Source organism: Xenorhabdus sp. BG5, assembly GCF_015163665.1.
In the GTDB taxonomy this organism is placed as follows: Bacteria; Pseudomonadota; Gammaproteobacteria; order Enterobacterales; family Enterobacteriaceae; genus Xenorhabdus.
Map to the genome: position 1 here is coordinate 1 of NZ_JADEUG010000022.1, position 57,671 is coordinate 57,671.

Annotated in this window: 58 protein-coding genes and 3 pseudogenes; 39 read left to right on the forward strand and 22 right to left on the reverse strand. The window is 39.9% G+C overall.

All coding sequences use genetic code 11. The annotated features are described in order from the left end of the window. The 11 genes and pseudogenes from IQ209_RS12125 to trmL all read left to right on the forward strand — a co-directional run. The coding region (locus IQ209_RS12125) for a hypothetical protein (protein WP_193851545.1) at window positions 1-1,147 on the forward strand (1,147 nt) is incomplete at its 5' end. Further along, complete coding sequence (locus tag IQ209_RS12130) at window positions 1,144-2,358, forward strand: glycosyltransferase (protein WP_193851546.1); 1,215 nt, start codon at window positions 1,144-1,146, stop codon at window positions 2,356-2,358. The genes IQ209_RS12125 and IQ209_RS12130, both read left to right, overlap by 4 nt. Before the next feature lie 181 nt (window positions 2,359-2,539). Further along, window positions 2,540-2,653, forward strand: coding sequence for a hypothetical protein (locus IQ209_RS18760; RefSeq protein WP_193851596.1), 114 nt, complete (start codon window positions 2,540-2,542; stop codon window positions 2,651-2,653). Window positions 2,654-2,697: 44 nt separating this feature from the next. Next, a complete protein-coding gene (locus IQ209_RS12140; RefSeq protein ID WP_193851547.1) occupies window positions 2,698-3,336 on the forward strand; it encodes a PIG-L deacetylase family protein in 639 nt (212 codons plus the stop codon). Then, window positions 3,321-4,196 carry a UDP-3-O-(3-hydroxymyristoyl)glucosamine N-acyltransferase gene (locus IQ209_RS12145; RefSeq protein ID WP_193851548.1) on the forward strand — a complete coding sequence of 292 codons (876 nt, stop codon included), beginning with the start codon at window positions 3,321-3,323 and terminating at the stop codon, window positions 4,194-4,196. The genes IQ209_RS12140 and IQ209_RS12145 overlap by 16 nt, the downstream gene beginning before the upstream one ends. Before the next feature lie 55 nt (window positions 4,197-4,251). Continuing rightward, a pseudogene (locus tag IQ209_RS18765) lies at window positions 4,252-4,800 on the forward strand (glycosyltransferase); the annotation flags it as partial. Between the two features lie 132 nt (window positions 4,801-4,932). Continuing rightward, a pseudogene (locus tag IQ209_RS18770) lies at window positions 4,933-5,439 on the forward strand (glycosyltransferase); the annotation flags it as partial. Next, window positions 5,436-6,593 carry a DegT/DnrJ/EryC1/StrS aminotransferase family protein gene (locus IQ209_RS12155; protein WP_193851550.1) on the forward strand — a complete coding sequence of 386 codons (1,158 nt, stop codon included), beginning with the start codon at window positions 5,436-5,438 and terminating at the stop codon, window positions 6,591-6,593. The pseudogene IQ209_RS18770 and the gene IQ209_RS12155, both read left to right, overlap by 4 nt. After that, on the forward strand, window positions 6,594-7,205 hold the full coding sequence (locus IQ209_RS12160; RefSeq protein WP_193851551.1) for a sugar transferase: 612 nt from the start codon (window positions 6,594-6,596) through the stop codon (window positions 7,203-7,205). Between the two features lie 5 nt (window positions 7,206-7,210). After that, window positions 7,211-9,085, forward strand: a complete 1,875-nt coding sequence (locus tag IQ209_RS12165; RefSeq protein WP_193851552.1) for a nucleoside-diphosphate sugar epimerase/dehydratase — start codon at window positions 7,211-7,213, stop codon at window positions 9,083-9,085. A 104-nt stretch (window positions 9,086-9,189) separates the two neighbouring features. After that, window positions 9,190-9,693, forward strand: a complete 504-nt coding sequence (gene trmL / locus IQ209_RS12170) for a tRNA (uridine(34)/cytosine(34)/5-carboxymethylaminomethyluridine(34)-2'-O)-methyltransferase TrmL (protein ID WP_193851553.1) — start codon at window positions 9,190-9,192, stop codon at window positions 9,691-9,693. 76 nt (window positions 9,694-9,769) lie between these two features. Here the strand turns inward: trmL and cysE are convergent, their stop codons facing one another. The 4 genes from cysE to IQ209_RS12190 form a co-directional block, all read right to left on the reverse strand. Further along, window positions 9,770-10,591, reverse strand: a complete 822-nt coding sequence (gene cysE / locus IQ209_RS12175; RefSeq protein ID WP_193851554.1) for a serine O-acetyltransferase — start codon at window positions 10,589-10,591, stop codon at window positions 9,770-9,772. Window positions 10,592-10,609: 18 nt separating this feature from the next. Continuing rightward, window positions 10,610-11,629: an NAD(P)H-dependent glycerol-3-phosphate dehydrogenase gene (gpsA, locus tag IQ209_RS12180; RefSeq protein ID WP_193851555.1), complete on the reverse strand. Its 1,020-nt coding sequence runs from the start codon at window positions 11,627-11,629 to the stop codon at window positions 10,610-10,612. Beyond that, entirely contained in the window at window positions 11,629-12,099 is a 471-nt protein-coding gene (gene secB / locus IQ209_RS12185) for a protein-export chaperone SecB (RefSeq protein WP_193851556.1), read from the reverse strand. The genes gpsA and secB overlap by 1 nt, the downstream gene beginning before the upstream one ends. A gap of 75 nt (window positions 12,100-12,174) precedes the next feature. After that, entirely contained in the window at window positions 12,175-12,612 is a 438-nt protein-coding gene (locus tag IQ209_RS12190) for a rhodanese-like domain-containing protein (RefSeq protein WP_193851557.1), read from the reverse strand. A gap of 320 nt (window positions 12,613-12,932) precedes the next feature. Here IQ209_RS12190 and envC point away from each other — a divergent pair, with 320 nt between their 5' ends. Together envC and IQ209_RS12200 are read left to right on the forward strand one after the other, a co-directional pair. Next, window positions 12,933-14,246, forward strand: coding sequence for a murein hydrolase activator EnvC (gene envC / locus IQ209_RS12195; RefSeq protein WP_193851558.1), 1,314 nt, complete (start codon window positions 12,933-12,935; stop codon window positions 14,244-14,246). A gap of 15 nt (window positions 14,247-14,261) precedes the next feature. Next, window positions 14,262-15,305, forward strand: a complete 1,044-nt coding sequence (locus IQ209_RS12200) for a divergent polysaccharide deacetylase family protein (RefSeq protein ID WP_193851559.1) — start codon at window positions 14,262-14,264, stop codon at window positions 15,303-15,305. Here IQ209_RS12200 and tdh read toward each other — a convergent pair. After that, window positions 15,302-16,327, reverse strand: a complete 1,026-nt coding sequence (gene tdh, locus IQ209_RS12205; protein ID WP_193851560.1) for an L-threonine 3-dehydrogenase — start codon at window positions 16,325-16,327, stop codon at window positions 15,302-15,304. The genes IQ209_RS12200 and tdh overlap by 4 nt on opposite strands. A gap of 9 nt (window positions 16,328-16,336) precedes the next feature. Beyond that, on the reverse strand, window positions 16,337-17,533 hold the full coding sequence (kbl, locus tag IQ209_RS12210; protein ID WP_193851561.1) for a glycine C-acetyltransferase: 1,197 nt from the start codon (window positions 17,531-17,533) through the stop codon (window positions 16,337-16,339). 278 nt (window positions 17,534-17,811) lie between these two features. Here kbl and rfaD point away from each other — a divergent pair, with 278 nt between their 5' ends. From rfaD to rfaC, 3 genes are read left to right on the forward strand one after another with little or no spacing between them, the layout of a single operon-like run. After that, the gene (gene rfaD, locus IQ209_RS12215) at window positions 17,812-18,750 is read left to right on the forward strand and encodes an ADP-glyceromanno-heptose 6-epimerase (protein WP_193851562.1); all 939 of its coding nucleotides are present in this window, start codon (window positions 17,812-17,814) and stop codon (window positions 18,748-18,750) included. Between the two features lie 9 nt (window positions 18,751-18,759). Beyond that, on the forward strand, window positions 18,760-19,812 hold the full coding sequence (gene rfaF / locus IQ209_RS12220; protein ID WP_193851563.1) for an ADP-heptose--LPS heptosyltransferase RfaF: 1,053 nt from the start codon (window positions 18,760-18,762) through the stop codon (window positions 19,810-19,812). Then, window positions 19,812-20,777, forward strand: coding sequence for a lipopolysaccharide heptosyltransferase RfaC (gene rfaC, locus IQ209_RS12225; protein ID WP_193851564.1), 966 nt, complete (start codon window positions 19,812-19,814; stop codon window positions 20,775-20,777). Before rfaF ends, rfaC begins: the two co-directional genes overlap by 1 nt. Here the strand turns inward: rfaC and IQ209_RS12230 are convergent. Continuing rightward, window positions 20,769-21,671, reverse strand: coding sequence for a GNAT family N-acetyltransferase (locus tag IQ209_RS12230; RefSeq protein WP_228005861.1), 903 nt, complete (start codon window positions 21,669-21,671; stop codon window positions 20,769-20,771). The genes rfaC and IQ209_RS12230 overlap by 9 nt on opposite strands. Before the next feature lie 81 nt (window positions 21,672-21,752). After that, window positions 21,753-22,178 (reverse strand): transposase, encoded by a 426-nt coding sequence (locus tag IQ209_RS12235; protein ID WP_193851565.1) that lies wholly within the window; start codon window positions 22,176-22,178, stop codon window positions 21,753-21,755. Window positions 22,179-22,394: 216 nt separating this feature from the next. Here IQ209_RS12235 and IQ209_RS12240 point away from each other — a divergent pair. Continuing rightward, window positions 22,395-23,398 (forward strand): annotated as a pseudogene (locus tag IQ209_RS12240) (IS110 family transposase). 158 nt (window positions 23,399-23,556) lie between these two features. Here IQ209_RS12240 and IQ209_RS12245 read toward each other — a convergent pair. The 4 genes from IQ209_RS12245 to IQ209_RS12260 all read right to left on the reverse strand — a co-directional run bounded on the left by IQ209_RS12245 (window position 23,557) and on the right by IQ209_RS12260 (window position 28,024). After that, window positions 23,557-23,979: a helix-turn-helix domain-containing protein gene (locus tag IQ209_RS12245; RefSeq protein ID WP_228005862.1), complete on the reverse strand. Its 423-nt coding sequence runs from the start codon at window positions 23,977-23,979 to the stop codon at window positions 23,557-23,559. Between the two features lie 164 nt (window positions 23,980-24,143). Beyond that, entirely contained in the window at window positions 24,144-25,115 is a 972-nt protein-coding gene (locus tag IQ209_RS12250; protein WP_193851566.1) for a glycosyltransferase family 2 protein, read from the reverse strand. A gap of 284 nt (window positions 25,116-25,399) precedes the next feature. Continuing rightward, the gene (locus IQ209_RS12255) at window positions 25,400-26,965 is read right to left on the reverse strand and encodes a phosphoethanolamine transferase (RefSeq protein ID WP_193851567.1); all 1,566 of its coding nucleotides are present in this window, start codon (window positions 26,963-26,965) and stop codon (window positions 25,400-25,402) included. 96 nt (window positions 26,966-27,061) lie between these two features. Next, on the reverse strand, window positions 27,062-28,024 hold the full coding sequence (locus tag IQ209_RS12260; protein WP_193851568.1) for a polysaccharide deacetylase family protein: 963 nt from the start codon (window positions 28,022-28,024) through the stop codon (window positions 27,062-27,064). Between the two features lie 202 nt (window positions 28,025-28,226). Here IQ209_RS12260 and rfaQ point away from each other — a divergent pair, with 202 nt between their 5' ends. The 6 genes from rfaQ to coaD all read left to right on the forward strand — a co-directional run bounded on the left by rfaQ (window position 28,227) and on the right by coaD (window position 34,162). Beyond that, window positions 28,227-29,297 carry a putative lipopolysaccharide heptosyltransferase III gene (gene rfaQ, locus IQ209_RS12265; protein WP_193851569.1) on the forward strand — a complete coding sequence of 357 codons (1,071 nt, stop codon included), beginning with the start codon at window positions 28,227-28,229 and terminating at the stop codon, window positions 29,295-29,297. Then, entirely contained in the window at window positions 29,294-30,424 is a 1,131-nt protein-coding gene (locus IQ209_RS12270; RefSeq protein ID WP_193851570.1) for a glycosyltransferase family 4 protein, read from the forward strand. Before rfaQ ends, IQ209_RS12270 begins: the two co-directional genes overlap by 4 nt. Continuing rightward, a complete protein-coding gene (locus IQ209_RS12275; protein ID WP_193851571.1) occupies window positions 30,421-31,524 on the forward strand; it encodes a glycosyltransferase in 1,104 nt (367 codons plus the stop codon). Before IQ209_RS12270 ends, IQ209_RS12275 begins: the two co-directional genes overlap by 4 nt. 103 nt (window positions 31,525-31,627) lie before the next feature. Then, window positions 31,628-32,905: a lipid IV(A) 3-deoxy-D-manno-octulosonic acid transferase gene (gene waaA / locus IQ209_RS12280; protein WP_193851572.1), complete on the forward strand. Its 1,278-nt coding sequence runs from the start codon at window positions 31,628-31,630 to the stop codon at window positions 32,903-32,905. Next, window positions 32,905-33,714, forward strand: a complete 810-nt coding sequence (locus tag IQ209_RS12285) for a glycosyltransferase family 2 protein (protein WP_193851573.1) — start codon at window positions 32,905-32,907, stop codon at window positions 33,712-33,714. The genes waaA and IQ209_RS12285 overlap by 1 nt, the downstream gene beginning before the upstream one ends. After that, a complete protein-coding gene (gene coaD, locus IQ209_RS12290; RefSeq protein WP_193851574.1) occupies window positions 33,680-34,162 on the forward strand; it encodes a pantetheine-phosphate adenylyltransferase in 483 nt (160 codons plus the stop codon). Before IQ209_RS12285 ends, coaD begins: the two co-directional genes overlap by 35 nt. 41 nt (window positions 34,163-34,203) lie before the next feature. Here coaD and mutM read toward each other — a convergent pair whose 3' ends face one another. The 8 genes from mutM to radC all read right to left on the reverse strand — a co-directional run bounded on the left by mutM (window position 34,204) and on the right by radC (window position 41,365). Then, on the reverse strand, window positions 34,204-35,013 hold the full coding sequence (gene mutM / locus IQ209_RS12295) for a bifunctional DNA-formamidopyrimidine glycosylase/DNA-(apurinic or apyrimidinic site) lyase (protein ID WP_193851575.1): 810 nt from the start codon (window positions 35,011-35,013) through the stop codon (window positions 34,204-34,206). A 125-nt stretch (window positions 35,014-35,138) separates the two neighbouring features. After that, window positions 35,139-36,314 carry a glycosyltransferase family 4 protein gene (locus IQ209_RS12300; protein ID WP_193851576.1) on the reverse strand — a complete coding sequence of 392 codons (1,176 nt, stop codon included), beginning with the start codon at window positions 36,312-36,314 and terminating at the stop codon, window positions 35,139-35,141. Further along, on the reverse strand, window positions 36,295-37,416 hold the full coding sequence (locus IQ209_RS12305; protein WP_193851577.1) for a glycosyltransferase family 4 protein: 1,122 nt from the start codon (window positions 37,414-37,416) through the stop codon (window positions 36,295-36,297). The genes IQ209_RS12300 and IQ209_RS12305 overlap by 20 nt, the downstream gene beginning before the upstream one ends. A gap of 16 nt (window positions 37,417-37,432) precedes the next feature. After that, entirely contained in the window at window positions 37,433-38,422 is a 990-nt protein-coding gene (locus IQ209_RS12310; RefSeq protein ID WP_193851578.1) for a glycosyltransferase family 9 protein, read from the reverse strand. Between the two features lie 191 nt (window positions 38,423-38,613). Further along, the gene (locus IQ209_RS12315; RefSeq protein ID WP_193851579.1) at window positions 38,614-39,732 is read right to left on the reverse strand and encodes a glycosyltransferase family 4 protein; all 1,119 of its coding nucleotides are present in this window, start codon (window positions 39,730-39,732) and stop codon (window positions 38,614-38,616) included. A 263-nt stretch (window positions 39,733-39,995) separates the two neighbouring features. After that, on the reverse strand, window positions 39,996-40,163 hold the full coding sequence (gene rpmG, locus IQ209_RS12320; protein WP_010847629.1) for a 50S ribosomal protein L33: 168 nt from the start codon (window positions 40,161-40,163) through the stop codon (window positions 39,996-39,998). An 11-nt stretch (window positions 40,164-40,174) separates the two neighbouring features. Further along, entirely contained in the window at window positions 40,175-40,411 is a 237-nt protein-coding gene (gene rpmB / locus IQ209_RS12325; RefSeq protein WP_038239873.1) for a 50S ribosomal protein L28, read from the reverse strand. Between the two features lie 261 nt (window positions 40,412-40,672). Continuing rightward, window positions 40,673-41,365 (reverse strand): DNA repair protein RadC, encoded by a 693-nt coding sequence (radC, locus tag IQ209_RS12330; RefSeq protein ID WP_187652498.1) that lies wholly within the window; start codon window positions 41,363-41,365, stop codon window positions 40,673-40,675. A gap of 255 nt (window positions 41,366-41,620) precedes the next feature. On the opposite strand from radC, the gene coaBC reads away from it, so the two are divergent. The 3 genes from coaBC to slmA all read left to right on the forward strand — a co-directional run bounded on the left by coaBC (window position 41,621) and on the right by slmA (window position 44,060). Continuing rightward, entirely contained in the window at window positions 41,621-42,865 is a 1,245-nt protein-coding gene (gene coaBC / locus IQ209_RS12335) for a bifunctional phosphopantothenoylcysteine decarboxylase/phosphopantothenate--cysteine ligase CoaBC (protein ID WP_193851580.1), read from the forward strand. Continuing rightward, a complete protein-coding gene (dut, locus tag IQ209_RS12340; RefSeq protein WP_047771552.1) occupies window positions 42,843-43,301 on the forward strand; it encodes a dUTP diphosphatase in 459 nt (152 codons plus the stop codon). Before coaBC ends, dut begins: the two co-directional genes overlap by 23 nt. Window positions 43,302-43,460: 159 nt before the next feature. After that, on the forward strand, window positions 43,461-44,060 hold the full coding sequence (gene slmA, locus IQ209_RS12345) for a nucleoid occlusion factor SlmA (RefSeq protein WP_193851598.1): 600 nt from the start codon (window positions 43,461-43,463) through the stop codon (window positions 44,058-44,060). 244 nt (window positions 44,061-44,304) lie between these two features. Here slmA and pyrE read toward each other — a convergent pair whose 3' ends face one another. After that, window positions 44,305-44,946, reverse strand: a complete 642-nt coding sequence (gene pyrE / locus IQ209_RS12350) for an orotate phosphoribosyltransferase (RefSeq protein WP_193851581.1) — start codon at window positions 44,944-44,946, stop codon at window positions 44,305-44,307. Window positions 44,947-45,049: 103 nt separating this feature from the next. After that, on the reverse strand, window positions 45,050-45,793 hold the full coding sequence (gene rph, locus IQ209_RS12355) for a ribonuclease PH (RefSeq protein WP_193851582.1): 744 nt from the start codon (window positions 45,791-45,793) through the stop codon (window positions 45,050-45,052). Between the two features lie 124 nt (window positions 45,794-45,917). Here rph and IQ209_RS12360 point away from each other — a divergent pair, with 124 nt between their 5' ends. From IQ209_RS12360 to IQ209_RS12420, 13 genes are all read left to right on the forward strand, one after another. Then, on the forward strand, window positions 45,918-46,781 hold the full coding sequence (locus IQ209_RS12360; protein WP_193851583.1) for a YicC/YloC family endoribonuclease: 864 nt from the start codon (window positions 45,918-45,920) through the stop codon (window positions 46,779-46,781). Window positions 46,782-46,972: 191 nt separating this feature from the next. Continuing rightward, window positions 46,973-48,244, forward strand: coding sequence for a site-specific integrase (locus IQ209_RS12365; RefSeq protein ID WP_193851584.1), 1,272 nt, complete (start codon window positions 46,973-46,975; stop codon window positions 48,242-48,244). Next, complete coding sequence (locus tag IQ209_RS12370) at window positions 48,241-48,930, forward strand: hypothetical protein (protein ID WP_193851585.1); 690 nt, start codon at window positions 48,241-48,243, stop codon at window positions 48,928-48,930. The genes IQ209_RS12365 and IQ209_RS12370 overlap by 4 nt, the downstream gene beginning before the upstream one ends. 476 nt (window positions 48,931-49,406) lie before the next feature. After that, the gene (locus IQ209_RS12375) at window positions 49,407-49,643 is read left to right on the forward strand and encodes an AlpA family transcriptional regulator (protein WP_193851586.1); all 237 of its coding nucleotides are present in this window, start codon (window positions 49,407-49,409) and stop codon (window positions 49,641-49,643) included. 117 nt (window positions 49,644-49,760) lie between these two features. Further along, window positions 49,761-50,600, forward strand: coding sequence for a hypothetical protein (locus tag IQ209_RS12380; RefSeq protein WP_193851587.1), 840 nt, complete (start codon window positions 49,761-49,763; stop codon window positions 50,598-50,600). A gap of 23 nt (window positions 50,601-50,623) precedes the next feature. Next, window positions 50,624-51,631 carry a P2 family phage major capsid protein gene (locus tag IQ209_RS12385; RefSeq protein WP_193851588.1) on the forward strand — a complete coding sequence of 336 codons (1,008 nt, stop codon included), beginning with the start codon at window positions 50,624-50,626 and terminating at the stop codon, window positions 51,629-51,631. Further along, window positions 51,628-52,149 carry a GPO family capsid scaffolding protein gene (locus IQ209_RS12390; RefSeq protein WP_193851589.1) on the forward strand — a complete coding sequence of 174 codons (522 nt, stop codon included), beginning with the start codon at window positions 51,628-51,630 and terminating at the stop codon, window positions 52,147-52,149. Before IQ209_RS12385 ends, IQ209_RS12390 begins: the two co-directional genes overlap by 4 nt. 72 nt (window positions 52,150-52,221) lie before the next feature. Further along, window positions 52,222-52,734 (forward strand): host cell division inhibitor Icd-like protein, encoded by a 513-nt coding sequence (locus IQ209_RS12395; protein WP_193851590.1) that lies wholly within the window; start codon window positions 52,222-52,224, stop codon window positions 52,732-52,734. 2 nt (window positions 52,735-52,736) lie between these two features. After that, window positions 52,737-52,955 carry a hypothetical protein gene (locus IQ209_RS12400; RefSeq protein WP_193851591.1) on the forward strand — a complete coding sequence of 73 codons (219 nt, stop codon included), beginning with the start codon at window positions 52,737-52,739 and terminating at the stop codon, window positions 52,953-52,955. After that, window positions 52,955-55,669, forward strand: a complete 2,715-nt coding sequence (locus IQ209_RS12405) for a DUF927 domain-containing protein (RefSeq protein WP_193851592.1) — start codon at window positions 52,955-52,957, stop codon at window positions 55,667-55,669. The genes IQ209_RS12400 and IQ209_RS12405 overlap by 1 nt, the downstream gene beginning before the upstream one ends. Before the next feature lie 291 nt (window positions 55,670-55,960). Beyond that, window positions 55,961-56,164: an ogr/Delta-like zinc finger family protein gene (locus IQ209_RS12410; protein ID WP_228005863.1), complete on the forward strand. Its 204-nt coding sequence runs from the start codon at window positions 55,961-55,963 to the stop codon at window positions 56,162-56,164. A gap of 615 nt (window positions 56,165-56,779) precedes the next feature. Continuing rightward, the gene (locus tag IQ209_RS12415) at window positions 56,780-57,001 is read left to right on the forward strand and encodes a type II toxin-antitoxin system Phd/YefM family antitoxin (protein ID WP_193851594.1); all 222 of its coding nucleotides are present in this window, start codon (window positions 56,780-56,782) and stop codon (window positions 56,999-57,001) included. Next, complete coding sequence (locus IQ209_RS12420) at window positions 56,998-57,396, forward strand: type II toxin-antitoxin system death-on-curing family toxin (RefSeq protein WP_193851595.1); 399 nt, start codon at window positions 56,998-57,000, stop codon at window positions 57,394-57,396. Before IQ209_RS12415 ends, IQ209_RS12420 begins: the two co-directional genes overlap by 4 nt. Window positions 57,397-57,671 lie beyond the last annotated feature (275 nt).

Here is a 57,671-nt window from a genome sequence, read left to right on the forward strand (position 1 = left end):
TGTCACATATATGTTTTACGATATTAAAAATATATTTCCTTATTCTGTAATGTTAACAACCATCTCTTTATGGATTTTCTATTTTTTTTACAGAATATCTAAACCTATTTTTATAACAAAAAAGTTAATAAAATTAGGATCAAAGCTAGATTCCTTAAACCTACCACTAAATATAACGGGGAAAATATTAGTAATATTGGGATTTTCCGTTTTCTTAATTATATCAAATAACAATGGTGGAATAAGCTCAATTCTACTAGAAGGATATGGAGTCACTAAGATTTTTGCTAGTAATCCAACCTTAGAAATCTCATTATATATAGCGTATGTAGGAAGTTTTTTCTTATTATTTTCCGGAAGAAAAAAGACTTCGACAATAATATTTTTAATCATAATGACTATAAATATTATTTTAGGAAGGCGCTCTCAATTAATTATTTGGGGAATGACCTATGCAATATTTTATTTTATAAGATTTAGGTTTATATCATTTAAAAAGATACTACCATTTATATTAATTTCATTTGTGTTGTTAAATATATTAGGATATATAAGAAATTCTAATTATAAAAGTTATCAAGATTTATATGAAAGATCTATTACTAGTTTAGAACAAACTAATCATAATTCATCATCAATGTATTATACACTAACTGATGGGCAATTCGTTGTTCCTTTTGAAACACTACCAGTTTTAATGAATACACTAGAACCCAATGATTACTATTATGGAAGTTCTCTCCTAGATACTATCACCCAATGGATTCCAAGATTTATTTTTCCATCAAAAAGTTATGGTTTATCAAACTGGTATTTTCGATCATTTTATGATCAAAATGCATCGCCTAACACAGGAAGGCAATTTTTCTTCCTTTCCGAAGGATTTATTAATTTTGGTATTATAGGAATTTTTATATGGGCTGGACTTTGGGGATTTTTCTGGAAAAATATATCTTATTTAATTAAATACCCACCATCAACTTTAACAAGTTTTATCTTCTCTATATATGTATCATCAATGGTTCTATTATTATCCGGAGATTCAGTTTCACTTTTCGTAGCAATACCGAAATCATCAATAATCTGGTTATTTTTAGGTTACACTATTGCTATAGTGATGAAATATATAAAAAAAGGACTATCATGAAATCTATTTTTTTTATCACATCCTCCTATCCTTTTGGAGATGGAGAAAGTTTCATCACATCAGAAATAGAGGATTTATCCAATAATTATAAAATTTATGTTATTCCCACTTATCCAAGAGGTAACTTAAAGAATGCTCAAGAGAAAAAAACAAATAAAAATATATACTACCTTTATTTACCATTGTTAACTATAAAATATTTTTTCTCCAGCCTCTCATTCACAATTAAATACCCTATCATTTTATGGGGTTTATTACAATTATGTCTTGTAAGGAATTATAAACATAGTATTAAGAATCTTGTTCTGATTCCAAAATCAATATTCCTTTATAAGAAAATGAAAAAAATTAAGCCATGCTTTATTTACTCACATTGGATATCAGCGCCTACTCAATTAGCTATGATGTTAAATTTTTTATCAAAAGTCCCATATGGAGCTACAGGACACAGATGGGATATAATTGATAATAACAATTTTAAAAATAAATTTGAAAATGCAGAGTTTATTAGACTTATTTCAAAAAAGTCACAACAATTGCTTCATTTTAATATATCAAAAAAATATAATGATAAAATTAAAACAATCTATCTGGGAGTAGATGTAGATAACAATACTAACATTAGTATCCCTTTTATCAAATCATATACAAGAGGTGTTTGCATAGCAAACCTCATTCCAGTGAAAGGGCATCTCTATTTATTTAATGCCATATCTCTCTTAAAAAGAAAAAGTAGCATTATTCATATAGATATAATTGGTACGGGGGCGCTAAAAGAATATCTAATGAAACTAGCTAAAGATTTAAATATAGAACAACAAATTCACTTTAAAGGGCAACTAACCCATGATTGTGTGCGAAATTTACTAAGTAGTGGTATATATCAATTTTGTTGTTTACCTAGTCTAGATTTAGGTAATGGATTGCATGAAGGAATACCTGTGTCATTGATGGAAGCAATGAGCAAAGGAATTCCATGTATATCAACCACTACCGGATCTATTACTGAACTAATCAATGATAGTTATAATGGTATTTTAGTCAAAGCTGCAGATAGTGAAGCATTAGCCAGTGGAATTATGGCACTAATACAAGACAAAGACCTCAGACAAAAAATTAGTGAAAATGGCATTAAAACAATTAATCGTTTATTTAATCGAAAAAATAATAATAAAGAAATATTAAACCTTATTGATAAGCATAGATTATAACTCTAAAAATAATTTTTATATAATCAAACATTTTTTCAAAATTAAAATATATAATTAAGACACTAATTTTCAAAATAATAATAGTGAATTAGAGATAATAGTTATTTTTGATAAATTAGTTAAAAATGGAAAATATAATATTTAGCCCCCAAAAAAGCATACAGAGTGATATAATTTTAATCTGAGCACACATATCAAAAAATTATCAAGGAAAATAATTTTTTATTCACACATAATGGAGAGCCACAAAAAATTCATTGGTACATATAAATCCCCCTACAACACAACGCCTTAGTTTCATTACCAAAATTCATAACATATTAGGACATTATTGAAAGCATGATAACAAATTTTAATAAAATTTTAGTACTTGCTCCTCATACAGACGATGGTGAGCTAGGAGCAGGAGGAACCATAACCAAATTGATTGAAAATGGAAAGAATGTTACCTACGTAGCCTTTTCAACTGCAGAAGAATCAGTTCCCGACGGAATGGCAAAAGATATATTAAAAACGGAAGTAAAAGCAGCAACACAAGCTTTAGGTATAAAAAGTGAAAATTTAATAATTTTTAATTACCAAGTAAGAAAACTAAACTATGCTAGGCAAGAAATCCTAGAGAACTTAATTGAAATAAGAAAAAATAATAATTTTGATCTTATTCTCATGCCTTCTCTAAAAGATATACACCAAGATCATACAACAATAGCCCAAGAAGGACTTAGAGCCTTCAAAAACACAACCATACTTGGATATGAATTAATTTGGAACAATTTATCTTTTGACACTACTTGTTTTATAAAATTAGATGAACATCACATCCAAAAAAAAGTATCAGCTCTGCACAAATATGAATCGCAAAAAAACAGAGATTATATGTCTGAAGATTTCATATTTTCTTTGGCAAGAACTCGTGGTGTTCAAATAGGAGCAAAGTATGCTGAAAGTTTTGAGGTGATAAGATGTGTTATCAATTAAAATTTGGTATCTCCATAGAAAAAATATGTAAAGAACTAAATCTTCATTATATTGGAAATAATAGCCATATCACTAACATATCTCCAATTAATAATATTATTGATGGAAGTCTTTCCTTTATCAAAGGAAAAATTGATCTGTTAAACCCTAATGTTACACTAGTGTGTAATGAGTCAGATACAATTTTTTTTAATGATAAAAAAACAAGATTCATAATTAGTAAAAATCCAAGATTAGATTTCATACGTATATTAAATTTTCTAGAGAAAGAGAATGTATTTAATCATTTTTCATTCAAATCAAAAATATCTCCAACTGCATCTATAGGACTTAACTCTATAATTGAAGATGGTTGTATTATTCATGAGAATGTAAAAATTGAGCCTAATGTAGTCATACATTCTGGAACAATTATAGGAGCAAATTCAAGAATAAGAGCTAATTCGTCTATTGGAGGAGATGGTTTTGGATTTGAGAGAACATCGAACGGTATACCTATCCGTTTTCCTCATTTAGGGAGAGTTATTATTGGAGAAAATGTTGAAGTGGGTTCCAATACATGTATTGCAAGAGGAGCACTTTCAAATACTATAATAGAAGATTATGTGAAAATTGATAACTTAGTTCACATAGCTCATAATTGCCATATAGGGAAAGGAACTTTCATTACTGCATGCGCAGAAATCAGTGGAGGAGTTATTATTGGAAAAAATTCATGGATTGGACCAAATACCTCAATCATCCAGAAGAAAAATATCGGTGATAATTCACTTATAGGTATTGGTGCTGTATTGACAAAAGATGTACCAGAATCCACTGTTTTTGCTGGTAATCCAGCTAAAAAAATTAGAGAGATGTAAATATATTATGAACATATTATACATTAACCATTATGCTGGAAGTCCTTATTATGGAATGGAATTTAGACCATACTATTTAGCAAAAGAGTGGTTAAATAATGGACACAAAACAACCATATTAGCATCTTCATACTCTCATATACGCTCAAAGCAGCCTAATGTAAAAATTAAAATTACAGAGGAAAATATTGACGGTATACAGTATATTTGGTATCCAACCAATAAATATAAAGGAAACGGAATATTTCGTTTAATCAATATTTTTTCTTTCTTACTACAAATTATTCTGTCTAATAAAAAAATCATTAATAAAATAAAACCGGACATAATAATAGCTTCTAGTACATATCCACTAGACATTTGGATTGCAAAATACCTAGCTAAAAAGTACAAAGCAAAATTGATATTTGAGATTCATGATCTGTGGCCCTTATCACCTATAGAATTAGGAGGAATGTCTCCAAAACATCCATTTATGATTTTATGTCAATATGCAGAGAATTATGCATATAAATATTCAGATGCTGTAATATCTATATTACCTAAAGTTCATCAACATGTTATGGAGCATGGTCTAGATATAAATAAATTACATATTATACCCAATGGTATTGTATGCTCTGACTGGGAAAATGGTAACTACGATAAAACATCTCATGATATTAGTTCAAAAATACAGATCTTAAAAAATAAAGGCTACACAATAGTTGGCTATGCCGGTTCTCATGGCGCACCCAATGCATTAAAGTTTTTAATAGAATCTGCTCATTTATTAAGGAAAAAATCATTTCATTTTATTCTAATTGGTTCAGGTTTAGAGAAAAACAATCTTATAGAATACTCAAAATCATTAAATTTAGAAAACATTACTTTCTTTGACCCTATAGCTAAAAAACAAATGCCAGATCTCCTGACATTATTTGATATTAGTTATATAGGCGCTCATAAAACATCTATTTACCGTTTTGGTATATCTCCCAATAAACTAATGGATTATATGATGGCTGAAAATATTATTTTAAGCTCTATTAATGCCGGAAATGATCCCATTGCAGATGCTGCTTGCGGACTAACTGTAGAAGCAGAATCATCTAAAGCTATAGCTGATGGCTTAATTAAATTAAGTGAATACACTCTGGAAGAAAGACAACAAATGGGAAAAAATGGTAAAAATTATGTTCTAAATCACCATACCTATTCCAGGTTAGCTAATAAATTTTTACAAGTGATGAAAAAATTATGAACAATAAATTCCTCCCTTTCGCATTACCTGAAATTAGTAAAGAAGAAATTAATGAAGTTGTAGATTCATTAAAACATGGTTGGATTACAACTGGACCTAAAGCAAAAAAGTTCGAACAAGATTTTGCTAGCTATTTAGGTGATGGTGTTGAAGCTATTGCTGTTAATTCAGCTACTGCGGGACTACATTTAGCCCTAGAAGCGATAGGCATTAAACCTGAAGACGAAGTCATAGTCCCAACCTATACCTTTACAGCGACTGCCGAAGTGGTCCGCTATTTAGGTGCAAACCCTGTTTTTGTTGATTCCCTTCCTGATTCCCTGAATATTGATCCTAAAAAAATCAGAAAAGCAATAACTTCCAAAACGAAAGCAATTATTCCTGTACATTTTGCAGGTCTATCTTGTGATATGGATGAAATAATCTCTATCGCTAAAGAATTTAACCTAAAAATTGTTGAAGATGCTGCTCATGCATTTCCAACTATCTACAATGGAAAAAAAATAGGTACATTAGATACGGACGTTACTGTCTTTAGTTTTTATGCCAATAAAACAATGACTACAGCTGAAGGCGGCATGCTTGTTTCTCGTAATCCAAAAATTATAAAAAGAGCTAAAGTTATGCGCCTTCACGGTATTAGCAAAGATGCATTTGATCGATACCAATCCAAAACTCCCGCTTGGTACTATGAAGTTATAGAACCAGGCTTTAAATATAATATGCCTGATATTTGTGCTGCAATTGGAATCCATCAGCTAAAAAAAATTGATCTCTTCCAGCGAAAAAGAGAGAAAATGGCAAAGTTTTATGACGAAGAACTGAAAGATCTACCATTAATCTTACCGACTAAACCTTTCGGTCCAGATAACCAACATGCATGGCATTTATACCCCATCCGCTTAAAAGATGAAGTCAAAATATCAAGAGATGACTTTATTATAAAAATGGCTGAAAAAAATATAGGCTGCTCAGTTCACTTTATTCCTCTTCATAAACATCCTGTTTGGAAAAATACTTATTCATTATGTGAGGAAAATTTTCCTGTCGCAGAAAAAAATTTCCATAAAATAATTTCCATTCCTTTATATACAAAAATGACAAGAGACGATCAAATTAGAGTAATAAATGCAATAAAAGAGATTTTAAAATAAATGAAGTCTATATATATATATTTTAAAAGGTTTTTTGATTTCATTTCATCTTTTATAGGGATAATTGTTTTATCTCCTATATTAATATCTATCGCTATATGGATAAAAATGGACTCGAAAGGGCCCATTTTTTTTCGTCAAAAGCGTATTGGGCAATATGGAAAGCCATTTTATATTCATAAATTTAGAAGTATGACATTAAATTCCGAACAAAAAGGACAACTTACAATCGGTAATGATTCTCGCATAACCAACTCTGGAAAATTTATCAGAAAATATAAACTAGATGAATTAGCCCAACTTATTGATGTTATTCAAGGCAAAATGAGCTTAGTTGGTCCCAGGCCTGAAGTACCTAAATTTATGGATAAATACCCTCTAGAGATGAGATCAAAAATATTGTCAGTAAAACCAGGTATAACAGATCTGGCATCTATAGAAATGATAGATGAAAATGAAATATTGTCTCAATATCCAAATCCCCATCAAGCTTACATTGATATAATCATGCCTCTCAAGGCCAAATATTATCTAGATTATGCTAAACAGCAATCATTTTGTCTTGATATTAAAATAATTTTTAAAACTATATATAAAATAATTTTCAGGTAACATTCATGAGCGAGAGACTTTTTTTCAAAAAAGAAAGGTTACTAAAAACATTTTTATTAATGATTGCTGATATTTTGATAATAGCTTCTTCATATTGGATCAGCATGTGGCTACGTTTAGACAGAGAAGTTCCCATTAATAGTTTATTACATTGGTCTGTAATTAGCCTAACAATACCATGTACACTCTTTATATTTATTAGATTAGGGTTTTATCGAGCTATATTAAGATATGTTAATATGAGTATTTTAAAGTGGGCTGTTATTGGTTCATTTTTATCATCTCTGATTTTAATAGCATTTTCTTCATACCAGCAGGCTTTTTTACCAAGAACTGTTCCTATTATCTACTTTTCTTTTTTAGTTATTTTATTATGCGGAACTAGATTTTTTTACAGAGCACTTCGTAATTATATAATGAATAAGGGAATTCCCGTCATTATATATGGTGCAGGGGAATCAGGACGACAATTATTACCCATATTAAGAGAACACCGAGAATTAGAGCCAGTAGCTTTTATTGATGACAACCTTAAACTGAAAAATTTAAGTATTCAAGGGATTATTGTTTATTCATCTGATTCAGTTATTAAACTAGTAGAAAAGTATAAAGTAGAAAAAATATTACTTGCCCTCCCCACTGCATCTATTGCTGAAAGAAAAAGTATTATAGATACACTACAACCAACACATTGCGAAATATTAACAATCCCAAATTTCAATGAATTGGTAGATGGTACAGCTAAAATTGATACTCTAAGAAAATTATCCATAGATGATCTTTTAGGAAGGGAACAAGTATCTCCATTACCAGAATTATTATCTAAAAATATTTTAAATAAAAATGTCCTTGTATCTGGAGCGGGTGGTTCAATTGGTTCTGAATTGTGTCGCCAAATTATTCAGCAAAAACCGATTTTTTTAATCTTATTCGAATTAACAGAATATGCTCTTTATTCAATAGAAAGAGAATTACAAAAAATCAACAAAGAAAAAAAACTAAATGTTAACATCATTCCTATATTAGGGAATATAAAGAACTCAGAGAAAATCAATAAAATTATTGATAAATTTCATATTAACACCATCTATCATGCTGCAGCATATAAACATGTTCCTCTAGTTGAATTAAATACTATAGAAGGTATTCAAAACAACATTTTTGGTACACTAGCTATTGCTCAAGCTGCTATTACTCAAAAAGTTGATAAATTTGTTCTCATATCCACAGATAAAGCAGTTCGCCCCACAAATATAATGGGAGCAACAAAAAGATTCGCTGAATTAATATTACAAGCATTAGCTAAGCAGAATAAACATACCCAATTTTCCATGGTAAGATTCGGAAATGTACTTGGTTCTTCAGGCTCAGTAGTACCTCTGTTTGAGAAACAAATAGCTAATGGAGGTCCAATAACTCTTACCCATAAGGATATAACTCGATATTTCATGACAATCCCAGAGGCAGCTCAATTAGTTATTCAAGCCGGAGCCATGGGAGTAAATGGCGATGTTTTTGTATTGGATATGGGGGAATCAGTAAGAATATATGATCTTGCAGTTAAAATGGTAAGCCTTTCAGGTTTAACAGTAAGAGATGAGAATAACCGAAATGGAGACATAGAAATAAAAGTAACAGGCCTTCGTCCCGGAGAGAAATTATACGAAGAATTATTAATAGGAAACAATGTCTCAGGAACAAATCATCCTAGGATCATGACAGCAAATGAGATCTACCTAGAATGGTCTGAACTTAATAAGTTAATTCAACATCTTCAATCAGCTTGTAGTGAACGTGATTTAGAATCTATTCGTGAAATATTGATAAATGCGCCTTTGGAATTCCAACCTAAAGATGAAATATGTGACTTATTAAAATAATTGATTGCTATTTTCAATATTAACATCAGTGGACGTACTCAAATAAAAAATAAATTTCTATTTTCAAATCAACTACTATCATAATTTTTCCACTTGAAACACCAATGCTAAACATCGTACTATTCGAACCAGAAATTCCGCCTAATACAGGCAATATCATCCGCCTATGTGCCAACACAGGCTGTCAACTTCATCTCATTCAACCTTTGGGTTTTACATGGGACGACAAACGCCTGCGTCGTGCAGGGTTAGACTACCACGAATTCGCCAATATCAAACAACACCACGATTACAGCGCATTCTTGGAAAGTGAAGGACTCAGTTCCGTCAATTCACAATCCCCTACTGGAGCGCGCCTATTTGCCTTAACCACAAAAGGCACGCCGGCGCACAGTAATGTGAGTTATCGTGATGGGGATTACTTGATGTTTGGCCCGGAAACCCGCGGTTTGCCGTCTTATGTGTTAGATAACATGCCGCCTGAACAGAAAATCAGAATTCCTATGCTGCCAGATAGCCGTAGCATGAATCTGTCCAATTCTGTGGCAGTGGTTGTGTTTGAAGCATGGCGACAGCTGGGTTATCAAGGCGCGTTATTGCGAGATTAAGATTAATAGGACATTCAGCGTGGATTAGACGCTGAATGTCCTATCTATTAATGTTCATAAGAAAAGAGACAGAATTTTAAATCCCATCACCATTCTCAAATCCATTATTGATGCCATTAAAATGCTGGTTCATATCCAGCGATGGCTTCTCACTTTCCGGTTTACCAACAATCCTCGCCGGTACACCTGCCACAGTGGTATGAGGTGGAACTGATCTTAATACAACTGAGCCTGCCCCAATTTTCGCACCTCGACCAATTTCGATATTGCCGAGGATTTTGGAACCCGCGCCAATCATCACCCCTTCACGTACTTTCGGATGACGATCTCCGCTAGTTTTACCTGTTCCCCCAAGAGTCACAGATTGCAGAATAGAAACATCGTTCTCAACAACCGCTGTCTCACCAATTACAATACCTGTCGCATGGTCAAGCATGATGCCACAGCCAATTCTGGCGGCGGGATGAATATCGACACCAAAAGAAACTGAGATCTGGTTTTGCAGATAGACTGCCAATGCCTTGCGATTTTCTTTCCATAGCCAGTGAGCAATGCGGTAGGCTTGCAGAGCATGGAAACCTTTAAGATAGAGTAATGGTGTCGAATATTTATCTACTGCCGGATCGCGCAGTCGAACAGCTTTAATATCACGTGCAGCCGATTCAATCATCTTAGGATCACTGCGATACGCATTTTCAACGACTTCTCTGACTTCAATAGGGGGCATAATCGGTGATGCTAGCTTATTTGCCAACATGTAGCTCAAGGCACTACCAAGATTTTCATGCTTGAGTAGTGTCGCGTGAAAGAAACTGGCTAACATGGGTTCACAGTCTGCCAGCGCCCTCGCCTCGTTTTTTATATTTTTCCAGACTTCGTTCAGTTCTGCTCGCGACATATCAGTGTTCTCATTTATTTAAGAGTGAGAGCCCTCTCCCTCATCTCTTGTCGCTCTTCCCAATAATGTTTGGGCAGCCTCAATCACATTTTTATTGCAGTATAGTATCTGGTAGATCTGCTCTGTGATAGGCATTTCAACACCCACTCGTTCCGCCAAGGCCCGAACTTCTTTAGTATTGCGGTATCCTTCAACAACTTGTCCGATCTCACGTTGCGCTTCATCAACACCGATACCTTTTCCCAGCATCATGCCAAAACGACGGTTACGGGATTGGTTATCGGTACAGGTCAGAACTAAATCACCCAATCCGGCCATTCCCATAAATGTAGAAGGATCAGCCCCCAACGCCACGCCAAGTCGGCTCATCTCCGCCAATCCGCGGGTGATCAATGCTGTGCGGGCATTAGCCCCAAACCCCATACCATCAGAGATACCTGCACCAATTGCAATAACATTTTTTATTGCCCCACCGAGCTGTACTCCTATGAAATCTGGGTTTTTGTAGACTCGAAAGCTTTTGCCGCAATGGAAAAACTGTTGTAGTTCTTCACCAAACTCAGGTGTTGTGGCAGAAACCGCAATCGCTGTTGGTAAACCTGCCGCTAGCTCTTTTGCGAATGTCGGGCCAGAAACTACAGCCAAGGGGATTTCATCACCTAATATCTCACGAGCGACATCTTGTAATAAGCGCCCTGTTTCCGCTTCAAGCCCCTTGGTCGCCCACACAATGCGGGTATCCTGTTGTAAATGTGGTTTTATCTGCTGTAAGACATCTCCGAAAACATGGCTGGGAACCACGACCAAGATATTGTGGCTGGCTGAAACAGCGCTTTTTAGATCAGACTCAAGCAACAAATTATTGGGAAAAGAGACGTCAGGTAAAAATGCCTGATTACAGCGCGCTTGTTGCAACGCATTGACGTGATCAGGGTTATGCCCCCAAAGCACAACATCGTGCCCATTGCGAGCCAAAGTAATAGCTAAAGCGGTGCCGTATGAACCGGCACCGATTACTGTCATAGAAGCAGTATTCATTAAGCTTCCTGTGCAGCCTCATTAGGCTGAGATTCAGCCTGCTGTTGCAGATAATTCATGAACAGGGCATCAAAGTTAACAGGAGCCAGGTTCAGTTGTGGGAAAGTCCCACGACTAACCAAGCTAGTGATGCACTCACGGGCGTATGGGAACAGGATATTTGGGCAATATGCACCTAAGCAATGTGCCAGCTGGGTTCCTTCAAGACCATCAATAGAGAAAATACCCGCTTGTTGAACTTCACACAAAAACGCAGTTTCTTCTTCCAGTACCGCCGTGACGGTAACACGCAGAACAACTTCATAAACTCCCTGAACCAATTCACTGGAAGCCGTGTCCAGATCCAATTTAACTTCCGGCTGCCAATCCTGTTGGAAAATCTGCGGAGCTTTTGGTGCTTCGAAAGAAATATCTTTCGTGTAAATACGCTGGATCTGGAAAGCCATTTCTGCATTGTTTTGTTCTGACATAATAATGTTTACCTTTTTCAGATGTCCTTATTGAACCTTTCAAGAATGCAAGCATACCACTTGCACCTAAATTCGTTATTTCTTGCCGCGAGCCAATGGCAGATTTTCACCCGCCCAACCAGCAATCCCTTCTTTCAGGGAATAAACCTGCTCAAAGCCTAAACGAACCAGATTTTCCGCTGGTGTTCTGGATTCTAGCCCATTCGCTGAAACTACGATAACAGGCTGTTTTTTATGTTTCTCCAAATCACCTAAATTACTATCTTTAATTTCAGATGGCGTCAGGTTAACGGAATCAATAATATGCCCCCTGCGGAAATCGTCACGGGAGCGTAAATCCACGACGATAGCTTCTTCCTTGTTGATGAAATGGATGGCCTGAGCACGGGTGATCTCTTTACTCTTGGAGAACACGCTTTTTACCGTCATAACAATGACAGCCACCAGCAATGCAATCCAGACAAGGCTCAGGATCGTGTTCCGGCTAATAAATTGCATGATTTCTTGCAGCATGGAGGGCAACAACTCCCGTTAGTTAATAACAAATATCTAAGGTAGAAGAGTATACCTGTGTGTTGCATCAATTACAGCCAATTAGCATCAATCCAGTGCAGTTTTTGCGGAGAGTTTCGAGAAAAATTAAAAAACATACCGAGAACAACTTGATTGTAATGCATCAATAAAATATTTCATGTAACACTGGACCAAGGCAGGATCTTCGACCATAAATGAACTAAAACTTATATTAATGATAAAAAACAGTCTGTTCTCTGGTCAGGTGCAATTCATCATGAAATAATCAGGCGCTATGTAGCAGCAGGGTACTCAATAAGATGGCTGAAAATAAGGATCTGAAGAGCCGTAAGAATCGGCAGAGGCAATACAAACTGCAAAATAAAATCAGAGTGTTACAACTCTGTGCCTTGTTGTTCACCTTTCTCAGTTTCAGTACAAATACTTTCGCCAATCCAATTTCAGAGAATAAAAATCAGCTCAAAGATATTCAACAGGATATCGCCGAGAAAGAGAAAAGCGTAAAACAGCAACAAAAACAACGTACAGATCTGCTTAACCAATTAAAAGAACAAGAAAGTACTATCTCAGAAGTGGGACGTTCGCTGCACACGACACAAACTCGCCTGAATAAGCTAGAAAACGACGTTTCATCACTCAATGCCAATATCAAACGCTTGCAAACACAGCAAAAGGAGCAACGTCAATTACTTGCCAACCAATTGGACGCTGCATTTCGGCAAGGAAATCACCAAGGATTAGAATTGTTGCTCAATGGGCAGGAAAATCAGCGCAAAGAACGTATTCTCGCTTATTACAGTTACTTGAATCAGGCTCGTCAGGAAGCTATCGCCAAACTGCAAAAAACAACCGAAGAACTTAACCAGCAAAAAAAACTGCAACTAGAAAAACAAAGTGAACAGAAAGCGATACTAGCCGGCCAAAAACAACAAAAACAAAAAATGGAAGTTGCCCGCACTGCGCGGCAAAAAACATTAACGACACTCGAATCTTCATTGAAGAAAGATCAACAAAGCCTGGCTGAGCTTCGGCAGAATGAAACCAGATTAAGAGACAAGATTGCCACAGCTGAGCGGGAAGCTAAAGCGCGTGCTGAACGTGAAGCACGTGAAGCGGCTCGTGTTCGTGCCCAGGTTGCCGCTAAACAGAAACAAGCGCAACAAAAAGGTTCCAGTTATAAACCAACAGAAGAAGAACGGGCTCTCATGGCACGAACTGGTGGCCTTGGGCGTCCTGCTGGGCAAGCAATCTGGCCAGTGCGCGGTCGTGTTATCCATAACTTTGGCGGGGCGATACAAGGTGAACTTCGCTGGAAAGGGGTTGTTATCTCAGCAGCGGAAGGGACAGAAGTCAGGGCAATCTCAGATGGACGTGTATTGCTGGCAGACTGGCTGCAAGGCTACGGCCTGGTTGTCGTGATTGAACACGGTAAAGGCGATATGAGCATTTACGGTTACAACCAGAGCACATTGGTCAGTGTTGGGCAACAGGTTCGGGCAGGCCAGCCAATAGCGTTGGTTGGCAGCAGCGGCGGGCAACAACAACCTTCACTGTACTTTGAAATCCGCCGTCAAGGACAAGCTGTTAACCCATTACCGTGGTTAGGGAAATAAGATAGGGACACAATGATGGTAAAAATGCGGTATCGGTTGATAAAGCAGGTTGATTTATCCGTTCTTTTATCTTGGGTATTGTTATTCTTCACATCATTACTGTTTACTTTCAATGCACAAGCTGCACGTTTAGCCATCATCATTGATGATGTTGGCTATCGTGTTAGTGAAGAAAATAAGATCTTACAAATGCCCGTTGCGGTTTCTATCGCAATCCTGCCTAACTCCCCGTCTGGCAGGAAAATGGCGGAAAAGGCTTATCAGCAGGGACGGGAGATTTTAATCCACTTGCCAATGGCACCATTAGGCAAGCAACTTCTGGAAAAAAATACACTCCATCCGGCCATGAGCAGGGAAGAAATTGCCCGTATTATTCAAGATGCGATACAGAAAGTTCCTCATGCTGTTGGTATGAATAATCATATGGGCAGTGCAATGACATCTAATCTCAGTGGCATGGAAAAGGTAATGCAAGCGTTATCCCGTTATCACCTTTATTTTCTGGACAGTGTGACAATAGGCAATACACAGGTCACCAAAGCAGCAATGGGAACCCCTGTTCCCGTGATCCGAAGAAATGTGTTTTTGGATAATACTCAAACCGAAGCCGAAACACGGCATCAACTTAACAGAGCAATTTCACTTGCCCGCAAGCGAGGTTCTGCCGTTGCAATTGGACACCCATATCCCACAACTATACGCGCCTTACAGCAAGCACTTGCAACATTACCCAGTGATATTGAACTGGTAACACCCAGCCTGTTGTTAGATCATCAAATTGCACGCAAGTGCATAAAACCCTATGAATCAAAACCTGCACCAACCACTCAGTTGGAGTATCTCAAGATGATCAAAAAGGCATTATCTAACAGTGTCATCATTAATGCCTTAAATCGGTACATGCAAAAACTTTTGGGTAATCATCCGACAAAAAAAGCGCCAGACAAACCAGAAATAAAACACGCAACGGAAAATAAAGTGATAAATAAAACAGAAACTCGACCAGAAACCGATCAAGCAGGCGCCCAAAAAGCCAAAGACGCCTGCGCTAATTTTTAATCCCAATTTAAGATAACCTTGCCAGATTGCCCTGAACGCATAACATCAAAGCCTTTCTGGTAATCATCAATCGAGAATTGGTGAGTGATAATCGGGGATAAATCCAGTCCAGATTGGATCAAAGCCGCCATCTTGTACCAAGTTTCAAACATCTCACGCCCGTAGATGCCCTTGATAAATAATCCCTTAAAGATGACCTGATTCCAATCTATTGCCATATCTGAAGGCGGGATACCCAACAGCGCAATACGTCCACCGTGGTTCATGGTATTGAGCAAAGTATGGAACGCTGGTGGAGCACCTGACATTTCTAAACCCACATCAAAACCTTCTGTCATTCCCAGTTCTGCCATGACATCAGTCAGATTTTCTTTGCTGACATTCACAGCGCGGGTAACACCCATTTTACGAGCCAGCTCAAGGCGGTATTCATTGACATCCGTAATCACGACATGACGAGCACCAACATGCTTACATACCGCTGCGGCCATAATCCCGATAGGGCCAGCGCCTGATACCAGTACATCTTCCCCCACCAGATCAAAAGACAGTGCAGTGTGTACCGCATTGCCAAATGGATCAAAAATCGCAGCCAGCTCATCGGGTATATTGTCTGGGATCTTAAAAGCATTAAATGCGGGAATAACCAGATATTCAGCAAAAGCACCTTCACGGTTCACACCAACACCCGTAGTATTGCGGCATAAATGTGTACGCCCACCACGGCAATTACGACAGTGGCCACAGGTGATATGGCCTTCACCGGATACACGATCACCAATCTTGAATCCTTTTACTTCCTGACCAATCGCAACAACTTCACCAACATATTCGTGCCCCACTACCATCGGGACAAGGATAGTTTTTTGCGACCAATCATCCCAGTTATAGATGTGAACATCCGTCCCACAAATGGCAGTCTTACGGATTTTAATCATCACATCATTGTGCCCAAGCTCCGGCATGGGCATATCTGTCATCCAGATACCTTCTTCTGGTTTTAATTTGGACAATGCTTTCATAATGATACCTTAAGCAATGACATTCAATTGCTTGCCAATGCGGATAAATGCAGTCACCACACGTTCAATTTGTTCTTCAGTATGGGCAGCTGAGATCTGGGTTCGGATACGCGCCTGACCTTTAGGCACAACCGGATAGAAGAACCCAATCACATAAATGCCTTCTTTCAGCAGTTCTGCGGCGAATTCCTGTGCCAGTTTCGCATCCCCCAACATAACAGGGATAATCGCATGATCTGCTCCCGCCAGAGTGAAACCTGCCGCCGTCATTTTTTCACGGAACAAGTTCGCATTTTTCCAGAGACGCTCACGCAGATCATCGCCATTTTTCAGCATGTCCAGCACCTTGATAGATGCCGCGACAATGGCTGGAGCTAATGAGTTGGAGAACAGATAGGGGCGTGAACGCTGGCGTAACCATTCAACCACTTCTTTACGCGCGGCGGTATAACCACCTGATGCGCCACCCAGTGCCTTACCAAGCGTACCGGTGATAATGTCAATACGTCCCATAACATCACAATATTCATGAGTGCCACGACCATGCTTGCCAACAAAGCCAACTGCATGTGAATCATCCACCATGACCAATGCACCAAATTCATCAGCCAGGTCACAGATAGATCTCAGGTCAGCAATAACGCCATCCATTGAAAATACCCCGTCGGTTGCGATCAGGATATTTTGCGCACCTTCCGCTTTTGCCTTTTCCAACTGCGCCCTTAATTCTTGCATGTCATTATTGGCATAGCGGTAACGCTTTGCTTTGCATAAACGGATGCCATCAATGATGGAGGCATGGTTCAAGGCATCAGAGATAATGGCATCTTCTGGCCCAAACAGGGTTTCAAACAGACCGCCGTTTGCATCAAAGCACGAGGAGTACAGAATGGCGTCTTCCATACCCAAAAATTCAGCAATCTTATTTTCTAATTCTTTATGGGAATCTTGCGTGCCGCAGATAAAGCGAACGGATGCCATACCAAAACCGTGGCTATCCATGCCTGCTTTTGCCGCCGCGATCAGTTCAGGGTGATTGGCCAAACCTAAGTAGTTATTGGCACAAAAATTAACGACTTGGTTACCCTCAGCAACAGCAATATTGGCATCTTGGGCAGACGTGATAATACGCTCACTTTTGAATAATCCTTCGGAGCGGGTTTGTTCCAACTGCTCATTAATTTTCTGGTAAAACGATGCTGACATTTTTCTCTCCTGAATCCCTAACTAAGTGAAAGGCGCAATGTATTTTACTGACAGATCCTACTAGTGACGATATAACGAGAAAGATAATAGCAACTTTGTAAAGCTGATCACGACTCAGAGTCTGGTATACAGCAAGATTTCAGGATATTCCCCTGTTTAAGCTGCTGTCGTCAGTAGGGTTAAGTGCTATTATACTCAGCAAAGATATACCCAATAGACGTCAAGTTACAGTGATAAAGCTGGGTATAAAGTGAACTGACTATTTAGAGGTGAGCCAAATGATTATTGTCACTGGTGGCGCAGGGTTTATTGGCAGCAATATTGTCAAGGCACTGAATGATGAGGGTTATAAGGATATTCTGGTTGTTGATAACCTGAAAGATGGAACAAAATTCGTCAATTTGGTTGATTTGGATATCACCGACTATATAGATAAAGAAGACTTCATCGCCAGCATTGTGGCAGGTGATGATTTAGGTGACATTGATGCCATTTTCCATGAAGGGGCTTGCTCATCCACAACAGAATGGGATGGTAAATATATGATGGACAATAATTACCAGTACTCCAAAGATGTGCTGCATTATTGTCTCGAGCGTCAAATCCCCTTCCTGTACGCCTCCTCTGCTGCTACTTATGGCGGCCGCAGTGACAATTTCATTGAAGAGCGCCAATATGAAAAACCGCTCAATGTTTATGGCTACTCCAAGTTCCTGTTTGATCAATATGTTCGTGATATTTTGCCTCATGCGGATTCCCAAATTTGTGGCTTCCGTTATTTCAATGTTTACGGGCCGCGCGAAGGGCATAAGGGCAGTATGGCGAGTGTCGCCTACCATTTAAATAATCAGATTCACCAAGGGCAGAATCCGAAGTTATTTGCTGGCAGTGAGAATTTCTGCCGCGATTTTATCTATGTCGGTGATGTTGCCGTCGTCAATCTGTGGTTCTGGAAAAATGGCGTTTCCGGCATTTTTAACTGTGGAACAGGCCGCGCTGAATCTTTCCAGGCTGTTGCAGATGCTGTGATTGAATTCCATAAAGAAAAATCTCCAGCCGTGGAATACATCGACTTTCCAGAAAAATTAAAAGGCCGTTACCAGAGTTTTACTCAGGCAGATCTGACAAAACTTCGCGCTGCTGGCTATCAAAAACCGTTCAAGACGGTTGCCGAAGGCGTCACTGAATATATGCAATGGCTCAATCAGGATAATTAATCGACCTCTATGAAGATATTGGTGATCGGTCCATCATGGGTGGGTGACATGATGATGTCGCAAAGCCTCTACCGTACGTTGAAAGCTTTGTACCCCAATGCAGAAATTGATGTGATGGCACCCGCATGGTGTCGTCCATTACTGGCAAAAATGCCTGAAGTGCATCAAGCATTAGCCATGCCGCTTGGTCATGGTGCCCTGGCCTTGGGTGAGCGCCGACGCCTTGGGCTGGCATTGCGTGAAAATAGATATGATCGTGCTTATGTATTGCCCAACTCATTCAAATCTGCGCTGGTCCCTTTCTTCGCCAATATCCCGCAACGGACAGGCTGGCGCGGTGAGATGCGTTACGGGCTGCTGAATGATATCCGGGTTCTGAATAAGAGCGCTTTTCCACTCATGGTTCAACGTTATGCCGCTCTCGCGTATGAAGAGAAAAACATGCGTAGCGCCGATGACCTTCCACAACCTTTGTTATGGCCGCGATTAAATGTCAATGACGAAGATATTGCAGAATCAACCTCAGCCTTCAATATCTCCGATCACCGCCCTATTATTGGCTTCTGCCCTGGTGCCGAATTCGGCCCAGCCAAACGCTGGCCACATTATCACTATGCTGCTCTTGCTGAACAGTTAATTACTCAAAAAGGTTATCAAGTCTTACTGTTTGGTTCTGACAAAGATCATCAGGCAGGTGAAGATATTCGAGCACTGTTAAGCGAAGATGCCCGCGAAGATTGTCTCAATCTGGCAGGCAAAACCTCGCTTGAACAAGCGGTAAATGTCATCGCAGCGTGTGATGCCATCGTCACAAACGACTCAGGTTTGATGCATATAGCGGCGGCCTTAAACCGTCCTCTGGTGGCATTATATGGGCCAAGTAGCCCAGATTTTACCCCGCCATTATCAAATAAGGCCGAAGTGATCCGCCTGATTACGGGCTATCACAAAATCAGAAAAGGCGACAGCGATGGTGGCTATCACCAAAGCCTGATCGACATTCAACCTGAAAGAGTTCTATCTTCATTAGAAAAACTGCTACAGGCGGAGAGCCAAAATTAATGCGTGTTTTATTGGTAAAAACATCTTCGATGGGGGATGTGTTACATACTCTGCCAGCATTAACGGATGCAAAACAACAGCTTCCTGACATTCAATTTGATTGGGTAGTGGAAGAAGGATTTGCTCAAATTCCAACCTGGCACGATGCGGTCGAAAATGTGATCCCCGTAGCTATTCGCCGCTGGCGCAAAAATTGGTTCAGAAAAGATATTCGTGAAGAACGGGCACGATTTCGGCAACAACTACAACAACACCAATATGACGCCATCATTGATGCGCAAGGTCTGTTAAAAAGTGCTTTTTTAGTAACCCGATTAGCGCATGGCCCAAAACATGGTTACGATCGAAAAAGCATCCGTGAACCCATCGCCAGCTTCTTCTACGATCATAGTCATGCTGTCAGCAAGCAACAACACGCGGTTGAACGCACTCGGGCTTTATTTGCTGATAGTTTGGGCTATAAAAAACCGTCAGAGCAAGGTGATTACGCCATCGCCCGCCATTTTTTGTACCAACAAACCAATGGCCAAAATAACTATCTCGTTTTCCTCCATGCAACAACACGCGATGAAAAACATTGGCCTGAAAATCATTGGCGGCAGCTTATCGCAGATATCCAGACAACGGGTATGCACATTAAATTGCCTTGGGGCGCTGAGCATGAATATCAACGGGCATTAAGGCTAGCGGAAGGGTTTTCCCATGTTGATGTTCTGCCAAAACTGACACTGGCTGAAGTTGCACATGTTATTGCGGGAGCACAAGCCGTAGTTTCAGTTGATACAGGATTAAGCCATTTGACAGCGGCACTTGATCGACCCAATATTACGCTATTTGGGCCGACTGATCCTGGTTTAATCGGTGGATATGGTAAAGAGCAGCATCCTTTGAAATCGGCAGATAATACGATGCAAGGTGTTACTTCAGGGGACGTTATGCTGCTCTTACAGAAAGTACTAAAATAACAACTTTCCTAGCTGTAAAGTTTCACACCAACGATTTTTGTATTCAAGAGTAGGATTACCCAATGAATAACGCATGGTTTTGTCTCGCTGTTGACATAGTGCCTTTGCCTCTTGGGTATTCACCCACATCAAGATACTGCCAACGCTGAGATGAGCATATTCAGAATCATAACCACCATTAATGGCATCAAAGGAAATCCATTTGGGGCTTTCCGCCCACAAGACAAAATCGTAAGCACAAGGTTTACCGTCAATCAATAATACATTGCCAAATATATGCTCACGAAGCTCAGTGTATATTTCAAGGAGATGTTTTTTCTGCTCTTCAGAATGGCTATAATTCCAACGTTTTTGGTATAGATCGATATAAATATCCACCAACTCTTCTGCGCTGAATTCACTTGAAGGGCGGATTTCTCCTCCTGCACGCTTAAATTTGTTGATCTCGTTGCTACGATTACGGCGGGTTTTGTAAGAAAAACTGTCTTTGATTAGGCAAATTTTTCTTTTGCTCAATAGAGAGTTGAAGCTGGCATTAATAAAATTATTTTTATGAATTTGAGATAATCTCTTTGATTTTACAGGTAAAAATAATTTTGCATCTGCTGCAATAGGGAAAACAATTTCATCATATGAAACTGGGTATTCAGTTTGTATTTCTTCAATCAGCTTTTTGTTTTTAAAAGAAAAACAGGCACCCTTAACTCCAGATGCTGTTTTTTTGATATAAAAGCAAAACTGCCCATCAAGATGTTTATCCAAAAAAGAGATAATATTGGGATGTGTTAATGTACATCCGCCAAAAAGAGTATAAGCTTCTTTATATTGTTCAAAATTGCTTTTTTTCCATCCTGAAAGAAGTGTTTTTGTAGCTTCTATAGAAAGCATCTCCATAAAGGTACTCTTTATTTTATCTGAAAATAATCAAAAATATGTCGAATGTGTTATTTTACACAAAAATAACGAAATAAGTCCTCAAGAGAAATTAATTGCAAATTTGTCGCCATAACCTGCCAATAACGTATTTAGCTCATATTCCATGGTTTCCTGAGTCCAAGTGATAAAACGTCGCCAGTGGTATTTAGCCTGCCTCCAGAAGATTTCAATCAGATTCAGTTCTGGACAGTAGACGGGAAGATAAAGTAAAAACAGGTTGTGCTCCTGTAACCAGCGATGTTCTGTTTCTTTCTCTATCCCATGGTGAATACGCGCATTATCTAACACGACAAATGTCAGTCGATCATCGCCTTGTTGGGCGATCTGCTCTAAAAAATCAATGACAACAGCCCACGTGACATTGCCAGATATTATCTGGTAAAACAGCGTGTTATTGGTGTAATTTAACGCCCCCAACACTGACCGTCTGACATGATTTTGCGGCACGGTTTCATGAGACTCCATCCGTATTGCACCGGTGGAGATGCGTAAAAACCCGCCTCATCAAGATAGACCAGCCGATAATGCTCCGACCGCGCGCCCACCTTCATTTTATTCAGCAAAGCGGCTTTTTCAGCAAACTCCGCCTCATTTCGTTTAATGAAATGGTCACCCTCATCTCCACCCTGAAACAGTATATTCTCAGGGGTATTATCGTTTCGTTGATAAGAGGCTATCATTATGAACACCATCGCATTGATTGGCATCGATCTCTGCAAACACGCCTTCCATGTCCATTGTCAGGAGCAATCAGGGAAAGCCCTGCTAAGTAAAAAATTTACCCGAACCAAATTGATGGAATTTTTAACCGATTGTACTCCGGCGACGGTTGTGATGGAGGCCTGTGCTGGCGCACATTTTATGGCAAGGCAGATCACTGATTTAGGGCATGAGGCAAAACTGATCTCGCCGCAGTTTGTCCGTCCCTTCGTCAAAAGTAACAAAAATGATTTTATTGATGCAGAGGCCATCTGTGAAGCCGCCTCTCGACCTTCAATGCGTTTTGTTCAGCCCAAACGGAAACCCAACAAGCCCTGCGTGCTCTGCATCGTGTCCGGGAATCATTCGTCCGGGATAAAGTCAAAACGACCAATCAAATGCAGGCTTTCCTACTGGAGTTTGGTATCAGCATGCCCAAGGAAATGGCGGTTATAAAACGTCTCTCTGCTGTTTTGGCCGAACAGACACTCCCGCCCTATCTGGTGCAGATATTACTGCGGTTACAGGCGCATTATCACTATCTCGTTGAGCAAATTACCGAGATTGAAATTACACTGACTCAAGAAATCAGTCAGGATGATGTCGGACAGCGGCTGATGACAATCCCGGGTATCGGCCCCATCACAGCGAGTGTACTTTCCTCACAACTGGGCGATGGGAAGCAATATGCCTGCAGCCGGGATTTTGTCGCCTCAACGGGATTGGTTCCCCGCCAGTACAGTACCGGGGGAAAGACGACCTTACTCGGTATCAGTAAACGAGGTAATAAAATGCTCCGGCAACTGTTGGTACTCTGTGCCCGATCATTGATGCAGCATATCGAGCACAGGCACGGAAAACTGGCTGACTGGGTTAAGCAGCAGCTTGAACGAAAACACTCAAATATTGTGGCTTGTGCACTGGCTAACAAACTTGCCCGGATAGCCTGGGCCATCACAACGCAACACACGGTATTTGCCGCTTGAATCCAGCGTCATTGTAAATACATTAAAAGTGCTCCCCAAGGTTTTGCGAAGACTAATAATTGATGACATAAACGGCCTACCGGCCTGATGAGAAACCTAATTAAAAAATGGCTCTTTGAAGCCGGGCGTTTTTTAAGGAACTTCAGGTGCGGAATTCATCAAGGCGCAGGCTTTTTGCCTACCGTGACGCCGGATAGATTTAAGCAAGCCAACCCGTTATCAAAAATTAGTGTTGCAAAAAAGAGGGTGACCATAGATTTTAAAGACAGACGGGCACGTTTATAGGTGAGTCCCTGTCTTTTCAGGGTATTTGCCAACGTCTCAAGCGTACAGGGCAGCGGGCCATGCTTGTCCTCGACTTTCTGTGCGATTCGGGCCAGCGTCAGAGATTCCGCACTGGCGACGTTAACCGCCGTGGCAATCATATCCGATGTCATAGCGGGATAACGGCCTCCGGCATGCCCACCTAACAATCCGGCTATCCCTGAATCGTGCCAGACGTAAACCCAGTCATAGATAACTCTGAGACTGCATCCTATCTCAGCGGCGATCTGACGGGGTTTAAGACCTCTGGCAAGCATGAGTAACCCCGTTTCACGTACGGATATCCCGGTGTGGATGATTCAAAGCCAGTTGTTGTAGCGTAATACGTTCAAGTTCAGCCAGCGTGATATTCGATTTCATAAGAACAGTCGGAAAGTCATCAGATTAACGATTATAACACCAATGCAGATAGTTTATCTGATCAAATTATATCTTTTTTCTTTGTAAGAAGAAATCGAGTTAAAAACCATTTAATTTTATTTTTTGAGCTTATCAAGCTTAACTTAAATAATTCTTTTTTTCTAAGAAAAACAGAGTATTTATTATAATATGAAAAACTTGAAATGAAATTTGAAAGCGCATTAACTTTCCCAGAAGCAAGTAATTTCCACATAAAAGCCACTTTAAGACTTAAAACTTTCGTGCCTATTTTATCCATAAGAAGTTTACGATCGCTCTTACGATAATCGAGATGCATTTTATGATAAATAGTATCCCACGCTTGAATTTCATTTATATAATCATCCTCTCCCCATTTTTTATTCATTATAGAACATTCTCTATAAACATAATTGTATAGATGTTTAGGGACACAATAAAAATTCGTTTTATTTATACACATCAAAATAAATAATACATCTTCACCAACTATCAACTTTTCATCGAAAGTCAAATTATTGTCTAATAAGAATCTACGCTTTATTAGCATGCAACAGATATCGAAATAATCAAAATTCAAATAATTCACAGCTAATTTATTTATATCTTCATAATTTTTAGAAAGTTTTATATTTTTGTTTTTATCAATTGTTTTATTCAAACAAAAAACCACATCACTATTTTCCTCCACATTTTTTTTCAACATGCTCTCTATAAAAATAGGTTCTATGGAATCATCACTATCCAGAAAAGAAATATATTCACCAGTAGCTTTACTTAATCCTAAGTTTCTTGATGAAGAAATACCTTTATTTATTTGAGATATCACTATAACATTCTTATTTTTATCTGCTATATTCTCTATAACATTTAATGTGTTATCAGTTGAGCCATCATTAACAATTATTATTTCTATGTTATTATATGTCTGATTCAAAACACTATTAATCGCATTAAATATAAAGCTTTCAACATTAAATGCTGGCATGATAATAGAAACTAAAGGATTTCTCATAACAATAATACACTCTTTTTATTTTATATAATAATTCTCCCTTTTAAATCAAGGAAGAAAGCCATAAAGTATAAATACTAAATATGTTCATAGTTATTTTAATTAAAACATTTTAATAAATGTAATAAAATTTCACAAATTGATAAAAACACATAACTAAAAATACACAACTAAAAATACAAATAAAATCAAAAAGTAACACCACTTTAGCCTGAGATAACAGAAGAACATTAATATATCTCAGGCACCAAAAATATCATCACTACTAAAAAAGCTAATTCTATTTATTTTTCATCTGGTAATGAATTATAATATTTTAAATTATTGTCAAAATCAATAATTTTAACTTCTTTACCACAGTCATCATTAGAAAAATATTTACAGTTACTATTGATTCTGGCTTCACTTACGCCTATCCACTCTGAATAAATAGATAAAAAATCAAATCCACTTATAAATTTATTAACATAGCTTCTATACCTACTATCATAAGATGTAATAAAGAAAGGAACTTGATAATTTTGTTTATATTTATCACTGTGAGTTAACCTTTTATCTCTTAACTTTTCATTATAAAAAGAAACACCATGATCTGAAAAATACATCATTGACCATTTCCTATTACTTTTATTAGCAGCATCAGAAACTTTTGACAAAAGTAGATCCGTATTTTTTATGCTTTGAATATAACACGACATATCTTTATTTAAGTAAAATTCATCATATTTTTCATTTGTTCTTTCACAATGATCCGCATGAGAACCGATCAAATGAACAAAAATTACCTTCTTCTTTTTATTATCATTCAACGCATTGATGACTTTTGGTAATAAAATGTCATCAGATAATTTAACATAATTATATTCTCCTTTGTTGGAAAAGAAATAATAATTTGCCTTTTGACCTATAGCACTGATACTTGTATCATATATACCTAACATTCCTTGGTTTGAAAGCCAATAAGTAAAATAACCACTTTTATTTGCTAACGATACTACATTATCATTTATTTTTAAATTATTATTTTCTTTAAGAGAGAAAGAGTTTGTTAATGATAATACAGTTGAAGAAGCAGCAGAAATATAATTATTAAATAATATTCCATTAGTTTTACTCATAAAAGGAGTATTGTCTAAGGGAAAACCATAACTGTTCATCATATCTTTTCTGACACTCTCCCCAATAACAACGATATAAGTATCATATTTGTTATTAGTTTTTCTTGATGGGTTCCAATCATCAGCTAAATTTAATATTCTATTTTGTTCTTCATATTGTTTTTTTACTTCTTGGTTCGACAAATATATTTCACAGAAAAATCTTATAGGTGGGAATCTAATTGATAACAAATCAAAATTATCATCCTTAACATAAACCTTTATCGGGTTATAAAAAACCCCAAAAAAAATAATAAAATAAGAAAAAACTATAATTCTTTTACTTTCTATTTTTAATGGAAACTTCAAATTTAAAAATCCAATAATTATGACAAGAATACTAGATAAAAAATAGTAAACAGGAATAGACTTAATAAATTCAAAACTTTCATTTTTATTTGTATAATACAAAGACAATACCGAATTAAAAGATGGAGGACCATAAATCAATCCAATAGGGAAATAAACCGAAGATACTATCAACAAAGATATAATACCAGCCTTAAATAAAAAATTAAATTTATTTAATAGAACAAGAATAAACATCAATAAAAAAGCATAAAAAGGTCTAAAACCATATCCTAAAGAAAAGTTCACCAAAAAACAAAACAAGGATAAAAATATAATTTTTCTTATAGGGAAATTATATTTTTTTAATAATAACAAGTATAAACTTAACAAAAAATCCAACATATTAAAAAACACCGCAAAATAGATTAATTTTTATCAAAAAATAATATTCAAAGAATGATTATACTCTCAGATAAGATACAGGCTCTCATTTTATATTTAGTTTCTAAGCAATTTTACTCGATAATACTCCCCCAACGTCATCCCTTGCATCAGTGGCTTCAAAAACTCAAACAGCTCTTCCAAATCCCGATAAAGCAGTTCAATTTGTTCTTCACTCTTAAACGTTGGACTCCCTCCCGGCATAAACTCAGACGAATGCAGCATAAACTCAACATAGTCACTACCATTAGTTAAAGTTTGTTGGATAACAGCTTTCATTTGCGCCAAATTCCCACCTTTTGGTCTCAGCCAATTAACCGATGGAGAACGCTGTTTTCCTCTCAATCGATCGTATTTCTGCTTAATAAAGTTCATAACCGCAGAGTGCTTATATTGAATACTCATTGGTACTTGCAATAACGATGAATCACCTTCTTTGGAAATATCTTGCAAATCCATAAAATAAGCCTGCTCAGGAAAACAGCTATAATCTGTTCCCCCATTTCCATTAGGATCTCCCTTGGTAAAGCTCCAATTAACTTTTGGTGTAACTGAACAGTCTACCTGATATCCATACTCTACTAATAATTGAGCGTAATACTCATTAAATGCCCAGCGACCAGCACGATGGCTCAGCATCTTAGTTTGGAGCTTATCTTCCAAAAGATGAGTCATTAAACTAACTTTCGCTTTTATTTGATCTTTAGGATACTCAATCAGATATGGCTTATAGCGCATATCATCGTCAGTGAGAGGAACAATGGGTGGATTATTCCAAGCATGTAAATGCATACCAATTTCACCCACATTTCTGGCAATCACATCCTTGGCAAATTCAATATAGCTATCATCCATTGCCATTTCATAGTTAGTTAACCAAACAGGCTTGAAACCAAAACGCTCACATAAACTCTGAAACCGTGGTAAATAATGCGTGTTTTTTGTTGAGATCTGACCACTATTTTGCCATAGATCATCACCTTCGGTGTCAATCGTGATAATAAAAGCGGGTAATGACATTGATATATACCAATATGTGACAACAATAATTGTCCTAATGGTACGCATAGTGCACAAAGAGCGCAATTAGAGAATACTGATTATCTATCTGATTGAACATAAACTCCATACAACACTAATCTTGGTTGGTGTACTTAAGATGCCACGCTATGATTTTTACATTAAGATCATCGTATAACCTCGATATACAAGAACCCAACAAATGATCTCAAAAAATAATAAAATCAAACGCATTCTGGTAATTAAACTACAACATCATGGAGATATGTTACTGATAACACCAGTTATCAGTACACTCACTCTCCACTATCCAGATGCAAAAATTGATGTTCTCCTTTATCAAGAAACCTCACCGATGCTAGAAAAGTCAGCAGAAATTTCCCGTATTTTTTCCATAGACCGCACGTGGAAGCAACAGGGCACAAGGAAGAAATTATTACATGAGTGGACACTGCTTAAGACATTGAGACGGCAACATTATGATTTAGTCATCAATCTTGCCGACCAATGGAGAAGTGCATTGATTTCGCGTTTTACCGGTGCACCTATCCGCCTGGCCCTTAGTTTCCCTAAACGACAAAATTGGAAATGGCGTTTATGTCATACTGAGGTTATACCAACAGATAACCATGAGTCATTGCATACAGTAGAACAAAATCTTTCTATTCTAAAGCCATTGCAATTTAATTCAATTATCACAAAAGTGACAATGAGTTATAGTAAAGACGATTTAAAATGGATAAAACAAACTCTCTCTAAGCATGGATTTTCAGAAAGATACGTTGTTGTTCAACCTACATCTCGATGGTTTTTTAAGTGTTGGGATGAAAAAAAAATGGCGCAAGTGGTTACTGCATTACAAAAAGATGGACACAGTATTATCATGACCTCTGGACCAGACCAAAAGGAATTAGAAATGGTAACCACCATCTTGTCACACTGCCCTGATGACAAAAAAAACATCCTTTCTCTGGGGGGAAAGTTAACATTGCCCAAACTTGCCGCTTTGATTGATCATGCTAAATTATTCATTGGCGTAGACTCAGTACCAATGCATATGGCCGCCGCCCTAAACACGCCCTGCATTGCATTGTTCGGTCCATCCAAACTGACATTTTGGAAACCATGGCAATCGGTTGGTGAGGTGATTTGGGCTGGCGATTATGGCAATATTCCACACCCAGATGATATAAAAACTTGTACAAACAAACGCTATTTAGATCTGATACCCACAGATGCCGTCATTTCAGCAGCAAGGAAATATATTTCATGAAACCATTACGTTTAGCCATTGTCCGTCAAAAGTATCGTCCAGATGGAGGCGCTGAACGTTTTATTTCAAGGGCTCTGGAAGCCTTAGAGCACCAACAGCTTGAACTGAATGTCATTACACGTTCTTGGCAAGGTGCAAGTAACCCAAATTGGCATATCCACCTGTGTGATCCCATTAAATATGGAAGAATTAGCCGCGAAAGCGGTTTTGCCAAATCAGCACGGAAATTATGGCAAAAAGCACAATTTGATTTGGTTCAAAGCCATGAACGCATTGCTGGCTGTGATATTTATCGGGCCGGAGATGGCGTCCATAAGCGCTGGTTACATCAAAGAACCCGTACCTTGCCAACATGGAAAGCACGTTGGTTGTTAAATGATCGGTATCACCGCTATGTTATGAATGCTGAGGCAGAAATGTATGCAGATCCGGCCTTAAAAAAAGTGATCTGTAACGCTAAAATGATAAAAAGGGAAATTATCGAAGAATTTGGTGTAGCCGAAGATAAAATCACTGTTATATATAACTCAATTGATAATACAAAGTTTTTTCCTGCTGATGAGCAAGCCCGCCTACAACTGAGACAACAATATCAAGTCCCTGCGACGGCAAGGTGCTTAGTTTTTGTTGGTTCCGGTTTTGAACGAAAAGGTTTATCTGCGGCAATCCAAGCCATCGCAAAGACAGATAGCTATCTATTAGTTATTGGTAAAGACAAAGAGCAGAAAAAATATCAGGCGCTTGCAAATACGCTAGGATGTACCCACCGCATCCGTTTTATGGGGTTACAAAAAAATACATTGCCCTTTTACCAGTTATCTAATGCTTTGCTACTGCCGACACTATATGATCCATTTCCTAATGTTATCCTTGAGGCTATGGCATGTGGTTTGCCCGTCATTACCAGCACAACATGTGGTGGGGCAGAATTCATCACCGAAGGGAAGAATGGTTTTATCTGTGATGCATTAGACATTGAAAAATTAAGGGATGCTGTTTATGGCATTCCTGATAACATATTCGGAACCGATATGTCTATTGCCGCCAGAAACCAAATAATCGCAGCAACACCTGAAAATTTATCCAAACAATTAATTAATCTTTATCAACGAGTTTTAACACAGTGAAAGAACATATCCTTTTTATTATTGATGGATTACCTGGGGGAGGAGCTGAAAATGTAACCCTTCGTCTTGCGGCTGGTTTGAGTAAATCAAACTACCAAATTTCATTACTTTCACTCAATACTCAATTAGATTACATCATCCCAGAAGATATTCATTACATCGTCAGCCCAGATGACTATCGAGGGATACTCAGAAAACTCAATGAGATAAACCGCAGGGCTAAAGCTATAGATAAAGTTTTATTTAAGCTTTTTCAACAAAAAGGTAAACCTGCACTTGTCATATCTAATCTACATAAAACTGACCGTATTGTAGTTAAATCCAAAGCACTGAAAAATTGCAATGTATGGCATTGTATTCACGGCATTTATTCTCAATCCTACTTAAGCAATAAAAGTGGCTTTTCTTATTGGCTTAAAAAAGAAAAAATAAGAAAAATTTATAAAAACAAAAGGGTTATCTGCGTTTCCAAGGCCGTTAGTCATGATCTGCTGAGCAATATCGGGATACAACCAAAACAGATAAAAACCATCTACAATCCCTTTGATTTTGAAAAAATAAAAGCACAGGCATCAGAAACCAATCCTTATCATGGGTTGAATTACATTTTGCATGTTGGGCGCTTACATCAAGTAAAACGCCAAGACCGATTAATAGATGCCTTTGCAAAGGCAAATCTCCCATGCAAGCTAATTATCGTAGGCCAAGGTTCCAAAGAAATAGAAGAACACCTTAAAGTAAAAATTGATGAGTACGGGTTAAATGATAAAGTCATTTTAGCTGGCTTCCACTCCAATCCACATCCCATTATCAATGAGGCAAGAGCGGTTGTGATAAGTTCAGACAGTGAAGGATTACCGACGGTATTAATCGAAGCATTAATTTGCCATATTCCTATTGTCAGTACAGATTGCCCTGGTGGTGTTAGAGAGATAATGACAGATCAATTGAAAAACTATCTGTCTAAACTAGACGCAGATTCTTTGGCAGAAAAAATACAGCTTGCTTACAATACGCCTCCACAAATTACAGATGAACTGTATGAAAAATTTGAGGCAAACAATATACAGAAGCAATATATTGAATTAATAGAAAAATAACATACAGAACACAAAACTATAGTTCAAGAGAAACTGCATTTACACACTTTCTTCAAGCCAATGTGGTACTATAACCGCAGTCTATGTCAGTGAATTTGATAGAATGTTGCTTCGCTTATATCAGGTACTTCTCTACCTTATCCAACCAATTATCTGGTTACGTCTGCTGCTGCGCAGCCGCAAATCACCTGCGTACCGCAAACGTTGGGGAGAACGCTATGGCTTCTGCGCTAAAAAGGTGGCACCAGGTGGGATCTTACTGCATTCCGTTTCTGTTGGAGAAACATTGGCTGCCATTCCACTCGTGCGGATCTTACGGCACCATTACCCTTTTTTGCCCATTACGATAACAACCATGACACCGACAGGTTCTGAAAGGGTTCTGTCTGCCCTGGGCAATGATGTTAACCATGTATACCTTCCCTATGACCTGCCAGGCTCAATGAACCGTTTTCTTGATCACGTCAATCCCAAGCTAGTGATCATTATGGAAACTGAACTATGGCCAAACCTGATTACTCAGTTACACCAACGGGAAATCCCGCTGGTTATCGCCAATGCGAGGCTATCAACCCGATCAGCAGTGGGATACCAGAAAATTGGCAACTTTATTAAGACCATTTTAAATAAAATCACATTGATTGCCGCACAAAATCAGGAAGATGGTGAACGTTTTATCGAATTGGGATTAAGACGCTCTCAACTCTCTGTAACGGGTAGCCTTAAGTTCGATATTTCTGTTACACCAGAACTCGCAGCAAAAGCCGTCACATTGCGCCGCCAATGGGCACCGCACCGCCCTGTATGGATAGCAACCAGTACCCATGATGGGGAAGAGACGATTATCCTGGACGCACATTGCAAGCTGCTTAAACAATTTCCTGATCTGCTGTTAATTCTAGTGCCTCGCCATCCTGAACGTTTTGGTAAAGCCGCTGAGTTAACCCAAAAAGCGGGATTAAACGCGATCTTACGCAGTGCTAACACTATTCCTGACACTAATGTGCAAGTGGTTATTGGCGATACGATGGGTGAATTAATGCTCCTGTATGGTATCGCTGATCTGGCTTTTGTCGGAGGAAGTCTGATAGAACGCGGAGGACATAACCCGCTGGAAGCGGCTGCCCATGCCATTCCTGTTATCATGGGCCCACACACATTCAACTTTAAAGATATTTGTGCCAAGCTGCATAAAGCGGATGGATTGATTACTGTTACGGATAGCCAATCATTAAGCTCAGCTATCAATAGCTTGCTGACAGATGAAGATTACCGACGCTATTACGGCCACCACGCCGCAGAAGTCCTGCATGAAAACCAAGGTGCTCTTCAACGCTTGCTAAAATTACTGGAACCTTACCTCCCTCCAAGGAGACATTGATGATTGCCAAAAAACGCCTGTCCGTTGTCATGATCACCAAAAATGCCGCTGATGTGATTGCAGATTGTCTGCTTTCTGTGAATTGGGCGGATGAAATCATCGTCCTGGATTCCGGCAGTACCGATACAACTTGCCAAACAGCCAGCGAAATGGGGGCTAAAGTCTACTCAAATACCCAATGGCCTGGCTTCGGGCGGCAACGGCAGCTCGCGCAATCCTATGCCAGCGGTGATTACATCTTTATGATTGATGCCGATGAACGCGTAACACCAGAACTAAAAGCATCCATTGAACAAGTCCTGGCCAATCCTGATGACAATAAAGTCTATAGCTGCGCACGCCTCAATCTATTTATGGGGCGATTCATGAAACACAGTGGCTGGTATCCTGATAGGGTTATTCGCCTTTATTGCCGTGAACGTTACCAATACAACAACAATCAGGTTCACGAATCCCTTGATATTCAAGGCGTATCTATCGTGACGCTAAGGGGAGATCTGCGTCACTTGACCTGCCGTAACCTGATGGAGTTCCAGCAAAAACAATTAAATTATGCAAGAGATTGGGCGAAGCATCGCTACGAGCAAGGCAAAAAAACCCGTTATTTTTCTATAATAAGCCATACGCTGGGCGCATTTTTCAAAACCTGGTTATTAAGGGCAGGTTTTTTGGATGGTAAGCAAGGCCTGATATTGGCAGTTGTAAACGCCCAGTATACATTCAACAAATACGCTGCACTTTGGGAAATGACTCAAACAAAGGGTAAAAACCACGATGAAAAGAAAAGCGATTTATCCCGGCACCTTTGACCCAATCACTTACGGTCATCTTGATATTGTGACTCGTGCTGCAAACATGTTTGACCATGTTTTACTGGCTATTGCCAATAGTGACAGAAAAAGTCCCCTGTTCAGTTTGGAAGAGCGTGTCACGTTGGCAAAAGAAGTCACCGCTCATATGGAAAATGTCGATGTGGTTGGGTTTAGCGAACTGATGGTTAATTTTGCCAAAAAACAGCAGGCTAACATCTTAATCCGCGGAGTTCGTTCTGTTTCCGATTTTGAATATGAATGGCAACTTGCCAATATGAATCGACATTTTATGCCTGAGCTGGAAAGTGTCTTTTTATTGCCTTCCCAAACCCTGTCTTTTGTTTCATCATCCTTAATCAAGGATGTTGCTCGCCATGATGGCGACGTTTCATCCTTCCTGTCAGAGCCAGTTTCACAGGCAATGCTAAAGAAACTGGGTAAATAATACCTTATGCGGGGCAATTATCCTCTGCCCCCATTCGGTGTTTAATGCTGGCACTGACGACAGAAAAATGTACTGCGTTGCCCCAATTTTACACACTCGATTTTCTCACCGCATACAGGACAAAGTTCACCTTTCTTGCCATAGACAAACAACTCCTGAGCAAAATATCCCGGTTTGCCATCAGATTGCAGAAAATCCTTCAGTGTCGTTCCGCCTTGCTCAATGGAACGACGTAAAATCTGTTTGATTATATCGACCAATAGATAAGCTTCTTGCTGCGTTAATGAATGCACGGGGCGTTCAGGCAAGATATGTGCAACAAACAACGCTTCGTTGGCATAGATATTCCCAACACCAACAACAACTTTGTTATCCATCAACCAAGATTTGATAGCCGCTTTCTTGTTGCGAGAAACCGTGTAAAGGTATTCGCCATCAAACTGCTCAGAAAGAGGCTCAGGACCTAAATGAGCCAGCACGGAACACGCTTTGAGATTGTCACTCCATAACCACGCCCCAAAACGTCGGGGATCGGTATACCGGAGAATTTTGCCATCAGCCATAACCAAATCAACATGATCATGCTTTGCCGGAGGCTGTGCATCCAACAAGACACGCAAACTGCCAGACATTCCCAAGTGGATAATAATCCAGCCCTCCGGCAACTCAAGCAATAAGTATTTTGCCCGCCGTTGAACACTCAACACTGGTCGGTCTGAAAGCGTCATGATTTGCTCGGAAACAGGCCAACGCAAACGTGCATTTCTGACCTCAGCATATTGGATCACATTACCAACCAAGTGAGGTTCAATCCCCCTGCGACTGGTTTCTACCTCTGGTAGCTCCGGCATACCTACTCCTTGAATAAATTATCTACGATATTGTTCTGAGAATATTGGATCTAAGCAGATTACAATACCGTTTTCATGTATCATTTGCAGCCAGATTTGATTGAGATAACAGGGAAAGAGACTCACTAAGACAATCTTTCCGCTATCACGCCCATAATTAACTCCGCACGCTGATCCCAGTTAAAACGTTCTGCAACCAGCCGTTGAGAATAGTCAACTTTCGCCATCATTTCAGCGGGATGATTAATCAGCCATTGAATTTGTTCAGCAAAACTCGCTGCATTTTCACTATCAGCAAAATTTACCGCGTTTTCATCAACGGCATCACGAATGGAAGGGAAATCAGAAATAACCACAGGCTTACCCATAGCCATATATTCAAACAGCTTGAGAGGAGAGGTATAGCGACTGCCAATACTGGTTTTCGTCAATGGCAGAACACAAATATCACTGCCAGCAATAACCTGAAAGCGTTTTCTGGGTTGGACAAAACCAAGGAAATTAATTTTATTACTTACACCAATCTGTTCAGCAATCTGTTTCAATCGCTCAATTTGTTCAGTGGTACCACCAGCAATGTTCAGTTCAACGTTATCCAGGTAAGACATGGCTTTCATTACCGTTGGGAGGCCTTTCCAACGATGTAAGCTACCCAAATAAAGCACCTTTTTAGGAAGAGCTCTGTTGGGCTCGCTGCCAGCAAGCGTCTGCTTCGCAGATTCAACCGCCAACATATCAACCCCATCGGGAGCCACAACGATTGGTGTTTCGACACCGTATTGCTTATAAATATCTTCTCGTAATAGTGAAGTAAGGGCAAAAACAACCTTAGAACCCGCATAAACCTGCTGTTCAATTTTTCTCAGTTTATGATACTTACGTTGGTTTCTACGATTGAGCAAATCATGGGATTCTCTAAACGACTGAGAAAATACTTCATGGCTTTCAAAGAAATGAGGAATATCCGAATGATTACACAGCAGGTAATTCGCCATTTTAATATTGCGGGTAAAAAGGGCATCAACTTGATGCTCTTTAAGCCAGCGCGAAACCTGCAAATAAAACAGTTTCTGAGTATTTAACGGGAAATACCATTTTCTACGTATATCGTGCAGGGCGATTAGCTCCACAGAAGGCGACAATGACCTTCCAAGAATTTCCTCAACTTGGCTTTGGCCTTTTGGGGTAATCAGGAAAACACGATGCCCCTGACGAGCAAAAGCGTCTACATTCTGCAAAATTTGTAGTGACGCAACCCGATAATCAGGTACAGGATAAGGATCAATATACGCAATTTTCATTATTTTTTATGGCGTTCAATAAACGGCTGGCAGAATGTTCCCAAGTGTACATCGTTTCAATTCTCTGGCGGGCAGATTTCCCCATCTTTTCTCCTCTATCCGGCAAAGATAAAAGATGATTTACCGCCTCCGCAATAGCCATAGCATCACCCGGTGTCACCAAAATACCAGCACTACCTTCATTACCAACCACTTCCGGTATTCCGCCAATATAGCTGGCAATCACAGGGCGTCCACATGCCATCGCTTCGGCAATAGTAATACCAAATGCCTCATCACCAATACTGGGGAAAACACCGGCATCACCCGCCGCATAAAATTCAGGTAATTGATCATGACCAACTGGAGGATGAAAAATGACGGATTTTTCTAGTTGCAAAGCAGAAACTCGCTTTTTAAGCAATTTCAAATCCTCACCTTCACCAATAATCAATAACTTTACATCCTTGTCCCGCAATAAATCCATTGCATCAATGGCGATTTTCATGCCTTTCCAACCAACCAACCTGCCAGCAAACGTTAACAGAAACGTTTTCTCATTGATACCTAATCGAGTTCGGACATCCGAGCCAGATGGTTTGAATTTATCGATATCTACCCCATTATAGATGACGCTCGGAAATTGCTTGAAATGATGCTGAATCTGCCAGGCATTAAAATGGCTACATGCAACCCATGCAGATATTTTTTTACCTAATACCCGATCCCCTTTAAAAAAACTGGTTCCACCACTCATATAACAAAACCGGGTACGAGATGTTTCAGGCATCATTCTGGGCCAGAAAAAATCAAAAGGCTTGGTTAATATGACCCAATCAAAATTTTCAGCAATCACTGTTGCACGGGCATGACGGGCAAAAGAATAACGTTCAACAATACGTTGGAAGCGACGTCCAATGTTAAGCACCCGTTCTCTGGGAATAAATGGAAAAGTATGAATAGAGATATTTCTTTCGCCTAATTCAGGCTGAACATTGCCAGTACCACTGAAAATATGGACTTCATGCCCCGCATCTGTCAGCGACTTGGCTAACTCCCAAACAGCGGTTTGAATGCCGCCGTACGACATGGTAACAGTAACATCGATAAATCCTATCTTCATTGGGTGTATTATCCTTTCATTCATTTTTCAGCAAGTACTGAACAGAATGCCAGACTTGATCTACCGATATTGCTGACATTGTATCTTGACGCGTTGCCTGTCGATAATCTACAGGATGTTCAATGACCACTAATTTTGGATGTTGCTGAGGTGCGAGAAAACGCCCTGGATGAAAACTATGATACAGAGCAACCATTGGTATTCCCAAGGCCCCAGCCAGATGAGTTGTTCCAGTATCAACGCCCACATACAAATTAAGTTGACTCATGATTGCCGCGTTTTGCCGCATCGTCGTCTTACCCGCCAATGACGAGCATCTGTTTGTGCCCAATTTCTCAGCCAGCATTTGTGCACTATCTTCACCATCTTTACCGCCTAACAGCAAAATATGCGCATGCGGATAATCGCGATAAATATGTTGAGCTAATTCGTAAAAATGTTCTACAGGCCAATCACGATAAGCTTTTGCAGGAAAACTCTGTAACTGAAAACCAATTCTTAATTGTCGTTCTATTCCTTGCCGTTGAAGAAAATCTCTGGCGTATTCCGCTTCATACAAGCTTACATTATACTGCAAACGCCAATTACTCACTTCAACCCCAAGTGAATCGATTAACAACGCCCTTTCCTGTTGGGCAGGCATAAGTTCGCCAGGCCTTGCTATAGCATACTCATTTGGTTTTTTACCCGATATTTCCGAAAAATAAACGGCCAAATTTGCTACACGTTTGGCATACTGCAATAGGGATTTATCCTGGCCATAGACTAATGCCAGATCATAGTGCCGACGAGAAAACCAGCCACACCATTTAGCTTTACCTTTTGAAAAATCTTTCAATTGATTAATTAAATCGATATTTTCAAGGATTTCTTTCGTTTTTTTATGCACAAATATATCAATATTTGCCTCCGGCCACTTTTCTTTCAGGGCACGAATAACCGGAGTTATTAGTAAGGTGTCACCAAAACGGGCAATATTGATGATGAGAATATTTTGGGGTTGCATAATAATGAATATTAAATTATTAATCCAAAGATTGGAGCACTTAAGGTACTATACAGTAAAGTGAATCACTGTTCTATTTACAGTTAATAAGCCCAATAGACATACAAAAATAAAGCTAATGACATTTCAAATCGTTAATAAAAAGCATAGATTACTCTGCTAATACAGATAAAAATAATATAAACAAAATATTACCGCTTGTTTTCCATACTGGAATAAAAAATAGACTCCATTTTTTCTAACATATTATCCATGCCAAATAAGTGAGTTGCCCGTCGCAGTGAAGCCTCTCCCATTTGTAAACGTAGCCCTGCATTATGCATTAATAAATCTAACTTTTCTGTTAATTGTTCGACATTTTTAGGTTCGATAATATACCCTGTATCGCCATCAATTACAGCTTCTGTAATCGCTCCCACCGATGTAGAGACAACAGGCAATCCACACGCCATTGCCTGCATAATGCCTTGAGGTACACCTTCATTACCAAACGAAGGCAGAGCGAAGATATCCATGGCGTTTAAGCAATCAGGGACATCCTGGCGATTACCAAGAAAGATGACACTCTCTGTCAGCCCTTCCTGCTGAACTCGCGGCTCTAAATTCTTTCTTTGGGGGCCATCTCCCACAAACAGCAATTGCCAATCAGGATAACGTTGATGGAGAATTTTCCAACTATCAAGCAGGTAACGATGGCCTTTCCACGTTCTCATTGTGGCAACAATGCCCAGTGTTGGCTTGTCTTTGATGCCAATACGCTGACGACTTGAGGACTTACTTTCAGGATGAAAACGTGACAAATCGATTCCTGTCGGCACCGAGGTCATGTGAGATAGTGGATAATCATTATGCACATGCAGATATTGGCGTAGTTTTTCCCCAGTTGTCACAATATGCTGACCAGCGTGCAAATACAGCCAACGAGTCGCAATGGATTGTGAAACATGAGTCGAAACATGGCGGGTTCGGACTATCGGAGGCATACCTTTTAATGTGGCAGATGCCGCAGCCACCAGCCAAGAATCAGTAGAACTATGGGTATTGATTACATCGAACTGGCGACCTTCTGTTTTTAGCCAATGACGCATTGCCCGAAGACAAGAAAGACGTTTTTTTTCAATTGGGAGTGCAACAACAGGCACACCATAATGATGAGCTTCACGGTAAAGGGTTGAAGTTGGACAACAAACGATAACCACATGGTGTCCGCGCTGTATCATGCCTTGAGACTCTGTCAGAATACGAATTTCCTGCCCTCCCCAACCACACGATGATTCTGTATGTAAGATATTCAAGGTCTTTCTAACCATTTTAGCGTTACACCTGACGGTTCATAATTAAAAAACGGTAGTATACCAATCCAACTTCAAGATGCGTGTTATATTTCCCTGCGCAGCGGGGAAATATAAGGCCTCGCCTCGTCTTACGGATTGCAATTTGAAATTTATTGAGTATATAACTGAACAATGCATGGGCCTACACGCATAGTCCAATTTAAAATAAGCTACAGCGGCATTATCAGCAGATATAAAAAAACCCAGCATAATGCTGGGCTTTTTATAATCCACTAAAATTATTTAATTTTAGCTTCTTTGTACATAACATGCTGACGAACAACTGGATCGAATTTTTTCATTTCCAGTTTTTCAGGCATAGTACGCTTGTTCTTCGTAGTGGTATAGAAGTGACCTGTACCAGCGGAAGAAACTAGCTTGATTTTATCGCGAATACCTTTAGCCATTTTTCAGCTCCTTAGTACTTCTCACCACGGGCACGCAGTTCGGCCAGAACTGTGTCGATGCCTTTTTTGTCAATCACACGCATACCTTTAGCAGATACACGCAGAGTTACAAAACGTTTCTCAGACTCAACCCAGAAACGGTGAGAGTGCAGGTTAGGCAGAAAACGACGCTTAGTCGCATTTAATGCGTGGGAGCGGTTGTTACCACTCACCGGACGCTTGCCAGTAACTTGGCAGACTCGGGACATGTCTATTCTCCAAAAATCAAATCAGCTCGAGCTTTGTATTGGGTGTGACCGCCTCGTCAGGCTTAGGAGCCCATCTCAGCAAACTTTCTTTACTGAAAAGAACGTCACTGAAAAGACTCACATTTTCCCAGTAAAAAACTTACTGAGATAGGCTCTTCTCGTCAAACCCAAGATCCTCAAAGGTGGCGTAGTATACGCCCTCATTCGCTGATGCTCAAGTCCCGAACAACTAAGATCTGATCGTATCGCGAAAAAACGGTATTAAATCCAACCTCTTTCCATAAATGAGACACAAGATTGCTTACCAATGACGATATGATCCAAAACTTTAACGCCAACCAAGTCACAAGCTTCAATAATTTTTTCTGTCACCAATTTATCTGCCAGGCTGGGTTCTGGATTGCCGGAAGGGTGATTATGAGCAAGAATAATTGATGCAGCATTTACTTTAACCGCCTGTTTCACAATTTCACGCGGGTGAACTTCAACTTTGTTTATCGTTCCTTTAAACATTTCATCATGGCAGATAACTTTATTTTGGTTAGTTAAAAACAGCACCACAAATATCTCCCGATCTTGCCAAGATAATAAATCCTGCAAATAATTCTGAGTTATCGTAGGGCTGCTCATGATATCTTCATGGATAAATTGACTGGAGAAAAACCGTTTTGCCAGTTCAGATATCGCCTGCAATTGGACATATTTGCATCGCCCCATGCCTTTATGTGCACAAAAGTCATCGTAATCCGCAGATAGAAGGTGATAAAGAGAACCAAATGATTTCAGCAGATATTCTGCCATTTGTACGACATGAACACCCCTGGAACCTGTACGTAAAAAGATAGCCAATAACTCCGCGTCTGTTAGGGAAACAGCGCCATAAGCCAATAATTTCTCACGGGGAAGAAGATTTAAATGCAATTCATCGTTTCTTTCCATTACCGTTAAATCCATCATTTCCTCCCCCTTTCAATATCCTTTGTTCCAATCCCTTACCCTATAGCCCCCATAACGATGGAGGCCATCACTCATCTACATTTCGTACCTACTATCCCATGATGAAAAAATCGCCGCCAGATCGACTTGCGAGGCTTGCGCAGTGCTTCGCAAACTTGCCATTTTTGGCTGTCTAAATAGGGCGAGTTCTCAACGCAATATTTTCTTGTGATAGAATCTTAAGGAATTGCAACTGACATCTGGACAATCAAAATGACAGGATTTTCCGGCAAACCACTTTCTGGTAAACAACTTTCTGGTAAACAAATAGTCCTTGGAATCAGCGGGGGGATAGCCGCTTACAAAACTGCCGAATTGGTGCGCCGTTTGCGTGATCGTGGTGCCCTGGTACGCGTTGTCATGACTCCCGCAGCAGAAGCTTTCATCACTCCACTGACCTTACAGGCAGTATCTGGTCATCCCGTCTCAGATGATCTTCTAGACCCCGCTGCCGAAGCCGCCATGGGGCATATCGAACTGGCAAAATGGGCTGATTTAATTATTCTCGCGCCCGCCACTGCTGATCTGCTGGCTCGTCTGGCCGCAGGTATGGCGAATGATTTAGTCACCACAATCTGCCTGGCTTCCGCTGCACCTATTGCTGTTGCCCCCGCAATGAACCAACAAATGTACCGTGCACAAGCCACCCAACATAACCTGAAGGTACTTAAAGAACGTAATATATTGATTTGGGGACCCGCTGAAGGCAGCCAGGCATGTGGTGATGTTGGGCCAGGGAGAATGTTGGAACCGATGGCGATTGTCGAACAGGCAATGCAGCATTTCACCACGGAGAAAAATTTTTCTGGCCTACGTATCACCATTACCGCAGGACCAACCCGTGAAGCCTTGGATCCTGTTCGTTTCATCAGCAATCATAGCTCCGGTAAAATGGGTTTTTCCATTGCACAGGCAGCAGCAGAACGGGGTGCTGAGGTGACATTAATTACCGGCCCCGTTAATTTACCCACACCACAAGGCGTTAAACGCATTGATGTCAATAGTGCACTGGAAATGTATGAACAGGTTCAAGCTACCGCAGCCTCACAACATATCCTTATCGGTTGCGCTGCCGTGTCTGACTATCGTTTCAAGCAAATCTCAGCAGAGAAAATCAAAAAGCAGGGTGATGAAATCACATTTACACTAGTGAAAAATCCTGACATTGTAGCGAGCGTTGCGGCCATGGAAAAAAATCGGCCATTTGTCGTTGGATTTGCAGCCGAAACCCAGAATGTGGAAGAATACGCCCGCGGAAAACTCAAGCAGAAGAATCTGGACTTGATTTGCGCAAATGATGTATCCCTGGCCGGACACGGTTTCAACAGTGATACTAACGCATTACATCTATTCTGGCATGATGGTAGTGTTCAGTTACCCCACAGTGGTAAATTACAACTCAGCCACCGCTTATTAGACGAGATACTCAAACGCTATGATGAAAAAAATCGACGTTAAAATCCTTGATCCCCGCATCGGGCAAGAATTTCCTTTACCGACTTATGCTACACCTGGCTCTGCGGGTTTAGATTTACGTGCTTGTCTGGATAATGCGGTGGAACTGGCTCCTGGCCAAACTGAGCTTCTGCCAACGGGGATTGCTATCCATATTGCAGATGAACAATTAGCGGCAGTTATTCTCCCCCGCTCTGGTCTGGGTCACAAGCATGGCGTTGTACTGGGTAATTTGGTGGGACTTATCGATTCAGATTATCAGGGACAATTGATGGTTTCAGTTTGGAACCGTGGTGATAAAACTTTCATCATCGAACCCGGCGAACGCATTGCCCAGATGGTTTTTGTACCCGTTGTACAGGCTGAATTTAATTTGGTTGCAGATTTTGAGACGAGCCAGCGCGGCAGTGGTGGATTTGGCCATTCCGGTCGTCAATAACTTTCCATAAGGCCTGTACCGTCAACCGATTTTCATATTTTTTGCTCACAATGTTTTTGATAACAATGGCTTTTGACAACAATCGCTTTTGACAGCAATAACGTTGTGGCAAAAAATAGCTGGATTTGTTTTGCTGTTTTAGCAGGGGTCTTACCAGACATGGCAGAAAAAGAACGTACAAAAAAGAAAAATAGACGTGAGGAAATCTTGCAGGCACTGGCACATATGCTGGAATCCAGTGATGGCAGCCAACGAATTACTACTGCAAAACTTGCCGCAAACGTTGGTGTTTCTGAAGCAGCCCTTTACCGTCATTTTCCGAGCAAAACCCGGATGTTTGACAGCTTGATTGAGTTTATTGAAGATTCCTTAATTTCACGTATCAATCTGATCCTGCAAGATGAAAAAGACACCATCACACGCATTCGGTTAATCCTCGCCCTACTTTTGGGTTTTGCAGAAAGGAATCCGGGGCTGACCCGTATTATGACCGGCCATGCCCTAATGTTCGAACAAGACAGATTGCAAAATCGCATCAACCAGCTATTTGAGCGAATTGAAATGCAACTTCGCCAAATCTTAAAAGAGAGAAAAATCCGTGATGGGCGAGGATTCGCTTATGACGAGTCTGTGTTGGCATCACAGTTACTGGCGTTTTGTGAAGGGATGCTCTCCCGTTTTGTTCGCTCTGAATTTCGCTATCGCCCAACAACGGAATTTGAAGTACGCTGGCCATTGATATTGACCCAACTGCAATAATCTAATTCACTACAATAGCCGATCGCAGTATCGTAAGTTCATATCCTTATACAGTGAATGATAACGTGCGGATTTTTTATTGAGTTGTGTTAATATGTTCCAGCTCATTGAGTTCACGACTAAGTGACTTAATAATGGCATCATTGTCGAATCCTTACCATATATAGATAGATGCCATTTCTACTACTCACCCCGCCCATCCTTGGGCGCGGGATTTTTTTCACTCAATCCAGATTATTGACCTTCAAATGCCGTATTCATTGCGATAAGCTTCTACCGCTTCCAGATGAGATTGCATCTCTGGATTTTCGCGCAAATAACTTACCAAATCATTCAAGGTAATGATGGAGAAAACCTGACAATGATAGTCACGTTCAACTTCTTGAATCGCTGAAAGCGTTTCACGCCCACGTTCCTGACGATCCAGACACAAAATCACACCGGATAGCGTTGCTCCGTGCTGCTTAATGATTTCCATCGACTCACGAATCGCCGTACCTGCGGTAATGACATCATCCACAACCACAACATTACCTTGCAGAGGGCTACCAACCAACGATCCACCTTCACCATGATCTTTAGCTTCCTTGCGGTTAAAGCAATAAGGCATATCGATATCATGATGTTCAGCCAATGCTACTGCGGTAGTTGTTGCAATCGGGATCCCCTTATAAGCTGGCCCAAACAGCAAATCGCACTTAATTCCACTATCTAGCAACGCTGCTGCATAGAAACGACCAATCAACGCCAAGTCACGTCCGGTATTAAACAGGCCCGCATTGAAAAAGTACGGGCTCTTGCGACCAGATTTCAGCGTAAACTCGCCAAATTTCAGCACCTGTTTTTTCAGTGCCAGCTCAATAAATTCACGCTGATAGGCTTTCATTGGGGTTTCTCCTCTTTGATCTCTTGTCATTCATTACTATTTATTGCAGGTAAATTTATTGCAGGCATAAAAAAGGCGACTCTTCAGCCGCCTGATTTATTTATTATTTTAATGGATCTTGTTCTAACGCATCTCGCTGCGCTTTGAAAATCGTATCCAACCCCTCTTTTGCCAATGAAAGCAGTGAGAGCAACTCATCATGGCTGAACGGTTCACCTTCTGCCGTACCCTGCACTTCAATCATTCTGCCATCATCCATCATGACGATATTCATGTCAGTTTCAGCCGCAGAGTCTTCGACATATTCCAGATCACAACGTCCTTCACCCTCAACGATGCCAACAGACACTGCCGCAACCATTGCTTTTAGGGGGCTTTCTTTCAGTTTGCCTTCCGCAACTAGCTTATTTAGGGCATCGACCAGTGCCACACAAGCACCAGAAATAGCCGCAGTACGAGTACCGCCATCCGCTTGAATCACATCACAATCCAGCGTAATAGTGAATTCACCCAGCTTTTTTAAGTCGATGGCAGCACGTAATGAACGTGCAATCAGGCGTTGGATTTCCATCGTGCGGCCTGTTTGCTTACCTTTGGCAGCCTCGCGCGCATTACGGCTATTGGTTGCCCGTGGCAACATGCCGTATTCGGCGGTGATCCAACCCTGACCTTGGCCTTTCAGAAAACGGGGAATTCCTTCTTCAACGGAGGCATTACATAACACTTTAGTATCCCCAAATTCCACCAGAACAGAGCCTTCCGCATGTTTGGTGTAATGACGGGTCATTTTAATAGGACGCACCTGCCCTGCTGACCTTCCTGCTGGACGTTTTCCTACTAAGCTCATAGTGTAATCTCCGTTGTTCGTACATTTTAGGGGCGCATTATACGGCCTAAAGCGGTGAATGCCTATCCTGCATCTACACGGAGCGCTATAATCCGCACATCATTTTATAAATTGGGAACGAATTATGATCCGTAGTATGACTGCTTTTGCACGGAGAGATATCAGGGGAGATTGGGGAAATGCAGCGTGGGAACTGCGTTCTGTCAATCAGCGTTACTTGGAAACCTATATTCGCCTGCCAGAGCAATTCAGAAGCCTTGAACCTGTCATCCGTGAGCGCATTCGTTCCCGCCTGACGCGCGGCAAAGTGGAATGTAACCTGCGTTTTGAGTTAGATACCTTTGCTCAGAATTCCTTGATCCTGAATGAAAAATTGGCAAAACAACTGGTTGAAGCAGCAAGCTGGGTTAAACAGCAGAGTAATGAAGGTGAAATTAATCCGGTCGATATCTTACGCTGGCCAGGTGTGATGTCTGCCGAAGAACAAGATTTAGACGCTATTAGTGCACAATTGTTAGCGGAATTAGATCTGACGCTGGATTCTTTTATCCAGAGTCGTGAAACCGAAGGACAAGCACTCAAAACTCTGATTGAGCAGCGTTTGGATGCGGTAATTGTAGAAGTGACTAAAGTCCGAGAACAAATGCCAGCAATTCTACAATGGCAGCGCGAGCGCTTACAGACCAAGCTAGAAGAAGCACAAATTCAGTTAGATAATAATCGCCTTGAGCAAGAATTAATTTTATTAGCTCAACGTATTGATGTGGCAGAAGAATTGGATCGTCTGGACGCCCATGTTAAAGAAACACGTAATATCCTGAAGAAAAAAGAAGCCGTCGGCCGCCGACTGGATTTTATGATGCAGGAATTTAACCGCGAATCGAATACATTGGCTTCAAAATCAATTAATGCGGATGTGACAAATTCTGCAATTGAGCTGAAGGTACTAATTGAGCAAATGCGCGAGCAGATTCAAAATATAGAGTGACGTTTCTTAGCGTTTCACAACATTTCACCAAGCCAGTATATACTTTGTTATATCTGGCTTTTTTACTATCAGAGCATTGCAGAACGAATCACAGTAGCGCATGATTAGCGTGTACCCAAAGGTGTACCCATAGCACATTCTAAAAATCACTTTGGGTACACCCCAACTTTTTTACATTGAGAATTACACAGATGCCTAAACTCACAGACAAAGAGATCAGGGCGTGGATAAAGTCGGGTGAACGGTTCGAAGGAAAGGCGGACGGTAACGGGCTATATTTACGCTTTAGAGAAGCAGACCGAATTCCCTCATGGCGCTTTAGATATAAGTTGGCCGGAAAGTCTAGGACGATGAATTTGGGAACATACTCTGACCTATCATTAGCCAAAGCGCGAGAGCTAACCAGAGAGCTATCAGCGCGTGTTGCTTTGGGCTATGACGTTGCCGGAGAGAAACAGGAACGCAAGGCCGAAGCACTGGCAAAGATTGAAGCTGAAAAGAACGCTATCAAGGTTTCAGACTTAGCAGCCGAATACTTCGAACGCCAAATACTCCCTCGCTGGAAACACCCTGACATATTGCGTAGGCGTATCGATAAGGATATTAATCCGCGTATTGGTGATATGAAGATCGAGGATGTGAAGCCCCGTCATATTGATGAGATGCTCAAAAAGATAGTAGACAGAGGCGCGCCGACTATAGCGACCGATGTTCTACGGTGGGTAAGGCGTATATTTGACTATGGCATCAGGCGTCAGCTTATTGATGTAAATCCCTGTTCAGCATTCGAGGTTGCTGATGCTGGCGGGAAAGAAGTATCACGCGATAGGTGGCTGACCAGAGAAGAATTAATCATCGTACTGAGGACGTTCAGAACGTCCACAATCAGCCGCCAGAATGAAATCAGCTTTAAAATACTGCTTGCTCTATGTTTGCGCAAAATGGAGCTATGCGCCGCTCGTTGGGAGGAATTCGATTTTGCTAATAGTGTTTGGCATTTCCCGGCAGAACGTAGCAAAAACGGTGATGCGGTTGACATTCCTCTATGCCCGAAGGTTATCGAGTGGTTCATGGAATTAAAGGCTATGGCTTGTGGTAGCCAATACGTATTACCCGCAAGAAAAATGCAACATCGCATGATTCCACATATTCAGGAAAGCACTTTACCTGTAGCGCTTGCCAAAGTAAGGCGAGAATTGCCGCCAGATATACCTAACTTCACGATTCACGACTTTAGGCGCACTGCTCGCACACACCTAGCCGCGTTAGGGGTCGATCCCTTTGTGGCTGAACGTTGCCTAAATCATCGAATAAAAGGCGTTGAGGGCATCTATAACAGACATGATTACTTTGATGAACGCAAAGCCGCGTTAGCTCAATGGTGTGATTTGCTGGTAACACTGGAGAAAGGTGAAGATTACAACGTGACTCCAATAAAACAAATTAAAAGGAAATTTGTATGACAGTACCTGAGATTGATGTATTAAAACTATTTGCCTCACAAGGAACTGCTACCCCTAATGCTGTAGCCCTTTCAATTTATGGTTTAGACCCTTATACATCAATGACAAACATACCAGAGGCGTATTTAAAAAATGTTCGTAATGTAAGAGGTGCTATCTTAAGTAATGTGAACGCCCTCAGCTTGTTCCGAGAAAAAAAAACTCACACAAATACTGTCATTGATTCAGATATTGTGTTTGGTGCTGCATATCAATGCCTGAGCTTAATAGAAAATATCCCAGAGGCCATTGCGTCAAGAATAGAGCAAGCTGTAGACAATATATACAAAGAGCACAAAAAAAATGGTGGATGGGAAGAATACATTAAGATCTTTGGTGGACGAGAGTTAGTTGAAAAAATTGCACTACAGAATAAAAAAGGCCAGGGACAATACCGAAAAAATGATGAGCAAAAAGGAACTTACAAATTAATCGGACTGCTTGTATTACTGCTTCAAGAAAAAAGCATAAACGGTTGTCAGCCATCAGACCATTACGGCGCAATAGGCGATCCCATTAAACAACACATCTACAATGACATCAAAGAGTTAGTTAAGAATATGAAAAAGCCTGATTTTTTAGTGGGTGTTGGGCGAACCACATTCTTTAACAAACTAAGCGATGCTGATTACTATTTAAATGAGTAAGATAAGTAGTTAGCTAACTAAATAATAGGCAGATAATGATTTAACAGCCTACATACGTAAGGATATTGTTGCTTACAAAGTAAGCAATAATGACGAATGATGACGGTTAGTGATGAATGGTAGCGGACAATAACGGGCAATAACGGGCAATATTATTTGGTTTTATCAGGTTTTATCAGGTTTTATCAATATATGACATAGAGTTGTCATAATTTGCCAACCCCACCCACTATCACTCAAAATAATTCATTTAACTGTTTGATATTATTGAGATAATATTGGATTTTTTTATTTTTACCATAGTATTAAAAACTCCATCATCAGCCTAATTTTTCAATGGATTAAAAAAGTTTCAATGGATTTTATTATTCTTTTAATGGATTCCATTCTTAGTGGATATGGTGATTCTCAGCTTCTAGAATGCTCTCAACACGTCACAGCAGAGATAGGCATAACATAGGGAGGCTAGAGGAAGCATGACGAAGCAGAAAAATCCACGCATGAAAAATACAAGCCCATACCCTGAAGCCGGTAATGCACGTAAACGTCATACCGCTGATTTTCTGGGCATATCTGATTCAACGTTGCACCGTTGGGTTAAGGATAAAAAGATACCGCAACCTTTCGAGTTAGAGGATGGTTTCTTTGTCTTTGATGCAGCAGAAATACGTAAATGGGTAGAAAATAAAAAATCACATAGAGAATCAATATAATTATATAAATTTATTTTTATAATAAATTAAATATCATCCAGAATAAAAACAAGCACACCAATTAAATAATCGGTGTTGAAATTTTACGCCTATATAAACATAAAAAGGATACAGGTTATGAATGAAGTGTCATATTACAAAGATGAAAATCTATCATATATCTTTAATTATAAATTCATACCGTTTGAAGAGAATGGTAAGGATACAGGGTTTATGATTCGAACCATCGAATTATATTGTCTGGCAAAGATGAAAGATTCCATCAAAAAGCTCACTGAGCTAACGGGCTTTAGTTTTGATAATCTTCTTCCCACGGTAGAAGAAATAACACTTCTCATTAAAAGAGGACGAAGTGTTGTATCGGGTTATTCAACATTTCCTGAAAAAGAAGAAGTTGAATTAAAAAATTTAGTTGATATGTTAAATAATGCTCAAAGCGGTAAACTAAGTAAACCCGCGAGTTATCAGCTCAGTACCCGAGTTTGGATCACTGATATGCATCGTGCAGTAGAAAGGAAGAAAGACTCTATTGAGAGTGAAAGAGGTAGGCTGGCGAAAATGAATGGCCTTTATAGCTTATTATATCCGGTTATTGAATGGTTACTATCTGAAAAAATAACTGGATTTAAAAAAGAATTGCTGGAAGCTCTTCCTAGAGAAACAGTGTATTTAAATTCATTGTTATCAGAAATGAATTGGAGTCATAGTAGGATATGTAAGTTCATTATATCAGAGATGAATAAGTTGGAGGATTGTATTGATAAAGTTATAAGAAATTGCTCTTATCCGAGAGATAAATACGAATTATTACGTACTCCGATTTATAAAATTGATTACTATAAAAATTATTATAAGAAAGAAAGCGTCGATTTAAAGATTGTATTAACTGCTGATGAATACGTTAATGCTATGGTTAGTGCTAAAAAAAGAATTGAAGATAAATCAAGCTACATGTAATTATAAAATATAAGGATATTATTATGTATATTACCGCTATTCCTGATGCGGCTAAAACTTTTCATGCTAATTTTACCCGTGGAGCTAATTATTCCTCTAGCAATAGTGATACTTTTTATATTTCCCCAACCTCTGAAAATTTATTACGCGTCGCTATTTCAGATTCAAGTTGGTTTTTAAATAAATTAACGTTAGCGGATGTTAGCCAAGAAAATGGCGACACAATTAGTTTAGGTAATAATACCCTCCATACAGGAAGGATTATTGATGGGAGATTCCATAAACGAGCGAACATGGAAAGTACGCCTTATGCTTTAGAGGAAACGGATACCTGTGCCGCTATTTCTTATGAACAAATGTCACTGATTGCCAATAGTGGCAGTGGTGATGATGAACACTTTACTCAAGTGATGTCTGATTTGTTTTCTAAAACAGTATCGCTAGATATGATTAGAGTCGGCTTTAATGGTGAATTCTGTGCCTATCCAACTCAACCCGAAATATATAAACGGGGGCAGGATGTTAATAGAGGCTGGCATACAATAGCGAAAGAATTTAATAAAGGTTCACAGGTTATCACCGATAAAATCGTTTTGGGTAAAGATGGGGATTTTCCTAACTTAGATGCTATCGCAAATTATCTTATCACTAAAAAAATTCCAGAAGAATTTCGCTTGGTAGTATTGGTCGGTTCAGAACTGGCAGCTCTTTATCGGGAAAAGTTATTTAGTGCTTCAAATAAGGCGGCAGATATTCAAGCCAGTCAAATGGCTCTCAGTACCGTTGCAGGGCGCTTTGCACTCATTCCACCGTTTATGCCTGGTCGTCGATTAGTTGTGACCACATTAGATAATTTGCATATCTATACGCTAAAAAATAGCCGACGTTTTCGCGCGGAATTTGTTGATGAAAGAAAAGCTTATGAGCATAGCTACCTGCGTTATGAGGGTTACGGCTTAGGGGATGGAAATCTTTATGCAGCAGTAGATGAAAATGCAATCCATATTGAAGATGGAGTGTTTTCTCTATGAATGAATCACAGTTAATGACTACTTGGATTTGTGTTGCCACGGAGGGGCAAACCGTCGATAGGCGTATTATCGAAGCACAATGGTTGCATGAAATTGCAGAAACCTACGATACGAATTATTACACGGCGTTAATCTGGGAAGAGCATAACCGCGATCTTGATAATTTAGGGGAAGTGCTCGCCGCTCGGACGGACGTCATTGATGGAAAAGTCCGGCTTTATTTGCGATTAAGACCTAATCTCAAGCTCGTAGAATATAATACGCGAGGGCAAAAACTATTTTGTTCTATCGAAGTTATGGAAGACTTCCAAGGTGAGGGGATCTTCTATTTAGGTGGTCTGGCTGTTACAGATAGCCCTGCGAGTGTCGGAACCGATAGATTAAAATTCAGCATTAATCGTTCTCATTTTTCCCGCAAGAAAAGTAAGTTTTCGATTAGTTCGCCGAGAGAATTTAATCTTTCGGATGGGCTTAAAAATACGAAGAATCGTTGGTTTACCGCAATCTCCGCAGGTTAACGCTTTTGCCCGGTTTAGGCTGGGCTATTTTTCTTATCCCTATCAACTTCGTAGTTTAAGCCGATTTTAATCATGAAAATAAAAAGGTTGCATCCGTCTGAACGGTTAGGCTATATTGGAAATACGTTAGCAAAATCTAACGTTAGGCGTGGAAACCTGAGAATAGTAAAGGCGACAGTAGACGCCACATGCGTCTTTTTTTGTGTCGTAAATAATGCCTATCTAATGGCGGCTTACGCCTATCTGAATTCAATGGTGGCGTTGTCGGAGCACCCGAAAGGGTGGCTGGTTTCCTTTACTACCAGTATTTCCACCTCTGATAACGTCACCGCCCCTATTGAGCGTGGAAACTCTGGCGGTGATCCCTTTGATAAAGTAAAGGAGATCATCTTTATGATGGCAGTCCCAGCCCAAACTCAATTTAAATTTCTATTCCTGTGCGTAAAACGCTCTGATATTACCGCTAAACCCTGCCGTATCGAGGCTACTGCGCTAAACGAACATAACGCGAGAATGCTGCTCATTCATGATTTTGTTCTCTTATTTGCAGGTCGTTTACCTGTTAAACCAAAGAAAGAGGGCTGAATATGAAAAATACAGTTCATCAAAATACGGTTATTTCTGCTACAGGTGAAAAACAGCTATTAAGAGTCGCAATGATGACTTCATTTTTCTCTGAATTATTAAATAATAGCTCACTTAGTCATGTTTCAAGCGCAGGCATGGCCGCAGTCATGGAGTGTTTATCGGAACAAGTTGAAATCATTATTGAAGAAAGCAGCATGATGAATAAGGACATTAAATAATGAATAATCAAAACTATCCAGACGCTTCAATTATGCCAACAAGCATACCTTCCGTGACGGATATCGTTAAAGCAGCCAACGGGCGTTGGTATTATATTTTAAGTAACTTAGGCATATCTGTACCTGAAAATCATAGGCACGGCGCTTGTCCTAAATGTGGTGGCAAAGATCGCTTTCGGTTTGATGATAAAAACGGTAAAGGAACGTGGTTTTGTAATCACTGTGGTAGTGGTGACGGACTCGATTTAATCAAATTGGTGACAGGTCAGGATATTAAAACAGCATGTTTTGAAATCAATAAAATACTCCACCTGCCTGGATTTAAAAAAATAACGCCAACCAGAATAAAAAAGGCTAGCGCACAAAAAGGTATCGAGTTATTTGAAAAACTGAAAGGTTTATGTCTTTCAGGGGAAAGCCAATATCTCTCAAATAAAGGCTTAACTAATCATCAATATTTGATTACTCGGCAACAATATACACAAGGCGAAATTATTTTTCCAATTGGATCACTTTTATTGCCATTAGTTGATAACCAAGTTTCAATTAAAGGCGGGCAATTAATCAGCCCGGAAGGGGAAAAGAGCCTGTTATCCGGTTCTGCGCTTTCAGGTTCATTTATTGTTGTCACTGATAAGACGGATAAAAACATTGAACAGGTTGTGATTACCGAGGGTTTTGCTACAGGACTAAGCCTGTCAAAAGTGATTGATTCTTTCATTGTGGCGGCGGTTGCTGCCACTAATCTGGTCAAGGTAGCACAACAGTTGAGAGAGCGGTGGCCACAAGCAAAAATCATTATTGCCGGTGATAATGATTTTATTGATGGTAAAGAAAATACAGGCAGGCTCTGGGCAGAAAAAGCGGCTAAGGCGGTAGATGGTTGGGTCACATTGCCACCGACTCACTATAAAGCGGATTGGGATGATTACCGACAAGAAAACAGTGATAACAAGGTAAAAGAGGCTTTCTTTGAAGAAATGACCTACTGCGGAAAAGATAAAACCTATTTACCGCAAGGTTTCCGATTGACTCAAGAATATCTATGGTATGACAAACTCGTCAATAAATCGGATGGTGATACCGAAGTCAGGAATATAAAAATTAGCAGCCCGATAAAAGTAACGGCAATTACCTGCGATGCTGACAGTAGTAATTACGGACGGTTATTAGAATGGGAAGATACATACGGTAATTGCCGTAAGTGGGCTATGCCTATGGAAATGCTCAGCGGAAGCGGTGAAGAATTACGCCGAGTGCTTTTGGTTAACGGGCTATCTTATATCAATATTTCAGGACAAGCGCGGGCGCACTTGATGGAATATATTTCGCTATGCCGTCCAGAGAGAAAGGTTACTTGTGTTAATAAAACCGGATGGCACGGTAACGTGTATGTGTTGCAGGATGAAGTTGTCGGCACAGGCGCGGATTCCGTTATTCTTCAGACTTCCAGTGTTCAGGGTAAGGATTTTAGAGTATCAGGCACAAGTGAAGAATGGAGAGAGCATATCGGCAAATATTGCGTAGGAAACGCAAGACTCGCCTTCGCTGTGAGTTTAGCCTTTGCTTCATCATTACTAAAATTAGTGGGTGTCGGTGGTGGCGGCTATCACTTAAAAGGTGAATCCACGGATGGTAAGACAACCACAATGAAAGTGGCTGCGTCTGTCTGTGGGGGCGCAGATTATTGGTATACTTGGCGGGCAACCGGCAATGCGCTTGAAGGTACAGCCTGCCGCCGTAATGATGCAACATTGATGCTAGATGAAATCAGAGAAGTTGATGGGCGTGAGGCGGGTAATATTGCCTATATGCTGGCAAATGGTCAGGGCAAAGCCAGAGCGAAAACCGATGGAAGTGTCAGAGAAACCAACCGCTGGAATTTACTTTTCTTATCAACAGGGGAACTCTCTTTAGTTGAACATGCGTCAAATGCGGGTGAACGCACTTATGCGGGTGTAGAAGTCCGCATGATCCAAATTCCGAGTGATTCCGGTAAATATGGTGTGTTTGAAGAATTACACCAATTTACCAGCGGTAAATCACTGGCTGAGTATCTTGAATACGCTGTGACTAAATATCATGGTTCACCGTTCCGCGATTGGCTGAAATATCTCACTCATGATCTCACGTTTATCTCAGGAACGGCTAAAGCCTTATTGAAAGAATATACCGCTAAAATGATGCCGGAGAATGCAGGTAATCAGGTTGGTCGTGCAATCACCCGCTTTGCTCTTGTCGCTATGGCAGGAGAAATAGCGACAAGAGCTGGAATTACAGGCTGGCAACAAGGAGAAGCGTATACAGCGGCTGAAAAGTGTCTCGCTGCATGGATGAAAGAACGCGGACACACTGCGAATCAGGAAGATATTACCGCGTTGGAGCAAGTGACCGATTTTATCTCACGTAATCAATTCAGTCGTTTTGCAGATTGGTATGACGAAAATAGCCGTCCTCTCAATATGATGGGCTTTCGTCGTGTTGAAAAAGGCACAGGTAATCAAGAGCCAACAGTTCAATTTTATGTTTTATCCTCAGCATGGAAAGAGATATGCAAAGGCTTTGATCCACGCAAAGTTTCTCGTTTGTGTGTTGAAAAAGGTTGGTTAGAGGCAGGTAAGGACGGCAAGATACAAACGACTATACGCCTACCAGAAATAGGACTTAAACGGGTTTACTTATTTAATAGTAACGTCTTAGGTTCTGCCGAATAACTGGAATAAAACTGACCATCTTATTTATTTGGTGTAACAGGTGTAACAGGTGTAACACTCATGATTTTTAAGAGGTTTTTATGTTACACCTTTTATTTTTAAATGGGTAACAAGGTGTAACACATAAAGGTTTGTTACACCTGTTACACCTGGCATTTTGATAAAGGGTAACAACTTTATTCCTTATAATTCAACGATGTTACACCTGTTACACCTGAAAATAGAAAGGTATGTATTAAATTGGCTTTATTCTGGAAGGCATTAAGACGAGGATTATCAACAATGCGCGTAATGAAAATATATTGCCCAGAGTGCAACGAGCAGGCAACAATCAAAAAAATCAAAGTGGAAAGATTGGATAACATACCGGAGATTTACTGTTGTTGTAATGATGTTGAATGTGGTCATACATACGTTTTAACCCTAAGTTTTTCACATTCGATACGCCCTAGTAAGTTGGTGCAAGATCCAAGTAATCATATATTGAAGTTGTAATCACCTGAGAAATAGCATCAATAATTGTCTGGAGCAGAACGCTAACAGTGAAAATAAATTTTTCACACAATTTCAGTTTACATTTCCTCCTACCCCGCATAAACACTAACTTTTTAGTTTTTATGTTGGGTTTCCTACCAAGTAGGAATCTCACGTAAAATAGAAAAATCATTTTATTTCAAATAAATACAATTAACCCCCCAGAGTGGGGCTGGATAACAAACTGAAATTTCCTGAAATTCTTTTCACTTATTTCAGTTTGAGATTTTCCTCACACAGCCAGTACTGGTGCGGTCTGGCGATTTGGTTTGTAGAATTTTAAAACTGAAAAAACTTTTTGATCCAAAACGTGCAGGCGGGTGCGGTGTAGTGCGTTTTACGTCTGGTTTACGTTTATTTCGTGGGAATTACGTGGCGTGAGCGTGATGTAGTGACGTGATCTAAATGAACCCATCCCCCGCCGCAAGATTGTATCTGTGTACCTTAGCGGGTGATTGGTTGCGTTGTATGAGGATGTAAAAATCTGCACTTAAAGATAATCCACACTTAGAACACTATTGTTGAATAAATACTCAGATTGCGTACAATTCACATGTACATATCTGGAGATAAATTATGCGTACATACACCTCAACCCAAGCACGAGCCAATATTTCCGAAGTGTTGGATGCTGCAACTCATGGCGAACCGGTTGAAATTACTCGTCGAGACGGCAGTTCAGCTGTTGTTATCAGTAAAGCAGAATTTGAGGCATACCAGAATGCTAAACTGGATGCAGAATTTGATACGATTATGCAGCGTCATGGGCATACGGTAGAGGCACTGACAAACCGATGAAATGGGTCAGCGCGCAGGAAGTCATCGCTTTTCATGATCGTATATTGCAACGGCTTCCCGGCGTTGCTGGCATGCCCGATGCTGGTAGAGCTGAAGCACTTATCTATCGAGTGCAAAACCGTACCCACTATGAAGGTGTAACAGACATCTTTGAACTTGCAGCCACCTACTGGGTTGCTATCGCTCGCGGTCATATCTTTAATGATGGCAATAAACGCACGGCGTTTTTCGTTACCATGACTTTTCTTTACCGTAACGGTATCAAGATCCATGATAACGATAATACGCTGGAAAACTTAACGGTTGAAGCTGCCACGGGTGAGAAGACCGTTGAGCAACTGGCGCGACATCTGCGCGAATTGATAGACGGTGCTGAGCCAAGCTGTAAGACATAATCACAATTGATTTTTTATGAGAAATAAGTGAACACTCCATTTTGCCGTGTACCCAAGGGTGTACCCCTAGAAAATATTGAATAGAGCAAATCCAGTATTTATGCAGGTTTAAGCCTGATACTCAATGAATAGATTCTCCCCAGTGATCACAAAACCCATTTAGTGGTACACGGCCATTTTTTACATTGGAAATTGCACAAATGCCGAAATTCACAGACGCTGGATTAACGCAATAAGTGCAACATGCGCCCGGTATAGGCTTCCATTGGCGTCAG

Excerpts from the sequence above, each read along its gene's own strand:
- IQ209_RS12130 (WP_193851546.1), top strand. The coding sequence starts at position 1,144 with ATGAAATCTATTTTTTTTATCACATCCTCCTATCCTTTTGGAGATGGA.
- IQ209_RS12140 (WP_193851547.1), top strand. The coding sequence starts at position 2,698 with ATGATAACAAATTTTAATAAAATTTTAGTACTTGCTCCTCATACAGAC.
- IQ209_RS12145 (WP_193851548.1), top strand. The coding sequence starts at position 3,321 with ATGTGTTATCAATTAAAATTTGGTATCTCCATAGAAAAAATATGTAAA.
- IQ209_RS12155 (WP_193851550.1), top strand. The coding sequence starts at position 5,436 with ATGAACAATAAATTCCTCCCTTTCGCATTACCTGAAATTAGTAAAGAA.
- IQ209_RS12160 (WP_193851551.1), top strand. The coding sequence starts at position 6,594 with ATGAAGTCTATATATATATATTTTAAAAGGTTTTTTGATTTCATTTCA.
- IQ209_RS12165 (WP_193851552.1), top strand. The coding sequence starts at position 7,211 with ATGAGCGAGAGACTTTTTTTCAAAAAAGAAAGGTTACTAAAAACATTT.
- trmL (WP_193851553.1), top strand. The coding sequence starts at position 9,190 with ATGCTAAACATCGTACTATTCGAACCAGAAATTCCGCCTAATACAGGC.
- cysE (WP_193851554.1), bottom strand. The coding sequence starts at position 10,591 with ATGTCGCGAGCAGAACTGAACGAAGTCTGGAAAAATATAAAAAACGAG.
- gpsA (WP_193851555.1), bottom strand. The coding sequence starts at position 11,629 with ATGAATACTGCTTCTATGACAGTAATCGGTGCCGGTTCATACGGCACC.
- secB (WP_193851556.1), bottom strand. The coding sequence starts at position 12,099 with ATGTCAGAACAAAACAATGCAGAAATGGCTTTCCAGATCCAGCGTATT.
- IQ209_RS12190 (WP_193851557.1), bottom strand. The coding sequence starts at position 12,612 with ATGCTGCAAGAAATCATGCAATTTATTAGCCGGAACACGATCCTGAGC.
- envC (WP_193851558.1), top strand. The coding sequence starts at position 12,933 with ATGGCTGAAAATAAGGATCTGAAGAGCCGTAAGAATCGGCAGAGGCAA.
- IQ209_RS12200 (WP_193851559.1), top strand. The coding sequence starts at position 14,262 with ATGGTAAAAATGCGGTATCGGTTGATAAAGCAGGTTGATTTATCCGTT.
- tdh (WP_193851560.1), bottom strand. The coding sequence starts at position 16,327 with ATGAAAGCATTGTCCAAATTAAAACCAGAAGAAGGTATCTGGATGACA.
- kbl (WP_193851561.1), bottom strand. The coding sequence starts at position 17,533 with ATGTCAGCATCGTTTTACCAGAAAATTAATGAGCAGTTGGAACAAACC.
- rfaD (WP_193851562.1), top strand. The coding sequence starts at position 17,812 with ATGATTATTGTCACTGGTGGCGCAGGGTTTATTGGCAGCAATATTGTC.
- rfaF (WP_193851563.1), top strand. The coding sequence starts at position 18,760 with ATGAAGATATTGGTGATCGGTCCATCATGGGTGGGTGACATGATGATG.
- rfaC (WP_193851564.1), top strand. The coding sequence starts at position 19,812 with ATGCGTGTTTTATTGGTAAAAACATCTTCGATGGGGGATGTGTTACAT.
- IQ209_RS12230 (WP_228005861.1), bottom strand. The coding sequence starts at position 21,671 with ATGGAGATGCTTTCTATAGAAGCTACAAAAACACTTCTTTCAGGATGG.
- IQ209_RS12235 (WP_193851565.1), bottom strand. The coding sequence starts at position 22,178 with ATGGAGTCTCATGAAACCGTGCCGCAAAATCATGTCAGACGGTCAGTG.
- IQ209_RS12245 (WP_228005862.1), bottom strand. The coding sequence starts at position 23,979 with ATGCTTGCCAGAGGTCTTAAACCCCGTCAGATCGCCGCTGAGATAGGA.
- IQ209_RS12250 (WP_193851566.1), bottom strand. The coding sequence starts at position 25,115 with ATGAGAAATCCTTTAGTTTCTATTATCATGCCAGCATTTAATGTTGAA.
- IQ209_RS12255 (WP_193851567.1), bottom strand. The coding sequence starts at position 26,965 with ATGTTGGATTTTTTGTTAAGTTTATACTTGTTATTATTAAAAAAATAT.
- IQ209_RS12260 (WP_193851568.1), bottom strand. The coding sequence starts at position 28,024 with ATGTCATTACCCGCTTTTATTATCACGATTGACACCGAAGGTGATGAT.
- rfaQ (WP_193851569.1), top strand. The coding sequence starts at position 28,227 with ATGATCTCAAAAAATAATAAAATCAAACGCATTCTGGTAATTAAACTA.
- IQ209_RS12270 (WP_193851570.1), top strand. The coding sequence starts at position 29,294 with ATGAAACCATTACGTTTAGCCATTGTCCGTCAAAAGTATCGTCCAGAT.
- waaA (WP_193851572.1), top strand. The coding sequence starts at position 31,628 with ATGTTGCTTCGCTTATATCAGGTACTTCTCTACCTTATCCAACCAATT.
- IQ209_RS12285 (WP_193851573.1), top strand. The coding sequence starts at position 32,905 with ATGATTGCCAAAAAACGCCTGTCCGTTGTCATGATCACCAAAAATGCC.
- coaD (WP_193851574.1), top strand. The coding sequence starts at position 33,680 with ATGAAAAGAAAAGCGATTTATCCCGGCACCTTTGACCCAATCACTTAC.
- mutM (WP_193851575.1), bottom strand. The coding sequence starts at position 35,013 with ATGCCGGAGCTACCAGAGGTAGAAACCAGTCGCAGGGGGATTGAACCT.
- IQ209_RS12300 (WP_193851576.1), bottom strand. The coding sequence starts at position 36,314 with ATGAAAATTGCGTATATTGATCCTTATCCTGTACCTGATTATCGGGTT.
- IQ209_RS12305 (WP_193851577.1), bottom strand. The coding sequence starts at position 37,416 with ATGAAGATAGGATTTATCGATGTTACTGTTACCATGTCGTACGGCGGC.
- IQ209_RS12310 (WP_193851578.1), bottom strand. The coding sequence starts at position 38,422 with ATGCAACCCCAAAATATTCTCATCATCAATATTGCCCGTTTTGGTGAC.
- IQ209_RS12315 (WP_193851579.1), bottom strand. The coding sequence starts at position 39,732 with ATGGTTAGAAAGACCTTGAATATCTTACATACAGAATCATCGTGTGGT.
- rpmG (WP_010847629.1), bottom strand. The coding sequence starts at position 40,163 with ATGGCTAAAGGTATTCGCGATAAAATCAAGCTAGTTTCTTCCGCTGGT.
- rpmB (WP_038239873.1), bottom strand. The coding sequence starts at position 40,411 with ATGTCCCGAGTCTGCCAAGTTACTGGCAAGCGTCCGGTGAGTGGTAAC.
- radC (WP_187652498.1), bottom strand. The coding sequence starts at position 41,365 with ATGGATTTAACGGTAATGGAAAGAAACGATGAATTGCATTTAAATCTT.
- coaBC (WP_193851580.1), top strand. The coding sequence starts at position 41,621 with ATGACAGGATTTTCCGGCAAACCACTTTCTGGTAAACAACTTTCTGGT.
- dut (WP_047771552.1), top strand. The coding sequence starts at position 42,843 with ATGATGAAAAAAATCGACGTTAAAATCCTTGATCCCCGCATCGGGCAA.
- slmA (WP_193851598.1), top strand. The coding sequence starts at position 43,461 with ATGGCAGAAAAAGAACGTACAAAAAAGAAAAATAGACGTGAGGAAATC.
- pyrE (WP_193851581.1), bottom strand. The coding sequence starts at position 44,946 with ATGAAAGCCTATCAGCGTGAATTTATTGAGCTGGCACTGAAAAAACAG.
- rph (WP_193851582.1), bottom strand. The coding sequence starts at position 45,793 with ATGAGCTTAGTAGGAAAACGTCCAGCAGGAAGGTCAGCAGGGCAGGTG.
- IQ209_RS12360 (WP_193851583.1), top strand. The coding sequence starts at position 45,918 with ATGATCCGTAGTATGACTGCTTTTGCACGGAGAGATATCAGGGGAGAT.
- IQ209_RS12365 (WP_193851584.1), top strand. The coding sequence starts at position 46,973 with ATGCCTAAACTCACAGACAAAGAGATCAGGGCGTGGATAAAGTCGGGT.
- IQ209_RS12370 (WP_193851585.1), top strand. The coding sequence starts at position 48,241 with ATGACAGTACCTGAGATTGATGTATTAAAACTATTTGCCTCACAAGGA.
- IQ209_RS12375 (WP_193851586.1), top strand. The coding sequence starts at position 49,407 with ATGACGAAGCAGAAAAATCCACGCATGAAAAATACAAGCCCATACCCT.
- IQ209_RS12380 (WP_193851587.1), top strand. The coding sequence starts at position 49,761 with ATGAATGAAGTGTCATATTACAAAGATGAAAATCTATCATATATCTTT.
- IQ209_RS12385 (WP_193851588.1), top strand. The coding sequence starts at position 50,624 with ATGTATATTACCGCTATTCCTGATGCGGCTAAAACTTTTCATGCTAAT.
- IQ209_RS12390 (WP_193851589.1), top strand. The coding sequence starts at position 51,628 with ATGAATGAATCACAGTTAATGACTACTTGGATTTGTGTTGCCACGGAG.
- IQ209_RS12395 (WP_193851590.1), top strand. The coding sequence starts at position 52,222 with ATGAAAATAAAAAGGTTGCATCCGTCTGAACGGTTAGGCTATATTGGA.
- IQ209_RS12400 (WP_193851591.1), top strand. The coding sequence starts at position 52,737 with ATGAAAAATACAGTTCATCAAAATACGGTTATTTCTGCTACAGGTGAA.
- IQ209_RS12405 (WP_193851592.1), top strand. The coding sequence starts at position 52,955 with ATGAATAATCAAAACTATCCAGACGCTTCAATTATGCCAACAAGCATA.
- IQ209_RS12410 (WP_228005863.1), top strand. The coding sequence starts at position 55,961 with ATGAAAATATATTGCCCAGAGTGCAACGAGCAGGCAACAATCAAAAAA.
- IQ209_RS12415 (WP_193851594.1), top strand. The coding sequence starts at position 56,780 with ATGCGTACATACACCTCAACCCAAGCACGAGCCAATATTTCCGAAGTG.
- IQ209_RS12420 (WP_193851595.1), top strand. The coding sequence starts at position 56,998 with ATGAAATGGGTCAGCGCGCAGGAAGTCATCGCTTTTCATGATCGTATA.